Below are 52,811 nucleotides of genomic sequence, written 5' to 3'. Positions count from 1 at the left end.
CCGCCGGCCGGGCGTGAGTCGTGGAGTCGCCGAGCGGGGTGGGTGCTATCCGGGACCTGCTGGGCCCGCTCTCGCGTCGGTACGACGATGACCGCGTCCCGCTCCGACTGGTCGTCAGCCAGGCTCAGTTCCGCGCCGAGGACGCGGTCGGCGACGTGACTGACCGGCCTTGTCCGAGCAGAGCGCTCAGGCGCCGGATGGATCAACGGTCGACCCGTGCCCCACGGCGTACGCGCATCTGCCTCGGTACACCTTGTGGCCGCCCCTGTGCGGCGCCCACAAGCGGCGAGACCTGCGGGCCGGTCGAAGAAACCGACGAAGGGACAGGCGCGAAACTTTCGAGATCAAGTGCGAATTGCTGCGCCTGAATCTATGTCCGCCTGGCGAGTTGGTCAATCAGTGGTGCGGGAAGCCCTCTTCGCAGGTGATCAAAAATTGGCGCTCCACCTGGGTTGACGGTCGAGCGGTCGGCCAATAGCTTGACGCAGCGCCTTTTCGGACTGACCGAAACTTTCGTGATTTCCGATGCTCTTCGAGCTGACGATCGCCTGTCACTCACCCCGCCCGCACCACAACTCGGCTGCACCGCCCCCGTGCCCAGCCGCTCAAGGAGTGCTCGTGAAGAAGCTGCGCTTTGTCATGGCCGCCGCCGTGACCTCGTCTCTCGCACTGCTGCCGCTCGCCACGGCGGGTTCCGCCGTAGGCGCCGAGGACGGGACCGGCACCCACAGCCGTTCCCTGCGGCAGCTCGCCGTCAACGACCGTCTGCGGATCGGCACCGCCGTCGACATGACGGCCCTCGCCGAGGACTCCACCTACCGCCGGCTCACCCGTACCGAGTTCTCGACGGTGACCGCGGAGAACGTGATGAAGTGGGAGTCGATCGAACCGCGGCGGGGTGAGTACGACTACGCCGCCGCCGACCGGCTCGTCCGCTTCGCCGAGCAGAACGGCCAGAAGGTCCGCGGCCACACGCTCGTCTGGCACAACCAGTTGCCGTCCTGGCTCACGTCGGGCGACTTCACGGCCGAAGAGCTGCGCGAGATCCTGCACCGCCACATCACCGACACGGTGCGCCACTTCAAGGGGCGCGTCTGGCAATGGGACGTCGTCAACGAGGCGTTCAACGACGACGGGACGCTGCGCGACAGCATCTGGCTGCGTGAACTGGGCCCCGGATACATCGCCGACGCGTTCCGCTGGGCGCACCAGGCCGACCCCCACGCGAAGCTCTTCTACAACGACTACAACGTCGAGTGGATCGGGCCGAAGAGCGACGCCGTGCTCGATCTGATGAGCCGGCTGCGCGCCGAGGGCGTCCCCGTCGACGGAGTCGGTTTCCAGGGGCACGTCGGAATCCAGTACGGCCTGCCCACCGACATGGGTGCCAACCTCGCCCGCTTCGAGAAGCTCGGCCTGGACACGGCGGTCACGGAGGCGGACGTACGCATGATCCTGCCCGCCGACGAGACCGAACTCCGTACGCAGGCCGAGGGTTACCGGCTACTCCTCGACGCCTGCCTGAACACACCGCACTGCATCTCCTTCACCGTGTGGGGATTCACCGACAGGTACTCCTGGGTGCCGGGCACCTTCGAGGGCCAGGGCGCCGCCAACATCTTCGACGAGGACTACCGCGCGAAGCCGGCCTACCGGGCGATGCAGTCCGAGCTGGCCGACGGCAGGCCCCGGACCGCGGCATCCGAATAGGGCCGCACTGGCCACGTGGTTGCTCAAGCACTGACACGAGGACGCGTCCGGCTGACACGAGGACGCGTCCGGCGCCGAAGCGGCACGACCGCCCGCCACTGCCGTCCCGGCCGGCGGCGCCGACGGGCCGGAATCTTTCATGCGCTCTCGTCTGGACCGCCGTCGAGCCGGCATCGCTCACCGTGCGTACTGCGCACTCCCGTTGCCGTCGCTCGGACATCCGCCGGCCGTCGACGGCGGGACCCCGTCACGGCCTGCACCATCCCGCTTTCCACCTCTCTCGCAGAAGGGTGCCGTCATGGCGCGGAACGTCGGCAGAAGAACCGTCCTCGGTACCGGAGCGGCTGTCGGGCTCGGTGTCTCCCTGCCGACGGCGGAGGCAGCCACTTCCGCCGCGGCGGAGGGACTGCGAGCCACCGACCCCGGCGCCTACATCACCTTCCGCCACGAACCCCTCGCTTTCCCCCTGGTCGCGTCCGGCCACGCCGTCCCCGTCCTGGTCGACGCCGCCGACCGTCCCGGGGTCCGCCGCGCCGCCGCCGACCTCCGCGCCGACATCGAGCGCGTCACAGGCGTGCGGCCGGCCGAGGAACGCGGTACCGCCCGTGCCGTCACCATCGTCGGCACCATCGGCCACAGTCCCCTTCTCGACCGTCTCATCAGGGCCGGCAAGCTCGATGTGTCCGCGATCCGCGGCAAGTGGGAGACGTCCCTGCAGACCACCGTCGAAGACCCGATGCCGGGCGTGGACCGCGCCTTCGTTATCGCCGGAAGCGACCAGCGCGGGTCCGTCTTCGGCGTGTACGACGTCTCCCGCGGCATCGGCGTATCCCCCTGGTACTGGTGGGACGACGTCCAGCCGGTCCGCCGGTCCGCCGTCTTCGTCCGCCCCGGTACCTGGAGCCAGGGCACACCGGCCGTGAAGTACCGCGGCGTGTTCATCAACGACGAGAACCCCAACCTCGGTACCTGGGCGCCCCGTCACTTCGGCCCGGGCAAGGCGGAAAACCACCCGGGAGGATTCAACGCCGACTTCTACGCCAAGGTCTTCGAGGTCATCCTCCGTCTCAAGGGCAACTACCTCTGGCCGGCCGTCTGGGGCCGGGCCTTCGCCGAGGACGACCCGCAGAACCACGCCCGTGCCGCCGAGTACGGCATCGTCATGGGTACCAGCCACGAGGCTCCGATGATGCGCGGCATCGAGGAGTGGAACCGGCACGCCGTGGCGGCGAAGCGCGACGCGGAGGGGAACATCGTCACGCCGGGCAGCGATCCGTACGGCGGCACGGGGGAGTGGTCCTTCCGCCGCAACCGCGCCGCGATCGAGGCGTACTGGCGCGACGGCATCCGCCGCATGGTCGACCAGGGCTTCGAGGGCGTGGTGACCCTCGGTATGCGCGGCAACGGTGACACCGGTCTGCCGGACGGCGACGGCATCGAGCTGATGCAGGAGATCATCGCCACCCAGCGGCGGATCATCGCCGAACTCACCGGGTCCGCGACCTCCGTGCCCCAGGTGTGGACGCTCTACAAGGAGGTCCAGCGGTACTGGACCCGCGGCCTGCGTGCGCCGGAGGACGTCACGGTCGTCCTCTGCGACGACAACTGGGGCAACATCCGCAAGCACCCGGACCCCGCCGAACCGCGGCGCTCGGGCGGCTACGGCCTCTACTACCACTTCGACTACGTCGGCGACGGCCGCAACTACAAGTGGGTCGACACGACTTCCCTGCCGAACCTCTGGGACCAGCTCCACCAAGCGGTCGCGTACGGCAACACCACGCTGTGGATAACCAACGCCGGGGACCTCAAGGGCAATGAGCTGCCCACCCAGTACTTCCTCGACTATGCCTGGAACCCGAAGCGTTGGGAGCTGGAGAGCATCCCGGCCTGGGAACGCCGGTACGCCGCACTGCACTTCGGGGAGGAGTACGCCGAGGCGATCGCCGCGGTCCTCGCCCGCTACGGGAGCCTCCAGCACCGACGCAAGCCCGAACTTCTGAATCGCCGTATCACCCTGGACCCCGCCAAGGACCTCGCCACCGACGACACCGCCGTCGTGTACGACGACCGGCAAACACCTTTTTACGGGCGAGAGTTGGAGCGCGTGACCGAGGAGTGGCGGCAGCTCGCCAGGCAGGCGGCTCGCATCGCCCGCGCCCTGCCCGACTCCGCCAAGGACGCCTGGTTCGAACTGATCGGGTACAACGTGCTGGCCACGGCCAACCTCTACGACCTGCGCGAGGCCGAGTTCACCAACCTCCGCTACGCCCCGCAGGGCCGCGCCGCCACCAACGACCGCGCCGACCGGGCCGAGGCGGGCCTGCGCGAGGACTTCCGCCTTCAGGACGTCTTCAACGAGGAGATCGCGGGCGGCAAATGGAAGGACTTCCAGCTCCAGCCACACATCGACTACGGCGACGTGGAGCGCTACGGCCCCAACGCGCCCTGGCAGCAGCCCGAACTCGACAACGTGGCCCTACCCGACGTCCTGTTCCCGGCGGTACGCCGCATCGAGGTGCCCAGGGCCGCGGAGATGGGCGTGGCGATCGACGACTCCGAAGGGTGGTGGCCACACGCGGCGAACCCCCCGGTGCTGGCGGACTTCAGCCCGTACCAGACCCGGGCTCCGCAGCAGCTGGAGATCTTCAACCGCGGGGCCAGCCCCTTCCCCTACCGGGTCGTGTCCTCCGTTCCCTGGCTGAAGACGGACCGGCCGCGCGGCACGGTGCGGCAGCAGACACGGGTGACCGTCACCGTCGACTGGTCGAAGGCCCCCGCGGGACGCTCCGAGGGCACGCTCACGGTGGAGGGCGCGGGCCGTACCGTCACCGTCCGCGCCGTGGCCGACCACACCTCGCCGCGCGGCCTGAAGGGCTTCGTCGAGGCCGGCGGCTACGTGGCCGTCGACGCCGAGCACTACACCCGTGCCGTCGGCGCCCCCGGCATCGACTGGCTGCGCATCCCCGGCATCGGCCGCACCGGAGCCGGCATGACACCGGTCCCCGTCACGGCCCCCGAGCAGAAGCCCGGCCCCGGCGGACCGCGGCTGGAGTACGACGTGACGCTGCTGACCCCCGGCGAGGTCACGGTCTGGGCCCACCTCTCCCCGCGCAATCCCGCACTCGCCCGCCCCGGCCTGCGCTACGCGGTCTCCTTCGACGACGCCGTCCCGCAGACGGTGGACGTCATCGCCGCGACCGGCCCCGACGACGGCGCACTGAACCGCCGCTGGGAACGCCACACCTCGGACAACGTCAACCGGACCTCGAGGAAACACACCATCACCCGGGCGGGCGCGCACAAGCTGGCCTTCTGGATGGTCGACCCGACGGTCGTCGTGCAACGCCTGATCATCGACACGGGTGGCCTGCCGCAGACGTACCTGGGCCCGCTGGAGAGCCGCCGCGTTCACTGACCACCCGCCCGATGCGGCGGTAGCGGGAGGGACGGTTCACGGCGGGACGAGACGCGGGGCAAAGCCGCAGGCGGGACGCCGCCGCGTCGCGGAGCGTCCGCTGATCCGGCCGACGGAAAAATAGAAAAAGACAAGGAGTCCTCTCCTTGCCTCTCCCAAGTTATAGCGCACCGGGGGGCTTGCGGCAAGGCCCAGGGGGTGGCGCACAATCGTCCGCCGTGGCCACAACCTGCGGAAATGAGGGGCACTGCGTGCGCGTGTTGTTGTCGATGTACGGGGGACGCGGTGGCGTCGAACCCATAGTGGGGTTGGCGGTGCGGTGGCGGGCGCTCGAAGCGGAGGCACGGGCGGCCGCTGCGCCCGCCGCGACCGGGCGGCAGCCCGGCTCGTCGGAGGGACGGGCGGCAGGGCCTGCGACGAGCCCGGCACGAGGTGCGACGGAGAGGGAGACGCCGGTGAGGCGATCGGCCGGTGCGAGGCGGCGGAGCGCGCCCGCGGTGGAGGTGTCGCAGTGAGCGAGCAGTACGTGGTCGATCTTCAGGGGATCGACGAGTCCCAGGTCGCCGTCGTGGGAGGCAAAGCGGCGCACCTGGGTGGACTCGCGCGGATCGACGGTATCCGCGTGCCCACCGGGTTCTGCGTGACGACGGACGCCTTCCGCCGGATCATGGCGGAGACGCCGTCGCTCGACGCCCGGCTCGACCGGCTGGCGCGGGTGGACCCGGACGACCGGGAGACGATCCGCACGCTCAGCGCCGAGATCCGCCGGACCGTCGAGGCGATCGCACTTCCGGACGATCTCGCCGGTGCGATCACCCGCGCGCTCGTCCGGCACGGCGAGGACGGCGCCTACGCCGTGCGGTCCAGTGCGACCGCGGAGGATCTGCCGACGGCCTCCTTCGCGGGCCAGCAGGACACGTACCTCAACGTGGTGGGGCCGACGGCGATCCTCGCGCACGTCAGCCGGTGCTGGGCCTCGTTGTTCACCGAGCGGGCCGTGACCTACCGGCGGCGGAACGGTGTCGACGACCGTACGGTCCGCATGGCCGTGGTCGTGCAGCGGATGGTCTTCCCGCACGCGTCCGGCATCCTGTTCACGGCCGACCCGGTCACGGGCAACCGGAAGACCGCCACCGTGGACGCCGGTTTCGGCCTCGGCGAGACACTGGTCTCCGGACTGGTCAACCCGGACGTCTACAAGGTGCGGCACGGCGAGGTCGTCGCCAGGACGATCGCCGCCAAGGAGCGTGCCCTGCACGCCGTGCCGTCCGGCGGCACGCAGCAGGTCGCGATCGACTCCCGTCGCCAGGAGCAACCGGCGCTGACGGATGCGCAGGTGCTCGAACTCGTGCGGCTGGGACGGCGGATCGAGGCGCGGTTCGGCTGCCCGCAGGACATCGAATGGTGCCTGGACGACGAAGGGTTCCACATCGTCCAGAGCCGGCCGATCACGACGCTGTTCCCCATCCCCGACAGTGGGGATCAGGAGAATCACGTCTACGTCTCCGTCGGTCACCAGCAGATGATGACCGATCCCATGAAGCCGCTCGGGCTCTCCATGTGGCAGCTGACGGCCATGGTGCCGATGCACACGGCTGGCGGCAGGCTCTTCGTCGACGTGGCCCGGCGACTGGCCTCGCCTGCGAGCCGCGACGGCCTGCTGGACATGGCGGGGAGGTCCGATCCGCTGATGAGGGACGCGCTGGAAACCGTGTTGCAGCGTGACGACTTCATCCCGTCCCTCCCTGACGCGGACGTTGTTGGGCCGCCGGTCGGCAGCGCGTCCGCCCCGATCGAGATCGAGACCGATCCGGCCGTCGTCACGAGGCTGATCGAGCGGAGCGAGGCGTCCATCGCCGACCTGCGACGCGACATCCGGACGAAGACCGGACTGGCGCTCTTCGAGTTCCTGCTGGAGGCATTCGAGGAGCACAAGCGCGTGCTCAGTGACCCGCAGAGCTTCCAGGTGATCATGGCGGGGATGCAGGCCACATGGTGGCTCAACGACAAGCTGGGGGAGTGGCTGGGCGAGAAGAACGCCGCCGACACACTCACCCTGTCCGCCCCCGGCAACATCACCTCGGAGATGGGACTGGCGCTGCTCGACGTGGCGGACGTGATCCGCCCGTACCCGGAGGTCGTGTCGTTCCTGGGGGAGGTCGACGGCGAGGGCTTCCTGGACAAGCTGGTCGAACTCCCGGGCGGGACCGAGGCACGCGACGCCATCGAGGCGTACCTCGACCGGTACGGCGTGCGCTGCGTGGGTGAGATCGACATCACGAGGCCGCGCTGGCGGGAACGTCCCTCCACGCTCGTGCCGGTCATCCTCGACAACGTCAGGAACTTCGAACCGGGCGCCGCCGCACGGCGTTTCGAGCACGGGCGGCAGGAGGCGCGGAAGAAGGAAGAGGACGTGCTGTCCCGCCTGCGGGCCCTGCCGGACGGGGACCGGAAGGCCGGCGAGGCGAAGGAGATGATCGACCGGGTCCGCACCTTCATCGGCTACCGGGAGTACCCGAAGTACGGGATCATCAGCCGGACCTTCGTCTACAAGCAGGCCCTGCTGGAGGAGGCCGAACGCCTGGTGCGGGCCGGTGTCCTGGCCGACAGGGAGGACATCTTCCACCTCACGTTCCAGGAACTGCACGACGTCGTGCGCTCGCGGAAGGCGGACGGCCGGCTCATCGAGCAGCGCAAGGAGGCGTTCCGCGCGTACCACGCGCTGACCCCGCCCCGGGTGCTCACCTCCGACGGCGAGGCCGTCAACGGTGCCTACCGACGCGACGACGCGCCCGTCGGCGCCCTCGTCGGTCTTCCGGTCTCCGCCGGGACCATCGAGGGACGGGCTCGCGTCGTCCTCGACATGGCCGAGGCCGATCTCGAGGTCGGGGACATCCTGGTCACGGCCTTCACGGACCCCAGTTGGTCTCCGCTGTTCGTCGGGATCGCGGGCCTGGTGACGGAGGTGGGTGGCCTGATGACCCATGGTGCGGTGATCGCCCGTGAGTACGGCTTGCCCGCCGTCGTGGGCGTGGAGCAGGCCACCCGGCTGATCCGGGACGGGCAACGGATCCGCGTCCACGGAACCGACGGGTACATCGAAATACTGTCCTGACCGAGGTCACCTCTCCCTCCCGGTCCCTCGCCGTCGTTGTCCGCGGGAGCAACGGCTTTCAGGTCAAGTCGCCTGAGTCGTGCGACACGTCAGCGGGGACCGGTGGGGACGAGGGAGCCCGATGGTGAGGAGGACCGTCCTGGTGCCGCTCCGGCGGGGCATTTCGGCACCCTCAGCGCGGAGTTGGTGGGCGTCTTCGCTCGCCCGGGGGCGCGTCCCGCCGCGAGGTCACTGGTGGAGGTGGTCCCGGGAGGGATGGCGCTCGGGGGCGGGCACGAACAGGCTGAGCCGGTAAGTGGTGGGCTGCACCAGTCGTCCGCAGAGCGTGTCGATCCGGGTCAGCGACCAGTCGAACGAGCTGTCCGCGGAGCGCAGACGGCGAAGGTGAGCGCGCCACTCGGACTCGTCCTGGGTCTCGAACAGTACTTCCCAGTGGCCTGAGCCGGGAGCCGTACGAGCGGTGGCCCGCCGAGTCTCGTCCTGCCGGCGGCGCTTCCTCTTCCGCTGTCCTGGCACCCGCCCAGCATCGCTGCCCGGGTGCCGACGCAGCAAAGGAATTACGCAGCGGCAGCCCAGGTGGGCTGGTCGCGTGGCCGGACAGGGATGAGGCGGAGGGGCCGGCGCTCGGTCGCTCGCTCCGGACGCGACCACGACCAGCAGTGCCGCGGCCACGACCAGCAGTGCCGCGGCCACGACCAGCAGTGCCGCGACCCCGACCAGCAGTGCTGCGGCCCGCCCGCCGAGCCGTCGTCGCGTCAGTGTCTCTCCCGGTCCGGCGTCGAGCGGCAGGCCGCACTTTCCGTGACGCCTGACAGGCGCGCCGTGAGCCGTCCGGCTCCGCCCCGCCAGCACCTTCACGCCAATATTTGGCTAGCCACATAAACGGTGCTACCTTTTATGTGGTCGGCCACATAACCGGCTGAGGTTCCCGCCCATCGAAGGAGAGAGACGTCATGAAGGCCATCGTTTTCGACACGTTCGGCGGCACCGAGGTCCTGCACGAGGTGGAGACCGAGCTCCCCGAGCCCGGCCCCGGCCAGGTCCGCGTCCGCATCCGGGCGGTCGGCGTCAACCCGGTGGACGGAAAGATCCGCTCCGGGATCATGGAGGCGATCTTCCCCACCACCCTGCCCGCCATCCCCGGCGGGGAGATCGCCGGCGTCGTGGACGCCCTCGGCGAAGGAGTCGACCGGCTGAAGGTGGGCGACGAGGTGCTCGGCTGGTCCGACACCGGCGCCTACGCCCAGTACGCACTTGCCGACGCGACCGTCCTGGCCCCCAAGCCGGCCGGCCTGGACTGGACGGACGCCGCCGCGCTGCCGGTGGCGAGCGACGCTGCCGACCGGGTCCTGGACCTCCTCGACATCAAGACCGGCGAGACCCTGCTGATCCACGGCGCCTCCGGCGCGCTCGGCACCATCGCCGTCCAGCTCGCCGTCGCACGCGGCGCCCACGTCATCGGCACCGCGAGCCCGGCCAACCAGAAGTACGTGACCTCACTCGGCGCCACCGCGCTGGTCTACGGAGAGGGGCTGGTGGAGCGGGTGCGCGAGCTGGCGCCGAACGGCGTGGACGCGGTGCTCGACGCCGCGGGCAAGGGCGCGCTGGAGGACTCCATCACCCTGCGCGGTGGCACCGACCGGATCGTCACCACCGCCGACTTCCGGGCTCGCGAACTCGGCGTCGTCTTCGCCGAGGGCCCGCAGCGCCGCTCGGCCGACCGGCTCGCCGAGATCGCCCGGCAGGCCGCCGACGGCGCACTGGTGACCACCGTCGGCGCGACCTATCGCCTCGCCGACGCGGCCGAGGCCCAGCGGACCAGCGACGCCGGCCACGGCCGCGGAAAGCTCGTCCTCACCGTCGACTGACGTCCGCGCACGCGTTCCGATCCTCGACTTACGAAGCTGGGCCCGCGCACAGGCGCCGACGGCACCGCACCACCGTGTCCCCGGCGCCTCACCGTCGACTGGCGGCTCCACGCGCGCCGCCCCCGACTTACGAGGCCGGCCTGCGTACGGGCACCCGCCTGTACCGCCCCGTGCCCCGCAGCCCGCAGCCCGCAGCCCGCAGCCCGTAGCCCGTGAGTCCGCGGCACGCGCGTACGCCTGTGCGCCGCCCCCTGCATCAGCCGTACCAACCCCTGCAATAGGAGATCGCCATGCCCACTACCGGAGCCACCGACCTGAACGTCCTGTGGGAACCGACCGTCGCCGGAGACATCCGGCTGCCGCACCGGCTGGTGATGGCGCCTATGACGCGCGGCCGGTCCACCCCTGAGGGCGTGCCGACCGAGCTGAACGCCCAGTACTACGCCCAGCGCGCCTCCAACGCGCTGATCATCACGGAGGGCACCCAGCCCTCGCCCGACGGTCAGGGCTACCTGCTCACCCCCGGCGTCCACTCCGCGGAGCAGGTGGCCGGGTGGCGCAAGGTCACCGACGCCGTGCATGCCGCCGGCGGGCGCATCGTCGTGCAGCTGATGCACGTCGGGCGGATCGCGCACCCCGACAACACCCCGCACGGCCGACAGCCGGTGGCGCCGTCCGCGATCCGGCCCCAGGGTCAGATGTTCACCGCCTCGGGGCCGCTGGAGATGCCGCAGCCCCGAGCGCTGTCCATCCGTGAGGCCGAAGCGACGGTCGATGACTTCCGCCGTGCCGCCGCGGGCGCCGTCGAGGCCGGCGCGGACGGCGTGGAGATCCACGGCGCCAACGGCTACCTCGTCCACCAGTTCCTTTCCGCGCACGCCAATGAGCGCACCGACCGCTATGGCGGCCCGGTCGAGAACCGCATCCGCTTCGCCGTCGAGGTCGCCGAGGCCGTCGCCGACGAGATCGGCGCCGCCCGCACCGGCATCCGCCTCTCTCCGGGCAACCCGTACAACGACATCCGCGAGGACGACGCGCACGAGCTGTACCCGGCGCTGCTGAACGCCCTCGCGCCGCTGAACCTGGCCTACCTGCACCTGCTCCACAGCGGAGACGACCAACTCCTGGACACCCTCCGCTCACTGTGGCCGGGAGCGCTCATGCTGAACCGTGCGGGCGCCGACCTGGCCGCACGCGCCAGGGACGTCGCAGAGGGCCGGGCCGACATCGTCTCGGTCGGAGCGCTGACGCTGGCGAACCCCGACCTGGTGGAACGGGTACGCTCCGGAGCGCCGCTGAACACCCCGGATCCCACCACCTTCTACAGCGGCGGCGAGACCGGCTACACCGACTACCCCACCCGCGGGGGCGCTTGAGGAGAAGCGATGACCGAACCCGTTTCCCAGCCTCCCAGCACGGCACGCGACGGGCGGCTCAGCTACGCCGTTTTCCTGCTGGCCCGCGCTCACCGCGGCCACGCCGCCGCCATGCTCCGCACGATGAACCTTCATCCGGGGCAGGAGTTGCTCCTGATGCAGCTCTTCGATCGCGACGGCCAGACCCAGTCCGAACTGCTCGACAGCGTAGGACTCGACCACTCCACCGTCTCCAAGTCGCTGCGCCGCATGCAGGACGCCGGACTGCTCACGCGGGAACCCGCCGCACATGACCGACGCGTCATGGTGGTGCGGCTCACCGACGCCGGCCGCGCCCTGCGTGAGCCCATCGCCGACATGTGGCGCTCTTTGGAGGAGCTGTCCGTGGGAGACCTGACCCCGGACCAGGTCGAGACCTTCACCAGAACCGCCTACGCAGTCGAGCAGTCGATCAGGAAGCGCGGGCGGGACGCTCCGTCAGACGCGTAACGAGTCGCGAGTCCCTCCGGGAAGCCGTACGCCTTCCCGGAGGCGAGGTCGACCGGAGGCGCCCCCCGCGGTGGCGAGATCCGAACGCGAAGCGGTCGCGGTTGACCTTGACACCGTGGCAACGTCTTCACTGATCGCCGAGGAGGTGGTCTCGATGACGACCACGAGGCAGGACACCCATACGACGGAGCTGCTCCAGGCGTTGGAGGACAGCCGTTCGTCCGTGCGGCTGCGGGCCGCGCTGGCGGCCGGTACGACGCCCGACCCCCGCTTCGTCGGCAAGCTGATCGAGCGGTCCGCGACCGAGTCCGAGTTCTTCGTCCGCGACATGCTGACCTGGGCGCTCACCCGCCATCCGGCGTCCATGACGCTCCCGGTGCTGCTCCGGGAAATCCACTCGGAGCGCCCGCAGGCACGGAGCCAGGCACTGCACACCCTGTCCAAGATCGGTGACCGGCGGGTGTGGCCGGCGATCACGAGCGCGCTGCTGACCGACGCCGACGACGAGGTGGCGCGGACCGCCTGGCGGACGGCGGTCGTGCTGGTGCCGGAAGGCGAGGAGTCCTCGCTGGCCACGGTACTGGCGACGCAGCTCGGGCGCGGCGAACGGGAGACCCAGCTGAGCCTGAGCCGGGCTCTGGTCGCGCTCGGGGACCTCGTCGTGCCGGTGCTGCTCACCGCCGCGGCGGACCCCGATCCGCTGGTACGAGCGCACGCGCTCGCCACACGGCGGCTGCTGCGTGACCCGGACGCCGGCTTCGAGTTCGCCATCGAGGAGGCGAAGCGCGTCGTCGCCCTGGGCGTGTCCGGTGAGGAGGGAAACTAGAGCGTGTTGATCGGTGAGGTGGCGCGACGGTCCGGGGTCAGTGCCCGCATGCTCAGGCATTACGAGGCGCTCGGCCTGGTGAGTCCTTCGGGCCGGACGGGCTCCGGCTACCGGGAGTACGCCCCGGAGGACGTCCAGCGGATCTTCCAGGTGGAGAGCCTGCGGTCGCTGGGGATGTCCCTGCGTGAGATCGGACGTGCGCTGGACGATCCGACCTTCACACCGTCGGGGCTCGTCGACGACCTGATCCGTCAGACGCGTGAACGCATCGCCGTCGAAACCGAGTTGCTCACGCGGCTGCGGCGCATCGATGCCGCGGAGACCGGCGGCTGGGAGGACGTCCTGCAAGTCGTCGCGCTGCTCCGCGCCTTGGGGTCGACCAGTGCCGACGCACGCCAGCGCGCCGCCCTCTCCTCCGTCGAGGAGGTGGCGGTGCCGGTGGACGCCCTGGTCGAGGCGGTACTGAGCGAGACGGAGCCGAATGTCGCCGGAGCTCTTCGGTGGGCGTTGGCGCGAGCGGGCGACGGTGGTTCGGCCTTGCTGGCGGAAGGGCTCCGCTCGCCCGTCGCCGCGGTGCGGGAACGGGCGGTGCGGTCCCTGGCCGAGATGCCTGACGCCGAGGCGGCCGCCCAACTCCGTTACGCCTTGGGCGATTCGGACGTGGCGGTCCGCAGCCACGCGGCTCTGGCGCTCGGGACACGAGGTGTGGCCGACGCGGTCCCGACCCTCATCGACATGATCGTGGAGGGACGGAACGACGTCGACGCGGCCGACGCACTGGGGGCGCTGGCCGGTGACACCGCGACGGCCGACCGCATCACGACCCGGCTCGTCGACCGCCTCGCCGGCCAAGACACGGAGGCTTCAGCGCGCGGCCGGCTGACGCAGGCGCTGGCCGACATTCCCGGTACGAGGGCCTCACGTGCACTCCAGGAGCTGTCCCTAGACGCGGACCGCGCCGTGGCATTGACCGCGACGTACCTGCTCCAGACGCGAGACGTGCAGTGATCGGGGAGACGGCGCAGGCGGGGCGTCCCGGCCGATGGACGCTTATATGGACCGGGCCCTGAAGCGACCTCGCGGGCGGTCATGGCGCCGACCGTGAGCCAGTACGACTGCGGTAGCTGTAGCGGATGGGTGGCCTGAGCCGGACAGCACCACGCGGGCGTGGGCGGGCGGGACCCGCTGGACGTTCACGCACGCACGAGTGCCAGCGTCTCCTTGAGATTGTGCTCGGCGATACCCGCCATGACCGCCCGGTCGGGAAAGTCCCCGTCGAGCAGGCGAAGTGGTCCCGCTGTCAGTGAGAGTCGCTGCGCGAGCATGTAGAACGCGAGCCGGTCCTCGTCCAGGCCGTCCACCCACAACTGGTCGTAGCCGTCGTGCAGGCGAATTCGCAGGAAGACGTGCTCCCACTCGATGTCGAAGTACATCGAGCCTTCGATGTCGATCACGACGGGCGTCCCGCCGTTGTCCACGAGTACGTGGTCGGGCCCCAGTTCGCCGTGTACGACCCCGTACTCGGCGCGCGGCCGAACCGCCGCGGCCAGCTCCAGCAGCCGCTGTTCCAGCAGGTCGCGGGAACCAGCGACACGCGGGTCACGCCCAGCCGCCTCGGCAAGGTCCCGCAGTGCCCGGGCGAGGACGACCTCCTCGCACGACCGTCCGCGCGAGGTGCCTCCGCAGTCGACGACGGCAACCTTGCCGTACGTCGGCGCCCGATGGCGTCGCATCGCGTCCAGCGCTTCCGCCAGCTGTGCCATGACCGGTGCAGCGGCGGCCGGATTACGCGTCAGGATGTCCTCCAGGTTCTCGCCCGCCACGTCCTCGACGATTGCGAGGTCCGCCGGGCCGTGAGCGCCGTCACGGTCGACAAGACGGATCGCCGGCAAGCGGACGCCGAGCTGCGTCAGCCGCGCTTGCGCCGCCTCGAACAGATGCAGCCCGAGACCTGGGGAGAAGGGGTCGGTCAGGTCGTCGTCACCCGCGCTCGTGGGCCAGTAGTTCTCGGCGTCGCTCCAGAGATAGGCGATCGCCGTCGTCGCGTCGTCCATCACCAGGCGGTAGACACCCTTCTTACTGCCGCCCGTGAGCCGCTCGACCGCTTCGAGTCGCCGTCCGCCACCCAACGCGGCCCGCGCGGCGCCTGCCAACTGCTCCCTGGTCACTGCCCTGAGTACCACACCCGCACCACCTCTCGCCCACACCCTGCGTACTCACGCGCGAGCGCACGAGGTCAGGCGAACCAGTCGGGGGAGCCGGAACCCGAACCGAGTTGGCGAGGGGGCGGGTTCGTGGGCGAGGCTGCGGGCAGCCTGGGCAGGAGTCCATCGGATCCGTGGTCCCAGTTGAGGACCCAGTCGAGCTCGCGCTGGATGCGACGGGCCTCGTTGCGGACCTGCAGCGGTATGTCGCCGCGTTCGGAAATGAGCTGGGCGTAGATCGGTGCTTCGTGCACGAGCGGCGCTTCTCCTCGGATGGGTGAACGGCTTCAACTGTAAGGCTGCTGTGCCGGGGCGCCAGCCCTCCTCCCTGTTCGAGCAGAACCAGAACGTGCGTGCCCAAGGATCAGCAGGGCGGTCAACCGGGCGGTCAGAGTGTGGCACTTGCGGGACTTCGCGGCCTTGGGGCGCGGTCGGGGTCGGTGCAGTCCGTGCGTACCGTGAGGGCGCCGATCCATGCTCACCAACTGATTTCCGCCGCCACCGGCAAGTGGTCGCTGCCCGTTGCCGGCAGGGTCCACGAGCTGTCCGGTTCGACGCCTCGGACCATGATCTGGTCGATCCGCACCACGGGGAACGCCGCCGGCCAGCTGAAGCCGAAGCCCGCCCCCGCCGTGTCCTGCGCCGAGCGCAGTTGCGACCTCAGGGCGTCGAAGGCGCGGTCGTCCAGGGTGCCGTTCAGGTCCCCGAGCAGCACCACTCGCTCGATCGGGTCGGCCGCGACGGCTTCGGCCAGCGCCTGAATGCCTCTGTCCCGCTGCTCGGTGCCGAAGCCCGCCCTGGGATTGACCCGGGTGGACGCCAGGTGCGCGACGTACACCGCCAGAGGGCCCCGGTCCGTGGCCACCGTGGTGCGCAGCGCGCGGTTCGACTCCATCGTGAGGTCGGCCGGCTTGGTGGCCGCCAGTGGCCCGTAGTCCATCCTGATGTCCACCGGGCGGGTGTCGGACAGCGGCGCCTTGCTCCACAGTCCGACCGTGCCCTGCACCGTGTGGTAGGGGTAGGCGTCGGCCAGCTCCCTCGCGTAGACGACCTTGGCCTGCTCGGTCAGCTCCTCAAGGGCCAGCACCTCGGCACCGGAGGCAGCGAGGTCTCGGGCGGTACCGACCGGGTCGGTGTTCCCGGCGCCCACGTTGTGGCCGGCCACGATGAAACCATTGCCCTCGCGTGACTTGTCGCTGAGCTGTCCGCCGAAGAGGTGCAGCCAGACCATGGCCGGCAGCAGCAGCGCGGCCAGCGCAGGGGGCGAGCGGCGCCACACCGCCACGGCCAGCAGCACGGGGATGAACAGGCCGGACCATGGCAAGAAGGTCTCCACCAGGCTGCCGAGGTTCCCGACCCGGTTGGGGATCCTCGCGTGCAGCAACATGACGAGGCCCAGCAGCAGTGCCGGCGTCGCCGGAACCAGGCCGCGCGTCCAGAGGTCCCGTCGGAGGCTGAGGCGGGGGAGACGCCGGATCCCCGTCAGCCGGCCGGCGCCTGCGATACTCCGGCGGATTCGCGCCCGCCACGTACACGTATCGCTTTCGTCGGCCTGGGATCGGGCCCCGCCTTTTTCGTCCTCCGACGTGTCGACCTGCGTCGTCGTCGGTCCTCGTCCACTGCCGGTCACTGCTGCATCCTCGGATCCTGGGTGGGTTCGTCATCCTGACGTGGCCGAGCACGAGCAGGCACCGCTGCGCCCTTCGAAGGCGGCCGCTGTCGATGAGGCGGTCAGGTCCGCGACATCGCGGAGCATGCGGCCCCGCCGAGAGCCTGAGCAGGTCACGTCCACGTCATGGCGGCAGTCAAGACGGTGCGGTGTTGCCTGCGCGTACGTGCTTTTCGATATGCCGACGATATGTACCGGCTCGTAGCATCGAGGACATGCGTGTGCTGATCGTCGAGGACGAACCCTTTCTGGCGGAAGCCGTCCGCGACGGTCTACGCCTGGAGGCGATCGCGGCCGACATCGCCGGTGACGGTGACACCGCGCTGCAACTGCTGAGCATCAACAGCTACGACATCGCCGTCCTGGACCGTGACATCCCGGGGCCGTCCGGCGACGAGGTCGCCGAGCGCATCGTCGCGTCCGGCGGCGGCACGCCGATCCTCATGCTCACCGCCGCCGACCGGCTCGACGACAAGGTCTCCGGGTTCGAACTCGGCGCCGATGACTACCTCACCAAACCGTTCGAGCTGCGAGAGCTCGTCCTCAGGCTTCGCGCACTCGACCGCAGGCGCGCCTACGCCAGGCCCCCTGTACGCGAGATCGCGGGCTTGCGGCTGGATCCGTTCCGCCGCGAGGTCTACCGGGACGGCCGCTACGTCGCCCTGACCAGGAAACAGTTCGCCGTGCTGGAGGTCCTCATGGGTGCCGAGGGCGGTGTCGTCAGCGCCGAAGCACTGCTGGAGCGGGCGTGGGACGAGAACGCGGATCCGTTCACCAACGCCGTGCGCATCACCGTGTCGGCGCTGCGCAAGCGACTCGGGGAACCCTGGATCATCGCCACCGTGCCCGGCTTCGGCTACCGCATCGACGCGACGCCCGGCACCGTTCTCGAGGGAGACGTGCGTGGATAGGCGGCCCGGGCTGAGTGTGCGCGTCAAACTCACCCTCAGCTACGCCGCGTTCTCCATGCTGGCCGGCGGCCTGCTTCTCGTGGCGGCGTGGGGGTCTCTGCTGCGTTACGTGCCCGACCGCCCGGCCAGAACGCCCTACGGGCTGAGTCCGGACCGCTCCTTCGTCCTGCACACGTTCGTACAGGCGGCGGGACCGGTGCTGCTCTTCCTGCTGCTGTTCGGTCTCCTGGGGGGATGGGTCCTGGCCGGCCGCATGCTCGCGCCCCTGACACGCATCGGGGACGCCACGCGCCTGGCCACGGACGGCACCCTGTCCCACCGCATCCAACTGCCCGGCCGCCAGGACGAGTTCCGTGAGCTGGCCGACGCCTTCGACACCATGCTCGCGCGACTCGAAGCGCACGTCGCCGAACAGCGGAGGTTCGCGGCCAACGCCTCGCACGAGTTGCGTACTCCGCTGGCGATCTCGAAGACGCTGCTCGACGTGGCCCGCAGCGATCCCGGCCACGACACCCGTGAGGTCATCGACCGCCTGCACGCCGTCAACGCACGGGCCATCGACCTCGTCGAGGCGCTCCTCCTGCTCAGCCGCGCCGAGCAGCGGTCCTTCCGCCGGGAGCCTGTCGACCTGTCGCTCCTGGCGGAGGAAGCCACCGAGACGCTGCTCCCCCTGGCGGAACGGGACGGCATCACCATCGAGACCTCCGGTGACATCACCCCCACCATCGGATCGCCCGCGCTTCTCCTGCAGTTGGTCACGAACCTCGTGCACAACGCGATCGTCCACAACGTGCCCGAACACGGCACCGTGAGCGTCAACACCGCCAACCGGCCCCAGACCGTCGTGCTCACCGTCGAGAACTCCGGCGAGAAGATCACCGCGGAACTGGCCACGATCCTCACCGAGCCCTTCCAGCGCGGCACGGAACGCGTGCACACCGACCACGCGGGCGCCGGCCTCGGTCTGGCGATCGTCAAGACCATCACCCAGGCACACGACGGCACACTCACTCTCGCCCCGCGCCCTGACGGCGGACTTCGCGTGACCGTCGAACTGCCGAAAGCGGCCCCCTACGCCGGCACGTAGCAGCCCCTCGGATGGTGTTTTCCCGACCGGCGGACAAGACCGGGGCTACGCCTCCGAGACCGCCGCCGGCTCCGCTGTGAGGGCCGCCACCGACCGGCTGTGCAACACCACCAGGCCGGTGACGACGGCGCTCAGCAGCCCCAGCGCCACAAGCGCGGGAACGAGAGCGACCACCGCACCGCCCAGCAGACAGATCACGCCTCCGCTCAGCAGCGGCGCGGACCAACGGCCCTCCGCACGAGCCAGGATCGCCGCCGTCGTCACCAGGAACAGACCCGCGCCACCCGTGAGCGCCCAGGCGACCAGACCGTGCAGCGGCTCCGCCAGATCGTAGTGCCCGCTGTCGGCCACCTGGTGCAGGACCTTCTTCATCCCCAGAGCCATCAGGACGACTCCGGCGACCAGCGGCAGGTGCAGGAAGGTGTAGGCGTCCCGGGCGAATCGCGTCCGGTCGTCACCGGCCAGCGCGCGGAGCCGGTGCTCCGCCACCTCCCCGACCTGGCGGAAGTACAGGCGCCACAATCCCGCCGAGATCAGCAACCCCGCGGCCGTGGCGGCCAGCACCGGTACCGTGATGGGGAATCCGGCCAGGCCCCCGCCCATCGCCACGATCGATTCGCCCAGGGCGATGATCACGATCAGCCCGTACCGCTCGGCGAAGTGCCCCGGCGAGTTCACGCGCCAGCCCGAAGCGCCCGTGACGTACACGCCGAGGTAGTCGACCACGACTGCGCCGAGCCACAGCATGATCTGCCAGAAGCCCGAGAACGCGGTGCCCGCGAGCAGGAGTACCAGTGGCGGTGCCACCGACAGCAGCGCCGTGCGGCGAAGCGTCCGCCGCAGCGCCGCGTCGCCGGACCCCGAGACCCAGTACGACACGAGGTGCAACAGCCGTACCGCTCCGTAGCAGAGCACGAACAGCAGCGCTGTGGGCAGCCCTTCGGACCTGGCCGCGAAGATGTCCGGCCGTACGGTGAGGGAGACGATCAGGACGACCGCCATCACCGCGACCAGCACGGTGAACATCGCCCCCGAATCGGCCCTGACGACATTGCCCAGCCAGGTGAAGCAGCACCAGCACCACCACAGCAGTGCGAGCACGACCATCGCGCCCACCATGCGCAGCGGCGAAGGACCGGCCGCCATCAGGGCGGTGACCTGGGTGAGCGCGTACACGAAGACCAGGTCGAAGAAGAGCTCGGCCGGTGTGACCCGGTGGTCGTTCCCCGTGGCCGTCATCCGCGGCCGGTCGTGGCCCCTTGCCATGTCGATCCCCCCGTTGTCGCGGCCGGGCCCTCTCCGCCGGCCGCCCCCCGGGCGAAGGATATACACATGGGCAAGTTCTCAACGCGACTGTCGCATAGGGCAGTTACTGACTTTCTGTCCTGACGGCATCGGGTCTTTCCCTGAAGTCGTGTACGGCGGGGGGCTCAGCGCCAGTCGTCGATCACGTAGGCGTCCGGGTGGCTGTAGCCAGGTTCGTTGGGCTTGTGCATGGTCACGCCTTGCAGCCAGGTGCGGAAACCGCGGTCGACCATGCGCCGGTAGGCATCCTCTCGGGCCAGGTTCATGCCGGCGTCCAGTTGCCGCAGTCCCTTCTCGCCGGCCAGCTGCTCGCACGCCTCCAGCAGTCGTTCGAACCGGTCCGCGGCGCCCGGGCCAGGGCGTACGGCGCCGAATTTGACGAAGCACACGTCCTCACCGGCCTCCGACCCCGCTCCGCAGTGGCAGACAGCCACACCGTCGAGATCGGAGTCGGGGCCTTCGAGGAGGATGGTGTCACCGAGCCCCTGCGCCTGTGTGGCCATGATCTCGCGCTCCAGGCTCAGGCCCTCGTGCACGGCCCCCGTCACCACGCGACTGAGGCTCAGGGCTTCGGGCCTCTCAGCGGCGGTCAGCTCGCCGTACAGCACTCGCCCGGGGGCTGCGGCATTCATCACGGCAACCTGTTTCTTCATGACGGCGGTGAGGAAGCGGGGCCAGAAACCGTACCGGCGGTAGAGCTCCAGGTGCTTGGGACTGTGCGAGAAGGTGAACAGGCCGAGGTGGCGGTTCTCCCAGGTGTCGAAGCAGGCCATGACCGGTTCCATGAGGCGCCTGCCGATGCCCTGGTCCCACAGATCCGGACGTATGGTCAGCGGGCCGAAGAACCCGACGCTGCCCCAGTCGGTGGCGAAGTTCGATCCGACGACCTCGCCCTCGACGGTCGCTGCGAAGGCCGCGTGTGGATCCGCCGCCCAGCGGGTGCGGACGTAGTCGGCGGTCCCGAAGAACGTCTCCGGCTCAGGGGCCCCGAGGAAGGTCCCGAAGGCGGTCCTGAAGACCTCGTCGGCCCGGTCCAGGTCCGGCTCGGCCAGCGCGCGGACGGACACCGAGGCGGCGACACTCGTTCGCTTCTCTGCGGGCATGATCGCTCTCCTCTCCGCCCCCATTTCCATCGCACCACGGGCGTGCGCCACGGGCGAGGCGACAGGTCCGGCGTGCTGCGAGGACCGAGCGGCCGCCCGGTACCGGCTATGGCAGCCGTCCAGGGGGTCGCGGCGGTATTGAAGCTGACGGAGGCCGCGCCGGACGGCAGTGATCACGTCGTCGGGGGGCGGCGAACGCGCGATTGGCCACGATGGTGCGCCGCAGGACGACCAGATGCCCTCGACTGGTTTGGGGCCGGTGCACAGGACGGCAGTTGGAAGGCGGTGAGCCCGTCGCGGTCGGCGCCGGAGCGGCGCAGGCCAGCGGTGAGGAAGGGGGCAGCCACACCCCCGCCACTCTCAACGTATAGCGCGGTGGGGGCCTTGCGGCAAGGCCCCGTTCATGGCGGAGAATCTCCGATCGGGTCGAGAACCTGACGGAATCAGGTGTTCGCGGAGTGTGTGCCTGTACGCCGGATATGTGTGTCTCGCGGCACACTTGCTTGGCCAGGTGGCAGCCGCGACGCGCATGCGGACACGCGTGAGGCGGAGGTGCGTAGCCGTCGCCGGAGGGGGCGTAGTGGCCGACACAGGTGCCGTTTCATCGAACAGGGGGCTTCATGATTGACGTCGTCGTCGTAGGTGGCGGACCTATCGGATTGATGCTCGCGGGCGAGCTGCGATTGCACGGTGTGCGGACGGTCGTGCTGGAGAAGGAGGCCGAGCCGACCCGAGTCGTCCGCGCTCTCGGCCTGCACGCGCGCAGCATCGAGGTCATGGACCAGCGCGGTCTGCTGGAGCGGTTCATCGCGAACGGCAGGCAGTCCCCGGTCAGCGGCTTCTTCGCCGGCATCGGCAAGCCGGTGCCCGCTGGGCTCGACACCGCGCATCCGTACGTCCTCGGCATTCCGCAGCCGGTCACTGAGCGGCTCCTGTACGAATACGCCGCCGGGCTGGGGGCTGACATCCGCCGCGGCTGCGAACTGGTCGGACTCGATCAGGACGACCAGGGGGTGAGCGTCGAGCTGACGGACGGCACGCGGTTGCGCTCGTCCTACCTCGTCGGCTGCGACGGCGGCCGCAGCACGGTACGCAGGCTGCTCGGCGTCGGCTTCCCGGGTGAGCCGAGCAGCGTCGACACGTTGCTCGGCGAGATGGAGCTGACGGAGTCACCCGAGACGGTGACCGCGGTGATGACCGAAGTCCGCAGAACGCAGATGCGGTTCGGTGCGATGCCTCTCGGGGGCGGCCTGTACCGCGTCGTGGTGCCGGCCGCGGAAGTGGCGGAGGACCGCACGGTACCGCCGACCCTGGAGGAGTTCAGGCGGCAACTGCGGGTGACCGCCGGCACCGACTTCGGTGTGCACTCCCCGCGCTGGCTGTCCCGTTTCGGCAACGCCACCCGGCTGGCCGAGCACTACCGGATCGGACGGGTGCTGCTGGCCGGGGACGCGGCGCACGTCCACCCGCCGACAGGCGGGCAGGGCCTCAACCTGGGAATCCAGGACGCGTTCAACCTCGGCTGGAAGGTGGCCGCGGAGGTCAACGGCTGGGCCCCGCAGGGGTTGTTGGACAGCTACTCGGCCGAACGGCGTCCGGTGGCGGCCGACGTCCTGGTCACCACACGCGCCCAGATGGAACTGATGTCCACCGAGCCGGGTCCGCAGGCGGTGCGCCGGCTGGTGTCGGAGCTGATGGATTTCGAGAACGTGAACCGGCACCTGATCGAGAAGATCACCGCGATCGGCATCCGCTACGACCTCGGGGATGGCCATCCACTGCTCGGCCGTCGGATGAGGGACGTGGGGCTCAAGCGCGGGCGCCTTTACGAACTCATGCACGGGGGGCGCGGGTTGCTGCTGGACCGGACCGGTCGGTTGTCGGTGTCGGGCTGGGCGGACCGCGTCGATGACGTCGCGGATGTCAGCGCCGAACTGGACGTGCCCGCCGTGCTGTTGCGGCCCGATGGACACGTGGCGTGGGTCGGTGAAGACCAACGGGGCCTGGAAGAACGGTTGTCCAAGTGGTTCGGCGCTGCCGCCGGGTGACCGCACGACAGCCGCTCGCCAACGGGCAAGTGGAGCACGGGCACAGCTCACATCGGCGACTCTCACGGGAGAGTGAGGGACACCGCGGGACACTGCGGTGCTCTCGCCAGTCCCTCGGCAGGGGCCCGTGGCGCCGCCGGTTTCGGCGTTGCCGGCGCCCGACTGACGGTGTCGTCCGCTCGGCACGGGCGCTCGCGTCCTGCCTCGAGAAGCAGGTACGCGAGCGGACCGTAGGCGCCTGTTCGCCGTGCTGTACCCCGTTCAGCACGGTGACACAGTGCGTCGTGCCCCGTGCCGTTCCGCGGCCGTCGCTGCGATGCCGAGGTTCAGCGGGGCAGTCCGTGCCCCGGCGAGTACCGCACCGCCCGCGAGGGCTGTGCGACGACGACGCGATGCCGTCGGCGCAGCCCTTTTCGGGGAGTGTCGTCCCGCACGTACGCGGGGTTCCCCTGCACGGCGGACCTCAGCCGCCGGTCCGCCGGTGACCGATCTTGGCGCGAAACGGGCAGTTGGGCCATGGGGAGAACTACGTATGGACAGCGCCGGAGTTACCGTGGATCCGCACAGTCGACTGCGCTTTCCGGGGGAAACTGTCATGCGGGATCGGCACGCGCGGATGCTGGATCTGGCAATCGAGGTGATGGACACCGAGGACCCGGACCACATCTGGCCGTTGCTCACCGAGGAACTGCTCACCGCGTTCGACGCGGAGCTGGTCGTGGTCAAGGAGGAACCCTGGACGCGTGAGCGGGGCAAGGTCGGGATCTGGCCGCCCCGGGCGCGCCTTGAGGACATCCGTCATGACGATTCGGTCCAACGTCACATCCGCGCGGGCTACCCCTTCGCCGACCGTTACACGGGCGGCCAGGACCGGACGCCGCTGAGCGCCGCACGCATCACGGGCGCACGGGCCTGGCAGCACAGCGCCACGGCCGACGCACTCCGACAGGCGCTCGGGACGCGGCACATGCTCGGCATCCCTTTCCCCGGGACGGGACCGCACGTCAGCGGGTTCGTGGTGCACCGCACGGGGAAGGACTTCTCCTCGCACGACCTGCGGTACGCCGCCCGCGTCCAGCCGTTGCTCAAGGCGGCGACGAACCATCGCTCCCTCCTGATGGCATGGCGAAAGGATGTCTCCGGTGGCCGGGGGCACCACGCCAACCATCTCCTCGCGGAGCCGTTGACCCCTCGTGAACTCAACGTCCTGCACCTCCTCGCCACCGGAATGCCCGCCGACGCCATGGCGCGTCGCCTCGGCATCTCGCCGCGCACCGTGCACAAGCACCTGCAAGTGCTCTACCGGAAACTGGGCACAGCGGACCGGCTCAGCGCGGTGCTGCGCGCACAGAACGCCGGACTCCTCCCCGACAATGCTGGGCCGCTCCCCGGCAGCGCCGGGCCTGCTTGACCCCGACGACAGGCCCCCGTCGTCTCCGTCGTCGGCATGACGCCGTACGGCGCTGCGGCGTTCCAGCGCGGCCGCGGTCCGGTGTGGTCACGGAGACGCGCACTCGCGGGGTCTCTGCAGGTCGCGGGAGGTCAACCCTGGCGCATGGCATCGGTGAATGTGGAACGGTGCCTCTCGGCCGGGAACGGGTCACCGCCCCGCTTCCCTGAGTGAGCGTCCCTGCGACACCCGTACCGGCGCAGGGCGTAGTGGCTCGGAGGGACGCGTCCTGACGCCGGCATCGCCCACATGCGGCCGAACGGGGGTGTCCTTAGGGTGGAGGGAGTCCATTTTGGGAGGCGATCCTCATGGCGAAGGTGCTCTTCGTGGTGAGCGGAGCCACGTACTGGGTGCTCAAGGACGGCACCAGGTATGCGACCGGCTACTGGGCGGAAGAATTCGCCGCACCGTACAAGGCGATCACGGAGGCCGGACATGAAGTCGTGGTCGCGACACCGAACGGCGTGACTCCGAATGTCGACATGATGAGCCTCCGGCCATCGATGGCGGGAGGCGAACAGGGCGCCCTCGACCTGGAGGAGATCATTCGGTCGGCGGAGGTGATGCGCCGGCCCCTCAAGCTTTCGGACGTCCGGGTCGAGGACTACGACGCCGTGTATTTCCCCGGCGGGCACGGGCCGATGGCCGACCTCGCCCTGGACGCCGACGCGGGGAGGATCCTGACGGCGCAGCTCGCGTCGGGCAGACCGCTCGCGATCGTCTGCCACGCGCCCGCCGCCCTTCTCTCCACCCGTATCCACGGTGTCTCCCCCTTCAAGGGCTTCCGGGTGACGGGGTTCACCAACGAGGAGGAGGAAGGGGTCGGACTCGCTTCCCGGGCGCCGTGGCTGCTGGAGGACGAGCTCAAGGACAAAGTGGGCGTCGATTACAGCCGAGGGCCGATATGGGAGCCCTACATGGTGGAGGACCGCAACCTCATCACCGGGCAGAACCCGCATTCGGCGGCCGTCCTCGCGGACCGGCTCCTGGAGACGCTTTCCTAGACGGTGCCCCCGGTCGCGGATCTCGCTGAGCCGGGAGACAGCGATGCATTCGCCGAGCGCACATGTACGAAGCCGGGCGAGGCCGTCCCCCTTGCGTCCTCGCCAAAGGGCAGTGCATCGGTGGTTCTCGTTCAGGCAGTTGTACGGCCTGTTCACCCGTATCGGCGCGGAGTGCCAACAGCCGACCGGCACGCGCGCTGTCCCCATCGCTGAACGAGGCGGACGACCCCGTATGGACAGTGAGCAGAAAGTCGCCATCATCACCGGAGCGTCGCGAGGCATCGGTGCGGCGTTGGTCGAGGCTTACCGCGGGCTTGGTCATGCCGTCGTGGCGGCGGCGCGCTCGCTTGAGCCGTCCAGTGACCAGGCGGTGCTGTCCGTACCCGGTGACCTGGCGCAGCCGGGTGTGGGCGCTCGGGTGGTCGACGCGGCCATGGATCGCTTCGGCCGGGTCGACACGCTGGTCAACAACGCCGGCCTCTTCGTCGCCAAACCGTTCACCGAGTACACCGACGAGGACTACGAGTCGGTGATGGGGATCAACGTGCGTGGCGCGTTCGAGGCGTCGCGCAGTGCGATCGCGGCGATGCTGGCGGGAGGCCGCGGCGGGCACGTCGTGAACGTGTCCACCAGCCTTGTCGACAGCGCCGACGCCCGGGTCACCGGTGGCCTGGCCTCGATGAGCAAGGGAGCACTGAACGGCGTCACCAAGTCGCTGGCGATCGAATACGCCGCGCGCGGTGTTCGCGTGAACGCCGTCGCCCTCGGAGTCATCCGCTCGTCGATGCACCCCACCGATCCGGGCGGCGCCATGGCGGCGCTGCACCCGGTCAACCGCATGGGCGAGGTCGAGGACGTCGTGCGGGCGATCCTCTATCTGGAACAGGCCCCGTTCGTCACGGGCGAGATCTCCCATGTCGACGGCGGCCAGAGCGCAGGTCACTGACAGGGCGAAGTGGTCCCGCTGGTGAGCGCCGCAGGTGACGCCAGGGCACAGGTCTCCCTTGCTACGAGTTCGGCTGCCGGAGCGCCACCAGGGCACAGGTCCACGCCGACACCGGTGACGCCGCACCGTCCGCCGTCGATGCGGTCGCGTCGTAGGGGCCGAGACACACCGGCCCGACGGGACATCACATCGGAGAGTCGGCAAGTGCGGCTTATAGGTTCGTTAGGTGACAAATGTACCGAGATGGCTCGTCTTGTCGTCGGGTTCCGGGCCCCTCCTGTTCACCACGGGCTGGGTGGTCGCGGCTCACATGGAAGGGTCGGCCTACGACCCGGTCAGGCAGACGATCAGCGTCCTGGCGGCCTACGGGGCGGCAGGCTCCTGGGTGATGACCTGCGGGCTGCTGGCGCTGGGGGTGTGCCACCTGCTCACCGCGTGGGGGCTGCGCCCTGCCGCCGTCGCGGGCCGGATCGCCCTCGCCGGTGGGGGAGTCGCGGCCTTGCTCGTGGCGGTGATCCCGGCGCCGGACAGCGGTGGTTCGCTGCGCCACGGAACCGTCGCGGGAGTGGGCTTCGCGCTTCTCGCGGTGTGGCCAGTGCTGGCCGCACAAGGTCACGGCGGTGCGCCCTGGGCGCTGAGGCGGGTGCCGTCCATCACGGTGACCGCGATCATGCTGGTGGGCGCGGCATGGTTCGTGGTCGAGACGCAACGCCACGGCGCGGCGGGCGTGGCCGAGCGCTTCGTGACGGCCCTTCAGTCCTGCTGGCCCTTCGTCGTGGTTGCCTCATGCCTGCTGGAATCGAAGAACGCGAGGACACCACCGGTCTGACGTATGCGGCTCGCTTCTGCCCCCTGACGGAGCCGGCCTCATCGGCCATTTGCCCCACGGTCCCGGCCCCTGCCTCCGGTCACCTCCGGGGCCCCTGGGCAACACGGACGGGGGTCGGCTGCCGGACGGTTCACCTACCGACGCCGTCGGTGGCAGAGTGGCCTCATGTGCGGTCGATACGTCTCCACCCGTAGCCCGAAGGACCTTGTCCAGCTCTTCCAGGTCACCGACTGGCCGGCCGAGGAGACCCTGGCCCCCAGCTGGAATGTCGCCCCGACCGACGAGGTGTGGGCGATCCTGGAGCGCACCCCGCGCGGACACGACGACGCCGCACCCGAGAGCAGGCAACTACGGCCGCTGCGCTGGGGCTTGGTGCCGTCCTGGGCCAAGGACATCAAGGTCGGCGCCCGCATGATCAATGCCCGCGTGGAGACCGTGCACGAGAAGCCCGCCTACCGCCGCGCGTTCCTCAAACGGCGCTGCCTGCTGCCGGCCGACGGATTCTACGAGTGGCAGCAGATCAAGGACCAGGACACGGGCAAGGCCCGCAAGCAGCCATACTTCATTCACCCCGAGGACGACCAGCTGATGGCGCTCGCCGGACTATACGAGTACTGGCGCGACCCGGAGGTCGACCAGGACGACGACCCGGCGGCCTGGCTGGTCACCTGCACGATCATCACCACGGAAGCCACCGACGCGGCCGGGCGCGTACACCCGCGTATGCCGCTCGCGCTCACCCCGGACCACTACGACCAGTGGCTCGACCCACGTCAACAGAACCCTGACCAGCTGCGCGCGCTGCTGACCCAGCCGGCGGAAGGCCACCTCGACGCCCGGCCGGTCACCACGGGCGTGAACAACGTCCGCAACAACGGCCCGCAACTCCTTGAAGAGATCGCACCGTAGATCCGGCTCGGGAGGCACTGCTCGCGTTGCCCACGGCAGCACACCGGCACCCTGGTCCCGGCTGTGGGCGCCGCGAGTTCCCCTCGCCCGTGAAGCGTCGGGGGAGGGCCTTCCGCCCCGTGTCGCCACCGGCCGCTTGGAGGGCCGCGGGTGGCCTCCGGTCCCGGTCAAGGACCGTATGGGCGGCGGGACTTCTCGGTTAACATCGCGTTGGCCGTGGTCGTCGCGGTCGCCGTCCCGACCGGAGGGGGACCCATGGGCCGGAGACTGGTCGGTACGGTGACCGGTCTGCTCGTGCTCTTCCTCGGCAGCCTCGCCTTCAACGCCGCCTCGGGGCAGAGCCATTGGCCCGGACCGCTCGATCTCGTACGCGTCCACCCCTGGGTGGTGCTCCTGCTGCTGGTGCCCCTCGCCGTCGCCGAGTTGTGGCTCCAGCCACGTGATGGCCGTACACCGCGACCGACCCCGCCGGGAACCTACCGGCTGCCGCCCCGCAACACCCACTTCACCGGCCGCGACGCCACGCTGAGGGAGTTGCGCCGACGCCTCACCGCGTCGGACGGCGTCGCGATCCAGGCCGTACACGGGCTGGGCGGTGTCGGAAAGACGCAGCTCGCGGTCGAGTACGCGTACCGCCACCTGTCGGAGTACCGGTTCGTGGCCTTCATCGACGCGGAGGACCCCGACCTGGTGGCGTCCCAATTCACCTTCCTGGCGCGGGAGCTGGGGCTCGTGGAGGTGAGCGCGGACCAGGTCGTCCCCGGTGTGTACGGCAAGCTGGGGGACCGCAGACCCTGGCTGGTCATCCTGGACAACGGCGAGAAGCCGGGCACGCTGGTGCACGCACTGCCGTCGGGAGACCTCGCGAGACACGGCCATGTCGTCGTCACGACGAGGATGAGCGGCTGGTCGGGAACGGCCGGTGTGGTGGACCTGGAGGTGTTCAGCCGGGAGGAGTCGGTGGAACTCCTGCTGCGGCGGGTGTCCGGCACCTCGGCGGAGACCGCGGACCGCATCGCGGAGCAACTGGGCGATCTGCCCCTCGCGTTGGAGCAGGCCGCCGGTTACATGGACTACAACCAGACCGCGCCGGAGGATTACCTGGCTCTGCTGACGTCGCGGCTGGACGACATGATCGCGCGAGGCGAACTGGCCGACCGTCCCGCAGTGGTCGTGGCGACGCTGTGGCAGCTCAGCGTGCGCAGGCTGGAGCGCGAGCAGCCACAGGCGGTGCGGCTGCTGGAGCTCTGCGCCCTGTTGGCACCGGAGCCGATCCCGCTGGACCTGTTCACCGGGGGCCCGGAACCACTCACCACCGCGGCTGCCGACCCGGTGACGTGGGACACGACGGTCGGCGCCCTCGCCGGGTTGGGCCTGGCACGGCGCGAGGACTCCGCACTCACTCTGCACCGCCTGGTCCAGGCGGCGATCCGGGCCTCGATGACGGACGACGCGCTCGCCGGCGCCCGAGTCCGCCTGTGCCGCGCCCTACTGGCCGCTGTGCCGCACGACATCCATGGCGACCCGGACGCACGTCCGCGCTGGCACCGGCTCCTCGCGCACGTGCTGGCCGTGACCAAGGGCGAACCACCTGCCGAATGCGCCGCAGAGACGGCCGTGCTGCTGCGCCTCGCCTCGGAGTTCCTCCTCGGGATCGGTGACCGCCACCTGGCGCGACCCCTGTGCGAACGCGCTCTCACGCTCGACGAGGCCCTGGGCGGACGCGACGCCGAGGTCGCCTTCGACCTCATCGCCCTGGCACAGATCCACCGGGATCTCGGAACGCCCGAGACGGCACGCCCGCTGGCGGAGCGCGCGTTGCGCCTGCACGAGGCGTCCCTGCCGGCGCAGAGTCCCGCCATCGCGACGGACCTCGCGACGCTCGCGCGGACGCTGTGCATGCTCGGCGAGCACGCGACGGCGCTGCCCCTGGCCGAGCGGGCGCTGCGCATCGACGAGGCGGCGTACGGTCCGGAGTCCCCCTACGTGAGCTTCGACCTGGTCGCCCTGGCCACCGTGCACTTCGACCTCGGCGATCCCGCCACGGCGGTGCCGCTGATCTCGCGGGCGCTGCGGATCCGCGAGGCCGTCTACGATCCCGGGCACCTGTACATCGGGTACGCGCTGCTGTTCAAGGCGCGGGCGCTGCACGCGCTGGGCGACTCCTCCGCGGTCGAGTCCGCGCGCCGTGGCGCACAGAACGTGCGCAACCAACTGGGCAGGACCCACCCCAAGACCGTGGAAGCCTTCGCCCTGGTGGACCAACTCGAAGGGTGACCTGTCGGGTCGCGACGGTGTCAGCGACCGGAGCGACGGAGTGACGGCCTGCTCGACCGCGGCCATGGACCGCCTGGGTGCGTGCAGCGCCGAACGGGCGCTGGTGAACAGCGGCGAGGGCGGGCGGCAGGCACTACGGTCGGCATACGCGCACGCAGAGACCACGACCGGAGGGACCCCCGTGCTGAAGCAGGTCGCGGAAGGTGTGCTGATCCACGAGAGCGCGTTCGTGCGGAGCAACGCCGTTGTCGTGCAGGGCCGCGACGGCGTCCTGCTCATCGACGCCGGGGTGACGGGCCACGAGATGACCTGCCTCGCGAACGACCTGTCCGAGGCGGGCCGGACCGTCGTGGCGGCATTTTCCACGCACCCGCACTGGGACCACCTGCTGTGGCACCCGAGCCTCGGCTCGGCACCCCGCTACGGCACGGCTCGCTGCGCGGCCACCGTCCGACAGCGGCTGGCGGGGGAGGACGCGAGGGCTCGCGTGAGGGCGTTGATGCCGCCGGACATCGTGGACCAGGTACCGCTGGACCTCCTCGGCCTCATCAAGGGCCTGCCTTCCGAAAGCGCGCGGATTCCCTGGGACGGCCCTCTCGTCAGCGTCATCCCACACGACGCGCACGCCCCGGGGCATGCGGCCCTGTTGATCGGGGAACGGGGTGTTCTCGTCGCCGGTGACATGCTCTCCGACGTCCTCATTCCGATGCTCGACCTGACCGACGCGGCGGGCCCCGTCGAGACCTACCTCGCCGCACTGAGCGCGCTCGAGAACGTGGCGGAGGACGTCGACACCGTCATCCCCGGCCACGGTTCCGTCGGCCGAGGCCACGAGGTGCGTGCACGCATCGACCAGGATCGTGCGTACGTACACGCCCTGCGGGACGCCCGCGTCCCCAGCGATCCGAGGCTCGGCCCCGCAGCGACGTACGGCAAGGACTGGCTGCCCGGCGTCCACGAGCGGCAACTCCAGCACCTCGCCGGGCAGAAGTGACGCCGACGGGACGCCGGGCTAGGCACCGTCCGGGGGATGGACCTGACCGAGAGCCCGAAGTCCCGCCCAAATGCCACCCGTTGACGACCTACAGCCCTGTCAGCTACTACGGAGCCTCAGTGCCGTGGCTACGAGCCTCCGAGGCAACTTCGGCCCTGCACATGCGTAGTTGATCAGCAGGTTTCGGTAGGCGGTGTTCGCGAGTTCCGGTGCCAGGGCGATCAGGGCCTTCAGGTCGTCGGACGAGCCGGAAAGGCGTGTGCGGTAGGCGGCGCCCGCCGCGCGCAGGGAGACCTCGTGCGGTTCGTGTTCCAGGCCCTGTTCGACGAGGCTCGCGGCTGCGGCGAAGTCGCCCTGCTCGGCCCGCACGTCCGCCAGGTCAAGGTAGAGGGACCAGTTGGCGGGGTCCAGGAGCAAGGCGCTTTCGAAGGCCGCAGCAGCCTTGTCCAGGTCGCCCATCACGCGCCAGGTGGTCGCTCGTGCGACCGCGGTCCACATGACCCGGTCGACTGCGTCGGCGCGGTCGCACAGAGCGAAGGACAGCTTGTACAGGCCGCAGGCCCGGGGCAGCCGGGCCATGGCGGCCAGCGACTCCGGTACGGGATTCTGTTCGGACACCACGTCCAGGGCATGGAACCAGGGCGCGAACCGTTCCCGCATCTCGTCGGTGTTGAGGTCGTGGCCGTAGTCCAATGTCCGCAGACACGCCTCGGCCAGCGCCTCGGCACTCACCGCGCCGAGAAAGCGCGCGTCGCCGAACCAGGGCGCGGCGCCCCATGCCACGGTGGGCCGCACACCCGTGACCGAACCGAGGGCCATCACCGCGTTGTCCATGTCCTCATCGAGGAAGAAGAAGTACGCCTGCGCCAGCACCGCGCTCAAGGAGCCGTCCTCTTCGAGGCTCTCCTTCAGTTCCGGGCGTCGGTCCTTCCACAACTCGGCGAGGGCCGCATAGGGTTCCGGAGCCGCTGGTGCGGAGGCTATCGCTCCCACCAGAAGCTCCACGGCGCGCACCGGGCTTCCGCCGCAGTGCGCCATGACACCGGCGAGACCGACTCCCGCCGCCACTGACTGATTCGACATCGCCAGAGGATACCCGTGGCCAAAGGTGTTGTGGCCACTCCGCTTGGAAGGCTGCCCTGCTGTCGGCTGTCTGTCGGTGACGGCGCTCCAAGGCGACGATCACCGCAGTCGGCGATCAGACCGGGGCAGGGAGAGCGCCCTCTCAAGGCACTGCCAGGAACCCGGCGACGCGCGGCAATGCGGTGTGCTCAGGCGTGCGGGACGACGGCCACGGGGCACGGCGCGTGGTGCAGGGCGGCGTGTGCGACGGAGCCGATCCGCGTGCCTACGGGGGAGTGCCGCATGCGGCGTCCGACGACGACCAGCCGTGCCTCCGCGGCCGCGGCGAGCAGGACCTGGCCGCCGCTGCCCATCTCGACATGCTCGACGACCGGGACGTCGGGGAACCGCTCGCGCCACGGAGCGAGGGCCGTCCGCAGCGCCTTCTCCTCGAACTGCACCAGCCCGCCCGCCTCGTCGGCCAGCCGCAACGACCCGGGACTGTACGCGTAGACGGGAGGCAGGCTCCACGCCCGCACCGCACGTACGGCCGCGCCTCGGGCCGCCGCTTCCCGAAAGGCGAAGCCGAGAACCTCCGCGCAGTCCTCCGCGGAACCCTGCTGGCCCACCACCACGTCACCCGCGTCGCGCACTTCCGCGTCCTGGGCCGCACGGACGGAGACGACGGGCCGGGGAGTCGCGGCGATCACCTGCTGTCCGTAGGAGCCCAGCAGGAATCCGACCAGCGCGCCGTGTCCCCGGGAGCCCAGCACCAGCATTTCGGCGCTCGCCGCCTCGGCCAGCAGCGCCGGCACTGCGGTGTCCGACACGACCTCGGAGGTCACCGACAGGTGCGGATGCCGGGCGGCGACCCGGGTCTCGGCCTCGCGCAGCATGCCGCGGACGGACTTCTCCTGGGTCTCCGGGTCCTGCACCACGGGCACATCGAGAGGCTGCCAGAGCCAGGCGTGTACCAGGCGCAGCGGCGTTCCGTGGAGGGCGGCCTCCTCGGCGGCCCAGTCCACCGCCGCCAGACTTTCGGCGGAACCGTCCACTCCTACGGTGATCGCGGGGGTCATCGCGTGCCTTCCTGATAGGTCCGAAGGGGGCATGGCGATCCGGGCCGCTGCCCCCGTCACCCAGCTTCGTCCCTTGGACGGCGACAAGGGAGGGCCGACCGGCCCTTGAGGCGCGGCCGTTCGGCCGCTCGCGAGGGGCCGGTGTGCGGGCCGTCCGGCTACGGGGTTGAGAGGGGCTTCCCGCTCGTCGGCGCGCCTGCCTCCTGGGTGGTCGTGATCGCGCTCGCCACCACGTCGATGAGGCGGTCGACGCGTGGCGCGAGCGAGGGCTGATCACCGAGCCAGGCGAGCATGGCCACCAACGCGAACAGGTCGGCGCCGTCGATGTCGCGCCGCGCCGCGCCGGCGTCCTGGGCTCGACGAAGGAGCCGTGCACCGGCGGCGCGCAGGGTGACGCACGACGCGTGGAGCGCCGACTCGGTGTCCTCGATGGCGGCTGCCATCAGCTCGGTCACGCCCCGGTACTCGGTCGTCCAGGCGATGCAGTCGCGCAGCCAGGAGAGGAGAGCGTCCTGGGGGGAACCGGACGTCTCGAACTCGGCTGCTCTGGCGGTCAGTTCCTCGAAACTCGTGCGGAGCAGGGCGTCGAGCAGCGCCTCGCGCGTGGGGAAGTGCCGCAGGAGCGTCGCGAGCCCGACGTCGGCCCTGCGGGCGATGTCGCGCAGCGAGACGTCGACACCCTGCTCGGTGAGAGCGGTGCCCGCTACGGCGAGCAGGTGGTCCCGGTTCTTTCTGGCGTCGGCCCGCATGTGTCCCTCTTGACTATCCGGATCAGTGGTCCATATATTCGGATCAGTGGTCCATTTATGTGGATCGCTGATCCGGATAAGCGTAACCCGCGAAGCGAACAGGGGAAGACGATGCCGACACACACGATGCGAGCGGTCCGGCTCCATGAGCACGGCGGCCCTGAGGTTCTGCGGTACGAGGAGGCACCGGTCCCCGAACCGGGGCCGGGCGAGGTGCTTGTCCGCGTTCACGCGGCCGGCGTCAATCCGCCGGACTGGTACCTGCGCGGCGGGATGACCCGGATGCCTGGACAAGCGGAATCGACGGTCAGCCTGCCGGTGCTCCCGGGGACGGACGTCTCGGGTGTCGTGGAGGCCGTCGGGGCCGACGTGGAGACGTTCTCCGTGGGGGACGAGGTCTTCGGCCTGCTGCGCTTTCCCGGCTTCGACGGCAGTGGCTATGCGCAGTACGTCGCCGCTCCGGCGTCAGACCTCGCGCACAAGCCGGCAGGTGTCGACCATGTGCGTGCCGCCGGGGCGCCGATGTCCGGGCTGACCGCGTGGCAGTTCCTCATCGAACTCGGACATGATCACCCTTCCCCCTTCCAGAGCACCCGGCATCGCCCGACGGTGCTCGACGCGGACACGACGGTGCTGGTCAACGGGGCGGCGGGCGGCGTGGGGCACCTCGCGGTACAGCTGGCGAAGTGGAAGGGGGCCCGTGTCATCGCTGTGGCGTCGGGCGCGCACGAGGAGTTCCTGCGCGGACTCGGCGTCGACCAGTTCATCGACTACACCAAGAGCCGCCCTGAGGAGGTCGTGCGCGACGTCGACCTCGTGCTCGACACGGTCGGTGGCCGGGAGAGCGCGCGCTTCCTGCGTACGCTCAAGCGCGGTGGATGCCAATTCCCCGTCCTGCCCGGAGAGTTCGACCAGGAGGAGACCGAGAGGCTGGGCGTCACGGTGTCGAGCACCCAGGTCCGCTCGAACGGGGCGCAGCTCGCCGGACTGGGCCGTCTGCTGGCGGCGGGCACGGTCCGTGTCGCCATCGACAGCACGTTTCCCCTCACGGAGGCTCGCGCGGCCCATGAACGCGCCGCCCGCGGGCACGTCCAGGGAAAGATCGTGCTCACGGTCGCCTAGGGAGTCGTAGCTGCGCCGGCCCGATCCATGCCGGCCGTCGGCGCATCGAGGAGCTGGACGACGCTCGAATAAGTCAACCGTGAACGGCCGCGATGACGATGCTTGGCTCGTGACATCCGCCGGTGCCCTCGCCGTCCAGGCCGCAGACGACAACTTCCGCCGCTGGACGCCTTCCACACCGAGAGTCAGCCCCCGCAGATCGGCCCGGACGTCACCAACTACATTGACGACGACATCGCGCAGGCGCTGGACCGGACTCGCGCCCTCTACCGAATACGCCAGCAGACGATCAGTACAGGAAGTGCGAGCAGACATGTCTGACCATGCCACCACGGGCCGCCCCACGGCCATAGTCATCGGCGCCGGCGCGACGGGGCTCCTCGCGGCTGCCGCACTCGCCGAATTCGCTCAAGTCACCTTGCTGGAACGGGACGTTCTCCCCGACGAGCCCGTGCCGCGTCGCGGCGTTCCCCAGGCTCACCATGCACATCTGGTGTGGAGCGGGGGAGTCAAAGCCTTCGAGGAACTGTTGCCGGACCTGGTCGAGTCGCTCGTCGCCCGTGGCGCACGACTGGTCCGCATCATGGGTGACATGGTGTCCAGAGCTCCCAACGAGGTCTGGTTCCGGCGCTTCGAGAACGTACCCCATCGCAACCTGGTCTGCTCCAGGCCCCTCCTGGACCATGTCCTCACCGACCGCGTCTTGCGCGACACCCGTATACGCCTGCGCGAGGACACCACCGTGCTGGCCCTGCACGGCACGGCGAAGGCCGTCACCGGCGTCCGCGTGAGGAGCGGTGATACCGAAGAGACCCTGCACGCCGACCTCGTCGTCGATGCCTCCGGCCGCGGCACCAGCGCCCCTCGCTGGCTGCGCGACCTCGGTCTGCCCCCGGTCGAGCAGCGCGAGGTCAACGCCGGTGTCGCCTACGCCACCCGCCTCTACAGGGCACCCGGCAGCACCGCCGCCCGGAACTTCCCGCTGGTCAACGTCCAGGCCAACCCGGGCAAGGCGCCCGGGCGGGGCGGCATCATCCTCCCGATCGAAGACGACCGCTGGATCGTCACCCTGGCCGGCACCCGCGGTGGCGAACCGACGGTGGAGAACGACGGCTTCATCGACTTCGCCCTGAGCCTCGGCGACCCCGTCATCGGGGAGCTCCTCAAGAACGCGGAGCCGATCGGCGACGTGAAGACCTCCCGCAGCACGGCCAACACCCGCCGCTACTTCGAGAGAATGAAGGCGTGGCCCGACGGATTCATCGCCCTCGGCGACGCGATCGCCGGGTACAACCCCGTGTACGGACACGGTCTGTCCGTCGCAGCCCAGTGCGCCCTCGCCGTCCGGGACGTCCTGCGCGCACACTCGCTCACGGCACCGGGCACCGCCCGACGGGCGCAGCGTGCGGCCGCCCGTCCCGTCGGCGCGGCCTGGGACCTCGCCGTGGGACAGGACACCTTGTATCCCGGAGCCACCGCGACACCTCCGAACCGCGCGGAAAGACTCCTCGCCCGCTACGTCGACCGCTGCGTGGAGACCGGAGCGTCCAACCCCCGTGCGCTCGGCGCCCTCTTGGACGTCATGAGCCTCCTGAAGCCCCCGACCCGGCTTTTCTCACCGGACATGCTGGTGCCGATGCTGACCGGGCCCAAGAAGGAGCTTCTGACGGAACCCCCACTCACCGAGGCGGAGCGCAGAGCTGCTCTTGGCTGAGTGAGTGCTGTGCCGCCGTTTCATCGCCGCGGACCGGAAGGGCGCCACGGCCCTTCCGGGGGCGTTCGCTGCGCCGGGGGCACGACCCGCGGAGGGACGTCAACCGCCGGGCGGAGTTCTGGATCAATCACCTCAGGCGGCTCCGGGCCCGGTAAGAGACACCCGTCGGCCTCTGCCTCGCGATCCGAGATCGGCCGCCGACGCGGGCGCGCTCGGGACCCCGTCTTGTCCGAAGTCGCGCCCGCAGTCGGCACCGCGTTGTCCGGAGTTGGGCCAGGCGTCCTTGGCCCTGAGAAGGGGGCCAAGGACACGTCAGTGGTTCCTCAGTCGAGACAGAACTCGTTGCCCTCCACGTCCTGCATCACGATGCACGACTCGTTCTCCTCGTCGGCGGCCAGCAAGCGCACGCGCCCCGCGCCTAGCGCGACGAGGCGTGCGCACTCGGCTTCGAGCGTGGCGAGGCGCTCTTCACCAACGAGCCCGGTCGCCACCCGCACGTCGAGATGAATCCGGTTCTTGACGACCTTGCCCTCGGGAACCCGCTGGAAGTACAGCCGTGGGCCGACCCCGGTCGGATCGCTGCATGCGAACCATGCGCCCCGGCCCTCGGCCGGCAGTGAGCTGTTGAAATCGTCCCAGGTGGCGAATCCGTCCGGCGGCGGAGGTGCGACGTATCCCAACACCTCGCACCAGAAACGAGCGACGCGCTCAGGATCCGCGCAGTCGAAGGTGACCTGGAACTGCTTGATCGATGACATCGGTCCACCATAGTGGCGTGTGCACGTGACCGGGCCCCCAGTTCGATCACTGGCTCGGACAAGCAGAGTCGGGCACGCTGCCCACAGTTCGACTCGGTTGGCCTCTCGGATCAGTGACCCAGCCGAAGCCTGCGATCCCCTTCATGTCTGTGTCCCGTTCGCGACGTCGGCTCCCATGGAGCGCAGTTGCTCGCGCATCGCGTCCAGGTCACGGTCCCGAAACACCTCGCTCTTGTGTCCCAACAAGGCTGTCGCGGCGGCGACATGTCCCGGACTTCAGCCTGTCGTGGGCTGTTGTGCGGGTGTTCCGCCCTTCTGGGTGGCGGCCCAGGAGGCGAGCAGGCGCAGGCCCTGTTCCGAGGGTGAGCCGGGTTCGGCGGTGTAGATGGTCAGGGTCAGACCGGGCTCGGCGGCCATCTCCAACCCCTCGTAGGCGAGGGTGAGTTCACCGACCGCCTGGTGGTGGAAGCGCTTCGTGCCGGTGCCGTGGTGGCGGACGTCGTGGGCTCCCCAGCGGGTGCGGAACTCGTCGCTGCGGGTGGACAGCTCCCCGATGAGGTCGTGCAGGTCCTTGTCGTGGGGGTCGCGGCCGGCTTCCGTGCGCAGGATGGCGACGACGACGTCGGCCGCCTGCTCCCAGTCGGGATAGAAGCGGTGCGAGGCGGGATCGAGGAAGTTGAAGCGGGCGAGGTTCGCCTGGTTCGAGGGGACCGCGTAGAGGTCGTCGTAGAAGCCGCGGGCGAGCTGGTTGGCGGCGAGTACGTCCATGCGGCCGTTGCGGACGAAGGCCGGCCCGGCGGTGATGGCGTCGAGGGTCCACTGCAGACTGCGGCGCGGCTGCCACTGCCGGGCGCTGCGGCGGCGGGGCCGGGTGAGGGCGTCGGAGCCGTCGGCGGCCTGGGCCAGATGGAGGAGGTGGGCGCGTTCGGCGTCGTCGAGCATCAGGGCCCGGGCGACGGCTTCGAGGACGGCGGGGGAGACGCCCGCGAGACTGCCGCGCTCCAGCTTGGCGTAGTACTCCACGCTCATGTCGGCGAGGGCGGCGACCTCGCTCCTGCGCAGGCCAGGGACGCGCCGGCGGCTGCCGGACGGCAGTCCCGCCTGCTCGGGAGTGATCTTGGCCCGCCGCGAGGTGAGGAACTCGCGGACCTCTGCTCGGTTGTCCACGATGTCGACGGTACGTCCTGCGCGCGGCCGGAGGGATGTACTGCCGGTACACCCCTTGCCGGTGACTGGCTACCGGCAGCGGGAGCGGGTTACCTGGGTGACGTGGTGCTTTCCGCCAGGTCGTGCAGGTGGGCCGGGCGTGCGGCCCACGCCCGGCCTCCGGTGGGACCCGCCACCGGCCCAGGTCCGCACCCGTCCGCGGCGCCCGCCGGTTCATCCCGGTGCGCGCCCTCGACACGCAGAAGGAATCCCTCTCATGCGCGGAGCAGTGATCCACGCCCCCGGCGACGTTCGTTTCGAGACCCTGGACGACCCGAAGATCCTCCAGCCGACCGACGCCGTCATCCGCACGGCCGTCACCTGTGTCTGCGGCTCCGACCTGTGGCCCTACCGCGGACTGGAGCCGATCGGTGACGCGCATCCGATGGGGCACGAGTACGTCGGCTTCGTCGAGGAGGTCGGATCCGAGGTCACCGCCGTCAAGCCGGGCCAGTTCGTCGTCGGTTCGTTCGCCACCTCCGACAACACCTGCGCGAACTGCCGCAACGGCTTCCAGTCGAACTGCCTGCACCGCGAGTTCATGAGCACGTGCCAGGCGGACTACGTGCGCATCCCGAACGCCCAGGGCACCCTGGTCGCCACCGACGAGGTGCCGTCGGAGCCGTTCTGGCCCGGCCTGCTGGCCGTGTCCGACGTCCTCGGCACCGGCTGGTGGGCCGCCGATGCCGCCGAGGTGAAGCCCGGCTCCACCGCGGTGGTGGTCGGTGACGGCGCGGTCGGCCTGTGCGCCGTGATCGCGGCCAAGGAGATGGGCGCGGAACGCATCATCGCCATGAGCCGCCACGAGTCGCGGCAGAAGCTCGCCCTGGAGTTCGGTGCCACCGACATCGTCAGCGAGCGCGGCGACGACGGCATCGCCCGCGTCAAGGAGCTGACCGGCGGCATCGGAGCCGACAGTGTGCTGGAATGCGTCGGCACCGCGCAGGCCATGCAGCAGGCCCTGCGCACGGCCCGCCCCGGCGGCACCGTCGGCTTCGTGGGCGTCCCCCACGAGGTGGCCGTGGACGGGCAGGAGCTGTTCTTCTCGCACGTCGGCCTGCGCGGCGGCCCCGCCCCCGTACGCCGCTACCTGCCCGACCTGATCGAGCGCGTCCTGAGCGGCCGGATCGCACCGGGCAAGGTCTTCGACCTCACCCTGCCCCTGGACCAGGTCGCCGAGGGTTACCGGGCCATGGACGAGCGCCGCGCCATCAAGACCCTCCTCAAGCCCTGACCCGCCTTCCGTCTCTCAAGCCTGACCTGAGTCCCGCCCCTCACCCGCGCCCCTCAAGTCCTGGCATGCTCCCCACCTCTCACCGGGGCCAGTCCTCAACCGGGGCGGGTCGTCGACCGGCCCGCACCCACCTCCAGGAGTACTCGTCGTGACCACCTACGCCCTCGTCGGCGCCGGTCCCGGACTGGGGCTGTCCTGCGCCCGCCGCTTCGGTGCCGCCGGACACAGTGTCGCGCTGCTGTCCCGCAGCGCCGAACGCCTCGACGACCTCGTCGCCACACTCGCCGAGGACGGGATCAAGGCCCGCGGCTACCGCGCCGACGTCCTCGATCCCGCCTCACTCACCACGGCCCTCGAAACAGCGGCCGAGGACCTCGGGCCCGTGGAGATCCTCCAGTACAGCCCCGTGCCGCGCGCCGATTTCATGAAGCCCGTCCTCGACACCCGGCCAGTCGACCTCGACGACCCGCTGGCCTTCTCGGTCAAGGGGCCGGTGACCTGCGTGAACGCGGTTCTCCCCGGCATGAGGGCACTCGGAAGGGGCACGCTGCTCTTCGTGAACGGCGGCAGCGCGGTACGCCCGCACCCCGACCGTGCCGGCACCTCCATAGCGTTCGCCGGCGAGAGCGCCTACGCGGCGATGCTCCACGAGGCCCTGGCCGGAGAGCACATCCACACCGCACAGTTGATCATCCCCGGCGCCATCCGCCCCGAAGCCGAGCACTCCAGTCCGGACGCCCTGGCCGAGCGGCTGTACGCCCTGCACGCCGAGCGCGACGGTTTCCGGCACTACGCCGAACCGCTGCCCGCCTGACCCCGCGACGGCCCATGCCCTCCGCGTCCCGCCGCCGCGCCCCGCTCAGCGCCGTCCTGGCAGCGGCACCGCTGCCGGTCCTGGCGGCCTGCTCCACCGCCGCCCCCGACGCCCACTCCCCGTCGTCGGCATCCTCCCCGACGGCGGGCCGCCGGGAGGCGTCGGCGCCCACTCCGTCCGGCACTCACAGGAACACCCCAATGCCTACGGACATCCGTGTCACCCTCGACGGCCGACCCGCCGAGGCCACCTTGAACGACAGTCCCGCCGCCCGTGACCTGGTCAACATGCTCCCGCTCACCCTGGAGCTGAAGGACTTCCACGGGACGGAACGGATCGGCCACCCGCCGCGTGAGCTGAACACCGCCGACGCTCCCGAACCGGCCGCGGCCAAGAGCGGAGACCTGGCCTACTACGCCCCCTGGGGCAACCTCGCCCTCTTCTACCGCGACGGCCCCGCCGCCTCCGCCGATCTGCTCGTCCTCGGTCACATCGACACGGACGCCGACCACCTGGCCCGTGCGGAGCGACTCACCATCGAGCCCGCCTCCTGACCGCAGGCCAAACCGAGGTAAATCAACCCGCCAACCGCCTCGGCACCGCGGACGAGATCGCCCAGGCCGTCCTGTGGCTGTGCGGCCCCGGCGGTCGCCTGAGTCGCCCTGCCCGTGGACGGCGATTACGTCGCTCAGTAACACCTCTCAGCACACGAACAGCACAGCGAAAGGACCATCGTGGAGTTCATCAAGCCACAGTCCACCAGCAAGGCACCTGCCGACTGGTTCACCGGAGACGTCTGGTGGGACGTCATCGTCGCCGGCCAGGAACCGTCGAGGATGCGCGCGAATCTCGTCCGCTTCTCACCGGGCGCCCGCACCAACTGGCACGCCCACGCCGTGGGTCAGACCCTGCACGTGGTCTCGGGCATCGCCCTGATCGGCGTCCGCGACGGCACCGTCCTCGAAGCGCACCCCGGCGAGACCGTCAGCTGCCCTCCCGCCGAGGAACACTGGCACGGCGCCGCCCCCGACCGTTTCATGGAGCACATCGCGATGTGGGAGGGCACCGGCGACGGCACGCCGGAGACGGGGTGGGCGGAGCCCGTGACGGACGAGCAGTACAACAGCTCCCGCACACGGAGCGAGTGAACGTCCGCCCGCGCGAGTGGACTTCAGGGTCGGCCCGGCCTCCGGCCTGATCGGTCATGGAGGCCGGGCCGCATTCGGGGCGGAGGCGGGCGCCATGGTGGCTCGGCCTCGACGTGGGGCCGAGCAGGGCGTTCCCCTACGGGCGTCGGCGACCAAGTGACCCGGTGACCTGCGCCCGCCGTGCCGGCTGGAGACGGCCGACAGTCCAACGGGCGCCTGCGCTTCGCCGGTTGGCGGGCAACCGCGCCGGACGTCAGCGGCACGACGTATCAGCGGGCGCTCCTGCGAACGCCGGCTGATACACCGGCGGGTCGTGCTGTGCCTGGCGTGCCCGGCCTGTCAGCCCAGGAGCTTCACGGCCTGGTAGTACGTCCACGCGGTGCTGTCGCAGGTGGTCTTCGTGGCGCCGGTGTAGCGGGCGCACACCCGCTTGAGGTCCTCGTAGAGGGCACTGTCGAGGCGGGGCTTGTTCGCGGTGAACGTCCCGGCCGCCTTGTAGTTGCGGTAGCCGAAGTCGTGCCGTGCGCACGAGGTGCTGAAGGGGAAGCCGAGGGGGTTGTCCGGCGAGCTGGAACAGTAGTCGGTGGACCAGTCGAACCCGTAGGCGGTCCACGTCGACTGATTGGCTCGGGCCGCGGTCCAGGCGCTGTAGCTCGACGCACTGGTCTGCGTCCAGCTCGCGAGTACCTGCGTCTTGTCGGCGGGCGCGGCTTCCGCGGTTGCGGCGCCGGCGATGACGGTGGTGACGGCCAGCGCCGAGGCGGCGAGTCCGGTGGCGAGTCTGCGGTGCATTCCCACACCTCCACGAGGCTGCGGTCCGCCTCTCGGACCGCAGGTTCATGTCAAGATGATGTGCGTCCCGGGCACCCCTTCACACCTCTGGCGCCCCAAAGGTTCGTGAACTCCACTCGGAATCAAGGAGTCGACGAGCATGTGTGCACGGACGACCTCACCGGAAAGGGGCAACTCACCCCAACTGGCCGTAGGAGCAGCGGTGTTGACGCCCATCCCGTATGCCTGGATGTCGCCGCGACTGACCGCACGGAGCACCTGGCCCATCCTGGCGAGCGGAGGGCGGAGCCGGCCCCTGTCGCGAAGAGGGCAGCGAGGCAAGAAGAACCGGCGTCTGGGCCCGGGCTGTCGGACCGCTGTCACGGCGGTATCGCGTCGATCACCTCTCGCACGCTCCGCAACGCGGACCCGAGTGCCTGCCGAGGCGGTGTGGCGAGCGCCAGCCGGATGGCCCGGGGGCGCAAGGGCCCGGTCGCGAAGGCATCCGCGGTGGACACGAGGACACCCGCGTCGGCGAGCAGTGCCGCGACCTGGTCCGGGCGTTGATGCGGTTCCAGGCCGAGCCAGACCATGTACGAGACCGGATGGGCCGTCAGACGCAGCCCCGCGAACGCCATACGGGCGATGCCCTGACGGACGGCCGCGTCGCGTCGCCGCTCCTCCTCCCAGCGCGCGACCGTGCCGTCCGCCAGCCACCCGGTGGCGAGCGCGGTGATGAGACCCGGAGCGCCCCAAGCCGCCAGACGGAGGCTCCTGGTGACGGGCTCCAGGCAGCGGTCGGGCAGCACCGCGAAGCCGAAACGCAGACCCGCGGCGGCGTTCTTGGACAGTCCCGCCACGTAGCAGGTGCGTTCGGGCGCGAGGGCCTGCAAGGGAGGAGGCGGTGCCGACTCGAGGAAGGCGTACGTCCCGTCCTCCACGATCAGGCAGTCGTGGACGCGGGCGATGGCGACCAGGCGGTCGCGGCGTTCGGGGTCGAGGACCCAGCCGAGGGGATTGTGCAGCGTGGGGATCGCGTAGACCGCGCGGACGGGGCGCGTACGGCACAGTCGGTCGAGCGCGGCGAGGTCGGGGCCCTCCTCCGTGACGGGCACCGGAGCCAAGTCCAGCCGGTGGTCGGCGGCCAGCAGCTTGATGCCGGGATAGCTGAGGGCGTCGACGGCCAGCACGTCACCGGGTCTGGTCAGGGAGCGGAGCACGCAGTCGAGCGCCTGCTGGGTGCCGCTCGTGAGCAGAACATTGGCGGGCGGCACATCGATGCCGCGTCCGAGCAGATAGGTGGCCACCACCGCCCGTTCGTCCTGGCGCCCACCGGGCGGGTCCTGCCGGAGCAGCGCCTCCAGCTCACCCGAGACGGACAGTGCTCGCAGTGCCTTCCGCAGGGCGCCGGCCTGGTCCTCACCCAGTGGCTGGTTGAAGGACAGGTCCGCGACACGCGGCACCGGCAGCGCACGCGACGGTTCCAGACCGTCGTAGTGCGACTGTGTCCGCACGAACGTCCCCCGTCCCGGTTCGCCCACCACCAGGCCCAGGGCGGCCAGTTCGGCGTAGACCCGGGTGGCGGTGGCCAGTGCGATCCGCCGCTCGCGGGCGAGAGCGCGGTGAGTCGGAAGCCGGGTGCCCGGTGGATACCCACCGGACCTGATCGAGGCGGCGAACTCGTCGACGATCGCCTTGTAGGACGGTGGCCGCATCTGGCTCCCGCATCCGTCTGTATCCAGGACGATAAGTGGAGCGTCCCAGGTTACGGCTCCTAGCCTCGACGCGTCCCGGCCCAGGCGGAACGGAGCAGCGGCATGACCGTGCACATCGACCGGAACGGCCCCGTCGTCACCCTCACCATCGACAGGGAACGCAAGCTCAACGCCCTCGACTACCCGACGATCGATGCGCTCCTCGCGACGCTCGACCGCCTCGACTCCGACAGCACCGTGCGGGCGATCGTCCTGACCGGCGCGGGACGCCGGGCGTTCAGCGCGGGCGCGGACATCCCGTCCCTGGCGGCGAGCATCGCCGGCGGCCCTGAGCGCGCACTCCGCGAGGTCGTCCGACGAGGGCACGCACTGACCCGCCGGATCGAGGAGTTCCCCAAACCCGTGATCGTCGCCGTCAACGGCCTCGCCTACGGCGCGGGGTGCGAGATCACCGAGGCTGCTCCGCTGGCCATCGCGGCCGAGCACGCCATGTTCGGCAAGCCCGAGATCTCCCTGGGATTTCCGCCGCCCTTCGGGGGTTCCCAGAGGTTGCCGCGGCACGTCGGCCGCAAGCGCGGCCTCGAGATGATCGTGACCGGTGACCCGATCCCGGCCGCGCGTGCCGAGGAGATCGGGCTCGTCAACGCCGTCGTACCGGCCGACGAACTCCTGGCGCGGGCACACCACTTGGCCGACCGGATCGTCCGGCACGCGCCTACGGCCGTGGCGGCCTGTCTGCGAGCGGTCACCCGCGGCATCAACCTCCCCATCGACGAAGGACTCGCGATCGAGGCCGCCTCCTTCGCCGCGACCGTGCCGTCCGAGGGCGTACGGACCGGGCTGCGGCGCTTCCTCGACCGCACGGCTGCGCGGTGATCCCCTGACGGGCCGTGACACCATGGCCTCAACGCGGCCTTCCCGGCTTCGGCGCCGAACTTTCGAAGCCGACGGGGGACGTCCGAGCGGGGGACGGGCTTTCATACGTTCGGGTCACGGAAGGATCAACCGGCTGTGTGGCGGATGGCCGAGTCCTACTCTGGCGTGTCGGCGTTGGCCTTCTGTGTGTCCGTCTGTCCGTGTGTTCGTTTTTTCGGGAGCGGCCTGTGGCCGAGTCGGCTGCGGCCGCTGAGCGGTCCGTGTTCGGGGATTTCGTCGAGCATGCCCTGAGCCACGCCGAGACGGCGCGTGGCTTCCACAACCGCAATGTCCGGGTGCCACTGACGGAAGCGATGGCGCGCTGCGTCGGCAGCGAGGCCGGAGTGCCGGTGACGGTACGGCGCCGGCTGCCTGATCCTTCCCCGGTGGTTGTCAGGACGTGGCACGACGAGTCCGCGATCCTGGATGCGTTGCAGGGAGCGTTGCCGGGCGTACCGCGGTGTCTGGGCAAAGCCGGTGACGTGTCCGTGCACAGTTTCGTGGAGGGCGTACCGCTCTCCAGTGTCTGCGTGAACGGCAGGCCGGTCGATGCGCGGCTCGTCGACGCGTTGGCGGAGCTGCTGGTGCAGATGGTGCGGGTTCGCCGGGAGGCCTTGCCGGCGCTGCCTCCGGACTGGCCCGACAACAAGGACAGTCGCGGTTTTCTGCGCACTCTGGCTCTGCGGACCGAACAGCAGGTGCGGAGCCCCAACTGGGCTCGATTCGGCGGTCTGTTCGCGGCCCTGGGCGTCCCGGAGGACGCGATGACCGCGTTCGCGCGCCGCGTTCCGCCGATGGCCCGTCGGCCGTTCAGTCTGCTCCACACCGACGTGCACCGTGACAACGTGATCTGCTCCCCACAGGGTGAACCGCCCCTGGTCTGCGTCGACTGGGAGTTGGCCACCTACGGGGATCCGCTGCACGACCTGGCCACGCACCTGGTGCGGATGCGCTACCCGGACCACCAGTGGGAAGCGATCAAGGACGCCTGGTACAGGGCGATGCGGCGGGTCAGGCCGGCGGCGACCACCGGAGTGGAGAGCGACCTGCGCCATTACGTCGCCTTCGAGCGCGCGCAGTCCGTCTACCCCGACGTGATCCGGGCGGCGATCTCGCTGGGCACGGAACGAAGTCCCAGGGACCTGGACGGTGCGGCGGTCGCGGTGCGGCAGGCGCTGGAAGCGGCGTGCGGGCCCCTCAAGCTGGGCCGTATTCCGGGCCTTGGCGAGATCCGGAGCGTCCTGCGCCGCTGGCACGCGGGTCAGCCCGGCCGTCGGGACCGGTCCGGTTCGGCCGTGTCCGTGCAGTACGTTCGGCCCGGCGAACTCAGTGAAGAGAGCGTGGCCGAGGCGCTGGCCGCCGAAGGCGCGGCGCGCGCTCACCAGGTGTTCCGGGGCACCGGGCACCTGAACACGGTGGTGACGGTGAGCGGCATCCCGAAGCCGCTCGTCGTGCGCCGCAGACTGCCCTCGGCCGACAGTCGCAGAGAGCCGTGCTACTTCCACGAGCACCAAATCCTTGAGTCGATCGAGGTGCTGGGCGGCGCGGTGCGGGCGCCGCGGGTCCTCGCCCGCGGAGTCAGCGAGGGCTGTGAGCCGTTCGAAGTGCACTCCTACGCGGCGCCCTGCCCGGACCCCGGGAAGGCGCCCGAGCCGCCGAGCCACCCGGTGAACGGCCTGCGCCTGAGCGAGGCGGACGACCTGGTCGACCAGCTCTGCGCCCTGACCGCGATCGACGCCGCGACACTGGATGCCACCGTCGGCGACGGCACCTTCTACGCCTGGCTGAGTGACCGGCTGGTGGAACTCGTCGGCGGGCTCCCCGCGCGGACCAGACAACTGGCCGAAGTACTGGGGCTACCCGACGCGGGCCGCCTGAAGTCCATTCTCTCCGGCCGGACGGTCAGCCCTCGCAAGAGTGCCTTGCTGCACGGTGACCTCAACCCGTGGAACCTCGTGCGGGACGGGAGCGGCCGCGGCCTGGTCATCATCGACTGGGAGATGGCCATGGTCGGCGACCCCCTGTACGACCTGGTGCGGCACCTGCATCTGACCCCGCACAGCGCGGAGGTCAAGGAGCGGATGTTCCGGCGGTGGGCGGGCAAACTGGCACCGCGGTACACCCACCACTGGGAGCAGGACGTGCACACCTACCGGTGGATCGAGATCGTCCGGTCCGCATACGTCGACCTCGACCGTCTGGTCACCGGCGAGGGCACGGACATGCCCAACGTACGCCGTGCCGTGGACTCCTACGCGATGACGCTGGCCGCGGCGCAGGCGTCCCTCGGCCTGAGCGGCACCCGCACGGTCGACCCGCATCTCCACCTGGCGCTTCCGCGAGGCGAGCACACGACGCGGCCACCCGGGAGGTAGGCGCCGGGGCCGCCCGCTGACCATCGTGCTCTCGAGCAGTGCTACGACCCCGCACGCGGCACGCTGGTGACGCGCGCTACGAGAAGCCCCAGGGTCGGACGACAGCGGGCGCCCGGATGGCAATGGTCGCGCAGGCTTCGACGAACGACAGTAGGCACGAGTACCTGGACAGTCAGCGTCGGCCATGCGCCAGCCGTACCGATGGCTCGTTGCCGCCTGGGCGAGGGAGTCGAGACGCCGGCCCCGATCGCCCACCCACCTGGTTGCGGCCCTCGCCGCCGCCCGCTCCCACGCGCCCTCACTGGAGGGCGCCGCTACGCCTGCCCTCGTCGAGCAGTGCCTCCACGAGGGCGGACTTCGCTCCTGGCGCCACCAGCCAGAGGGGTGCCGAGGAGCGGTGTCTGAAGATCTCGATACGGTGGGCGGCTATGAGGAGACCTACTATCGCCGTCTGCTGCACCCCGGTGACCTCAGCCCATGTCACGGAGTCACGGACCCGCCCGAGACGGCCGGTGACCGCAACGCCGTCCGCACACAGGTAGCACCTGTTCACACCGAGCCGGGCGGTCAGCAGCCGCCACGCGAACTTCAGGGCGTACACCACGGCGACCACCACTGTCGCGACAGCGGCATTGCCGTCCACCGCAGCCGGGTTGACCACGGTGATGACGATCAGAGCGATCCACATGAGAAGCAGGCATCCCCGCAGCACCTGCATCATGGCGCCCATCGCCGGGTTGATGACGGCGTAGTCGCCGCGGAGGTCACCGAGTCCTAATCCAGCCGTTCTGTCCCGCACTGACGCCCCCGTTGGTCAAGTCCGAATCCGCGAGCATGGCATGCCCGTGCCAGCCCAGGCATACCCGCGCCGCCGGTGCGCCGAACGGGAATGCCACGTACCGTTGTTGGCATCCCGGAACACCCGAGCGACCAGGTCGCTCGCCCACCTCCCCGCCTGCCGTCGAGAGAGTGACCCGGCAGTGCACGAGCGGGAAGCGCGGGCAGTCGACAGGCATCGCTCGTCACGAGCACGGCCTCCGTCAGCCAGGCGCCAAGACGGCTGACCGATCCGCCGCGCGCCAGGTGCCACGGCAGCCCCCCGGCGAACTGACATCGCGGCCTCGACACGACAGCGCAGGCGCACAGTCATGCCTCAGCTGAGCGGCCCGCCTAAGATTCATTGCGACAATGCCCCTCGCGCACCGGCAGGAGTGTGCACCGCTGGAGAAGCGAAGGCCCCCACGTGACCGGTCCCGCGAAAGCGCCCTGTCCGAGACGCTGACAGGACACGGCACTGCCCGCCTTCCTGGCGGGGGAGCCGCTGCCACCGACCTGACCAGGACGCCACCGCCGGGCCCCTCGCTGCGGGTCTGACCCGGCCACCCACCGCTGGGCCGCTCCCCGCAGTCCAGGAAGAGAGGAAGCCCCCATGAGTCGGATCTTCGTGACCGGTTCCGCCGACGGTCTCGGCCTCGCGGCGGCCACCACACTTCTGGAGCAAGGGCATGACGTCGTCGTGCACGCCCGGAACGAGCAGCGCGCCGCGGACCTCGGCGGACTGGTCGCCGGCGCCCGGATCGTCGTCGGTGACCTGAGCGATCGTGACGCCGTACGACGCATCGCCGCGGAGCTGAACGACGCCGACCCGCTGGACGCCGTCATCCACAACGCCGGGGTCTGGAGCGGACGTCCGGTCATGCCCGTGAACGTCATCGCCCCCTACCTCCTCACGGCCCTGCTGGAGGCGCCACGTCGGCTGGTGTACTTGAGCAGCGGCTCGCACCTCAGCGGGACTCCCGTGCTCGACGGGGTGGACTGGCTCGGGGTGAGCCCGGGCTCGTACGCCGACAGCAAGCTGTACGTCACCACGCTGGCCGCCGCGGTGGCCCGCCTGCGCCCAGGCGTGCTGAGCAACGCGGTCGACCCGGGCTGGGTGCCGACGAAGATGGGCGGCCCGGGAGCCCCGGACGACCTGGAGCTGGGCCATCGGACGCAGGAGTGGCTCGCCGTCAGTGACGACCCGCAGGCCCTGACGACCGGCGGGTACTGGTACCACCAGGAGCTGACGCAGCCTCACCAGGCCGTGCACGACGAGGCGTTCCAGGACCGCCTCCTGCGGACGCTGGCCGAGGAGACGGGCGTGACCCTCTGAGCGGTGCGGAACCTGCGTACCGGGCGATCCAATAGCGAGGCAGGTGGCAGGCACGGTGGTGTCCGAGGTCTCCCGGCGCCAACCCGCTTCACCTCAACGTGGGTTGACCGACATGTCCGCGCGCGCAAGCACCACCGCTCGTCCAGCGGCCTACGCGGTGCAGCCGTAGCCGTAGCCGTAGCCGTCCCGCGTACGCGGTGAGACAGCCTCCGTGTTCGATCACTCGGCCCGCCGCACGGTGCCCAGTTCCGCGGCGATGCCGTCCAGCAATGTCTCCAGAACCACCGGGTAGGCGCTGTGCGGCATGCGGGCCGCGAGGAGGTTCGCGGTCGCGGCGATGTTGGGGTGCGACGCGGCCGGCAGCCGGGCGTAGATCGACCCCCACATGTGCTCGTCGGTGATGCGGGCCTCGGCCGGAAGCGCGAGCGACCCCGCGTCCAGCGCGGCGAAGGCCAGGGCCAGGTCGATGAACGCGTGGTAGAAGCGGACCGCGGAGGCATCCGGCAGGCCCGCGCCCCGCAGCAGACCGAGAATCGCCTCGTCCACCGCGATCTCGCGCGGGCGCCCGCTCACCCGGCTGGCGGTGAGGACGGCCGCCTGCGGATGGGCGAGGTAGGACGAGTGCAGGGCCCGGCCGAGGGAGCGCAGGTCCGCCCGCCAGTCACCGACCGCCGACCATCCGTCCAGAGCCCGGCCCATCAGCTCGTTTCCGATGGCCCGCGCCAGATCGTCCATCCCGGCGAAGTAGCGGTACAGGGTGCTCGGGTCCGCGCCCAGCGCCGTGCCCAGCCGCCGGGCGGTCAGCCCCCCGTGGCCGTGTTCGTGCAGCAGACGCAGCGCCGTCTGCACGATCAGGGCCTCGGAGAGCACCGCCCCCTGCCGGGTCGGCCTGCGCCTGCGCCGTGCCTCCTCGGGCACCACCTTCTTCGGCATACGCCGCCCTCTCCGTCGCCAGGCTGTCACCGCCGTGGTCCTTATGCCAACACGGTTGACCTTACAACTCGGGGTGCTGTTGCATCGGGGCACCTCGGAGGCAGCAGCCTCCCGCACGAAAGGTCTCTGTCATGAGAGTGCTTCTGGTCGGCGCGGGCGGTGTCGGCGGCGCCGTCACCCGGATCGTGGCGCGCAGGGAGTTCCTGACCCACATGGTCGTGGCCGACTACGATCCCTCCCGCGCGCAGGCGGCCGTCGACGCGCTGCCGGAGCGGGAGGACCGGTTCAGCGTCCTGCGCCTGGACGCCTCCGACGAGACGGCGGTGCGGCACGCACTGCGCGAGCACCGATGCGACGTCCTGCTCAACGCCACCGACCCGCGCTTCGTGATGCCGCTGTTCCGGGCGGCTCTCGCGGAGGGCGCGCACTACGTGGACATGGCGATGTCGCTGTCCGCTCCGCACGCCTCGCGACCGTACGAGGAGTGCGGTGTGAAACTCGGCGACGCGCAGTTCGACCTGGCCGGGCCCTGGGAGGCGTCGGGGCGTCTCGCTCTGGTGGGCATGGGCGTCGAGCCCGGCCTGTCCGACGTCTTCGCCCGGCACGCGGCGGACGAACTGTTCGACGAGATCGAGGAGATCGGCGTCCGTGACGGTGCCAACCTGACCGTCGAGGGGTATGAGTTCGCGCCGTCCTTCAGCATCTGGACCACCATCGAGGAGTGTCTGAACCCGCCGGTCGTCTTTGAGAAGGAGCGCGGCTGGTTCACCACCGCGCCCTTCAGCGAGCCGGAGGTCTTCGAGTTCCCCGAGGGGATCGGGCCCGTCGAGTGCGTGAACGTGGAGCACGAGGAGGTGCTGCTGATCCCGCGCTGGGTGGACGCGCGCCGCGTCACCTTCAAGTACGGCCTCGGGGACGACTTCATCGCCCGGCTCAAGACGCTGCACGAGCTGGGCCTGGACTCGACCGCCAAGGTCACCGTGCCCGGCGAGGACGGGCCGGTGCGCGTCTCGCCGCGTGACGTGGTCGCCGCGTGCCTCCCCGACCCCGCCACCCTCGGGGACCGGATGACCGGCAAGACCTGCGCGGGCACCTGGGTCACCGGTACGAAGGACGGCGAACGGCGGGAGGTGTACCTCTACCACGTCGTCGACAACCAGTGGTCCATGCGGGAGTACGGCTCCCAGGCCGTCGTCTGGCAGACGGCCGTCAATCCGGTCGTCGCCCTCGAACTGATCGCCACCGGCGCCTGGTCCGGTGCGGGCATCCTCGGCCCCGAGGCCTTCCCCGCGCGCCCGTTCCTCGACCTCCTCACCGACTACGGCTCACCCTGGGGCATGCGCGAGGAGGCATGACCCCTACGGTCCGACCCACCGGCGAGCGGCGAGGGCAGTCGTACGGCGGTGGGGCACGTAGCCCGTGCGACCGGCGCTCGGGCGGGCGTCCTCGGGGCCTGGCGGAATCCGCTCCGTATGCGGAGATCCGCGATCACGGTGAACGGCGGTGTGCCGGGCGGCCTTAACAGC

At 70.3% G+C, this 52,811-nt stretch carries 43 protein-coding genes; 28 read left to right on the top strand and 15 right to left on the bottom strand.

Features of this window, described 5'->3' with window-relative positions; translation table 11 throughout:
* Positions 1 to 639 precede the first annotated feature (639 nt).
* The 3 genes from ACWGIS_RS31080 (at position 640) to rph (ending at position 8,243) form a co-directional block, all read left to right on the top strand.
* Positions 640 to 1,710, top strand: a complete 1,071-nt coding sequence (locus ACWGIS_RS31080) for an endo-1,4-beta-xylanase (RefSeq protein ID WP_453365816.1) — start codon at positions 640 to 642, stop codon at positions 1,708 to 1,710.
* Positions 1,711 to 2,008: 298 nt separating this feature from the next.
* The gene (locus ACWGIS_RS31075; RefSeq protein WP_453365812.1) at positions 2,009 to 5,128 is read left to right on the top strand and encodes a glycosyl hydrolase 115 family protein; all 3,120 of its coding nucleotides are present in this window, start codon (positions 2,009 to 2,011) and stop codon (positions 5,126 to 5,128) included.
* 511 nt (positions 5,129 to 5,639) lie between these two features.
* A complete protein-coding gene (gene rph / locus ACWGIS_RS31070) occupies positions 5,640 to 8,243 on the top strand; it encodes a rifamycin-inactivating phosphotransferase (RefSeq protein ID WP_453365811.1) in 2,604 nt (867 codons plus the stop codon).
* A 228-nt stretch (positions 8,244 to 8,471) separates the two neighbouring features.
* Here rph and ACWGIS_RS31065 read toward each other — a convergent pair whose 3' ends face one another.
* The gene (locus ACWGIS_RS31065; RefSeq protein ID WP_453365810.1) at positions 8,472 to 8,759 is read right to left on the bottom strand and encodes a hypothetical protein; all 288 of its coding nucleotides are present in this window, start codon (positions 8,757 to 8,759) and stop codon (positions 8,472 to 8,474) included.
* A gap of 437 nt (positions 8,760 to 9,196) precedes the next feature.
* Here ACWGIS_RS31065 and ACWGIS_RS31060 point away from each other — a divergent pair, with 437 nt between their 5' ends.
* The 5 genes from ACWGIS_RS31060 to ACWGIS_RS31040 all read left to right on the top strand — a co-directional run bounded on the left by ACWGIS_RS31060 (position 9,197) and on the right by ACWGIS_RS31040 (position 13,810).
* Positions 9,197 to 10,111 carry an NADP-dependent oxidoreductase gene (locus ACWGIS_RS31060; RefSeq protein ID WP_453365809.1) on the top strand — a complete coding sequence of 305 codons (915 nt, stop codon included), beginning with the start codon at positions 9,197 to 9,199 and terminating at the stop codon, positions 10,109 to 10,111.
* A gap of 290 nt (positions 10,112 to 10,401) precedes the next feature.
* Positions 10,402 to 11,487, top strand: coding sequence for an alkene reductase (locus ACWGIS_RS31055; protein WP_453365808.1), 1,086 nt, complete (start codon positions 10,402 to 10,404; stop codon positions 11,485 to 11,487).
* A 9-nt stretch (positions 11,488 to 11,496) separates the two neighbouring features.
* On the top strand, positions 11,497 to 11,976 hold the full coding sequence (locus ACWGIS_RS31050; RefSeq protein ID WP_453365807.1) for a MarR family winged helix-turn-helix transcriptional regulator: 480 nt from the start codon (positions 11,497 to 11,499) through the stop codon (positions 11,974 to 11,976).
* 154 nt (positions 11,977 to 12,130) lie between these two features.
* Complete coding sequence (locus ACWGIS_RS31045) at positions 12,131 to 12,802, top strand: HEAT repeat domain-containing protein (protein ID WP_453365815.1); 672 nt, start codon at positions 12,131 to 12,133, stop codon at positions 12,800 to 12,802.
* Positions 12,803 to 12,805: 3 nt separating this feature from the next.
* Positions 12,806 to 13,810, top strand: coding sequence for a MerR family transcriptional regulator (locus ACWGIS_RS31040; RefSeq protein WP_453365806.1), 1,005 nt, complete (start codon positions 12,806 to 12,808; stop codon positions 13,808 to 13,810).
* A 185-nt stretch (positions 13,811 to 13,995) separates the two neighbouring features.
* Here the strand turns inward: ACWGIS_RS31040 and ACWGIS_RS31035 are convergent, their stop codons facing one another.
* From ACWGIS_RS31035 to ACWGIS_RS31025, 3 genes are all read right to left on the bottom strand, one after another.
* Positions 13,996 to 14,970 carry a phosphotransferase family protein gene (locus ACWGIS_RS31035; protein WP_453365805.1) on the bottom strand — a complete coding sequence of 325 codons (975 nt, stop codon included), beginning with the start codon at positions 14,968 to 14,970 and terminating at the stop codon, positions 13,996 to 13,998.
* 68 nt (positions 14,971 to 15,038) lie between these two features.
* Positions 15,039 to 15,260 (bottom strand): hypothetical protein, encoded by a 222-nt coding sequence (locus tag ACWGIS_RS31030; RefSeq protein WP_453365804.1) that lies wholly within the window; start codon positions 15,258 to 15,260, stop codon positions 15,039 to 15,041.
* A gap of 224 nt (positions 15,261 to 15,484) precedes the next feature.
* Entirely contained in the window at positions 15,485 to 16,483 is a 999-nt protein-coding gene (locus tag ACWGIS_RS31025) for an endonuclease/exonuclease/phosphatase family protein (protein WP_453365814.1), read from the bottom strand.
* Between the two features lie 407 nt (positions 16,484 to 16,890).
* On the opposite strand from ACWGIS_RS31025, the gene ACWGIS_RS31020 reads away from it, so the two are divergent.
* Together ACWGIS_RS31020 and ACWGIS_RS31015 are read left to right on the top strand one after the other, a co-directional pair.
* A complete protein-coding gene (locus ACWGIS_RS31020; RefSeq protein WP_453365803.1) occupies positions 16,891 to 17,586 on the top strand; it encodes a response regulator transcription factor in 696 nt (231 codons plus the stop codon).
* The gene (locus ACWGIS_RS31015; RefSeq protein WP_453365802.1) at positions 17,579 to 18,673 is read left to right on the top strand and encodes a sensor histidine kinase; all 1,095 of its coding nucleotides are present in this window, start codon (positions 17,579 to 17,581) and stop codon (positions 18,671 to 18,673) included. The genes ACWGIS_RS31020 and ACWGIS_RS31015 overlap by 8 nt, the downstream gene beginning before the upstream one ends.
* A gap of 45 nt (positions 18,674 to 18,718) precedes the next feature.
* Here ACWGIS_RS31015 and ACWGIS_RS31010 read toward each other — a convergent pair whose 3' ends face one another.
* Positions 18,719 to 19,912 (bottom strand): low temperature requirement protein A, encoded by a 1,194-nt coding sequence (locus ACWGIS_RS31010; RefSeq protein ID WP_453365801.1) that lies wholly within the window; start codon positions 19,910 to 19,912, stop codon positions 18,719 to 18,721.
* A 191-nt stretch (positions 19,913 to 20,103) separates the two neighbouring features.
* Positions 20,104 to 21,081 carry a GNAT family N-acetyltransferase gene (locus ACWGIS_RS31005; RefSeq protein ID WP_453365800.1) on the bottom strand — a complete coding sequence of 326 codons (978 nt, stop codon included), beginning with the start codon at positions 21,079 to 21,081 and terminating at the stop codon, positions 20,104 to 20,106.
* Between the two features lie 620 nt (positions 21,082 to 21,701).
* On the opposite strand from ACWGIS_RS31005, the gene rox reads away from it, so the two are divergent.
* From rox to ACWGIS_RS30965, 8 genes are all read left to right on the top strand, one after another.
* Complete coding sequence (rox, locus tag ACWGIS_RS31000) at positions 21,702 to 23,129, top strand: rifampin monooxygenase (protein ID WP_453365799.1); 1,428 nt, start codon at positions 21,702 to 21,704, stop codon at positions 23,127 to 23,129.
* Positions 23,130 to 23,724: 595 nt separating this feature from the next.
* Entirely contained in the window at positions 23,725 to 24,540 is an 816-nt protein-coding gene (locus tag ACWGIS_RS30995) for a response regulator transcription factor (protein WP_453365798.1), read from the top strand.
* Positions 24,541 to 24,887: 347 nt separating this feature from the next.
* Positions 24,888 to 25,583, top strand: a complete 696-nt coding sequence (locus ACWGIS_RS30990) for a type 1 glutamine amidotransferase domain-containing protein (RefSeq protein ID WP_453365797.1) — start codon at positions 24,888 to 24,890, stop codon at positions 25,581 to 25,583.
* A 232-nt stretch (positions 25,584 to 25,815) separates the two neighbouring features.
* Positions 25,816 to 26,529, top strand: coding sequence for an SDR family NAD(P)-dependent oxidoreductase (locus tag ACWGIS_RS30985; RefSeq protein WP_453365796.1), 714 nt, complete (start codon positions 25,816 to 25,818; stop codon positions 26,527 to 26,529).
* A gap of 226 nt (positions 26,530 to 26,755) precedes the next feature.
* The gene (locus tag ACWGIS_RS30980; RefSeq protein WP_453365795.1) at positions 26,756 to 27,358 is read left to right on the top strand and encodes a DUF998 domain-containing protein; all 603 of its coding nucleotides are present in this window, start codon (positions 26,756 to 26,758) and stop codon (positions 27,356 to 27,358) included.
* A 165-nt stretch (positions 27,359 to 27,523) separates the two neighbouring features.
* Positions 27,524 to 28,267 carry an SOS response-associated peptidase gene (locus tag ACWGIS_RS30975; protein ID WP_453365794.1) on the top strand — a complete coding sequence of 248 codons (744 nt, stop codon included), beginning with the start codon at positions 27,524 to 27,526 and terminating at the stop codon, positions 28,265 to 28,267.
* Positions 28,268 to 28,522: 255 nt separating this feature from the next.
* On the top strand, positions 28,523 to 30,544 hold the full coding sequence (gene fxsT / locus ACWGIS_RS30970; protein ID WP_453365793.1) for an FxSxx-COOH system tetratricopeptide repeat protein: 2,022 nt from the start codon (positions 28,523 to 28,525) through the stop codon (positions 30,542 to 30,544).
* A 181-nt stretch (positions 30,545 to 30,725) separates the two neighbouring features.
* Positions 30,726 to 31,538, top strand: a complete 813-nt coding sequence (locus tag ACWGIS_RS30965) for an MBL fold metallo-hydrolase (protein WP_453365792.1) — start codon at positions 30,726 to 30,728, stop codon at positions 31,536 to 31,538.
* 99 nt (positions 31,539 to 31,637) lie between these two features.
* On the opposite strand, the gene ACWGIS_RS30960 is transcribed toward ACWGIS_RS30965, so the two are convergent.
* The 3 genes from ACWGIS_RS30960 to ACWGIS_RS30950 form a co-directional block, all read right to left on the bottom strand.
* Positions 31,638 to 32,621, bottom strand: coding sequence for a tetratricopeptide repeat protein (locus ACWGIS_RS30960; protein WP_453365791.1), 984 nt, complete (start codon positions 32,619 to 32,621; stop codon positions 31,638 to 31,640).
* A 188-nt stretch (positions 32,622 to 32,809) separates the two neighbouring features.
* Positions 32,810 to 33,679: a universal stress protein gene (locus tag ACWGIS_RS30955; protein WP_453365790.1), complete on the bottom strand. Its 870-nt coding sequence runs from the start codon at positions 33,677 to 33,679 to the stop codon at positions 32,810 to 32,812.
* Between the two features lie 158 nt (positions 33,680 to 33,837).
* Positions 33,838 to 34,428, bottom strand: coding sequence for a TetR/AcrR family transcriptional regulator (locus ACWGIS_RS30950; RefSeq protein ID WP_453365789.1), 591 nt, complete (start codon positions 34,426 to 34,428; stop codon positions 33,838 to 33,840).
* A gap of 111 nt (positions 34,429 to 34,539) precedes the next feature.
* On the opposite strand from ACWGIS_RS30950, the gene ACWGIS_RS30945 reads away from it, so the two are divergent.
* Positions 34,540 to 35,550, top strand: a complete 1,011-nt coding sequence (locus tag ACWGIS_RS30945) for an NADP-dependent oxidoreductase (RefSeq protein WP_453365788.1) — start codon at positions 34,540 to 34,542, stop codon at positions 35,548 to 35,550.
* Between the two features lie 313 nt (positions 35,551 to 35,863).
* A complete protein-coding gene (locus ACWGIS_RS30940; RefSeq protein ID WP_453365787.1) occupies positions 35,864 to 37,264 on the top strand; it encodes an NAD(P)/FAD-dependent oxidoreductase in 1,401 nt (466 codons plus the stop codon).
* Between the two features lie 323 nt (positions 37,265 to 37,587).
* On the opposite strand, the gene ACWGIS_RS30935 is transcribed toward ACWGIS_RS30940, so the two are convergent.
* Positions 37,588 to 38,022, bottom strand: coding sequence for a VOC family protein (locus ACWGIS_RS30935; protein WP_453365786.1), 435 nt, complete (start codon positions 38,020 to 38,022; stop codon positions 37,588 to 37,590).
* Between the two features lie 276 nt (positions 38,023 to 38,298).
* Positions 38,299 to 39,189, bottom strand: coding sequence for a helix-turn-helix transcriptional regulator (locus tag ACWGIS_RS30930; protein WP_453365785.1), 891 nt, complete (start codon positions 39,187 to 39,189; stop codon positions 38,299 to 38,301).
* Between the two features lie 256 nt (positions 39,190 to 39,445).
* Here ACWGIS_RS30930 and ACWGIS_RS30925 point away from each other — a divergent pair, with 256 nt between their 5' ends.
* From ACWGIS_RS30925 to ACWGIS_RS30910, 4 genes are all read left to right on the top strand, one after another.
* On the top strand, positions 39,446 to 40,462 hold the full coding sequence (locus ACWGIS_RS30925) for a zinc-dependent alcohol dehydrogenase family protein (protein WP_453365784.1): 1,017 nt from the start codon (positions 39,446 to 39,448) through the stop codon (positions 40,460 to 40,462).
* 148 nt (positions 40,463 to 40,610) lie between these two features.
* Entirely contained in the window at positions 40,611 to 41,276 is a 666-nt protein-coding gene (locus ACWGIS_RS30920) for an SDR family NAD(P)-dependent oxidoreductase (RefSeq protein WP_453365783.1), read from the top strand.
* A 200-nt stretch (positions 41,277 to 41,476) separates the two neighbouring features.
* Positions 41,477 to 41,830 (top strand): cyclophilin-like fold protein, encoded by a 354-nt coding sequence (locus ACWGIS_RS30915; RefSeq protein ID WP_453365782.1) that lies wholly within the window; start codon positions 41,477 to 41,479, stop codon positions 41,828 to 41,830.
* 180 nt (positions 41,831 to 42,010) lie between these two features.
* A complete protein-coding gene (locus ACWGIS_RS30910) occupies positions 42,011 to 42,424 on the top strand; it encodes a (R)-mandelonitrile lyase (RefSeq protein ID WP_453365781.1) in 414 nt (137 codons plus the stop codon).
* Between the two features lie 339 nt (positions 42,425 to 42,763).
* On the opposite strand, the gene ACWGIS_RS30905 is transcribed toward ACWGIS_RS30910, so the two are convergent.
* Together ACWGIS_RS30905 and ACWGIS_RS30900 are read right to left on the bottom strand one after the other, a co-directional pair.
* Entirely contained in the window at positions 42,764 to 43,216 is a 453-nt protein-coding gene (locus ACWGIS_RS30905; protein ID WP_453365780.1) for a phospholipase, read from the bottom strand.
* A gap of 359 nt (positions 43,217 to 43,575) precedes the next feature.
* Complete coding sequence (locus ACWGIS_RS30900; RefSeq protein WP_453365779.1) at positions 43,576 to 44,910, bottom strand: aminotransferase-like domain-containing protein; 1,335 nt, start codon at positions 44,908 to 44,910, stop codon at positions 43,576 to 43,578.
* A gap of 102 nt (positions 44,911 to 45,012) precedes the next feature.
* Here ACWGIS_RS30900 and ACWGIS_RS30895 point away from each other — a divergent pair, with 102 nt between their 5' ends.
* On the top strand, positions 45,013 to 45,786 hold the full coding sequence (locus ACWGIS_RS30895; RefSeq protein ID WP_453365778.1) for an enoyl-CoA hydratase-related protein: 774 nt from the start codon (positions 45,013 to 45,015) through the stop codon (positions 45,784 to 45,786).
* Between the two features lie 353 nt (positions 45,787 to 46,139).
* Complete coding sequence (locus tag ACWGIS_RS30890) at positions 46,140 to 48,200, top strand: phosphotransferase (RefSeq protein ID WP_453365813.1); 2,061 nt, start codon at positions 46,140 to 46,142, stop codon at positions 48,198 to 48,200.
* Positions 48,201 to 48,498: 298 nt separating this feature from the next.
* On the opposite strand, the gene ACWGIS_RS30885 is transcribed toward ACWGIS_RS30890, so the two are convergent.
* Positions 48,499 to 48,999, bottom strand: coding sequence for a hypothetical protein (locus tag ACWGIS_RS30885; protein ID WP_453365777.1), 501 nt, complete (start codon positions 48,997 to 48,999; stop codon positions 48,499 to 48,501).
* Between the two features lie 630 nt (positions 49,000 to 49,629).
* Between ACWGIS_RS30885 and ACWGIS_RS30880 the strand changes: the two genes are divergently transcribed.
* The gene (locus ACWGIS_RS30880) at positions 49,630 to 50,352 is read left to right on the top strand and encodes an SDR family NAD(P)-dependent oxidoreductase (RefSeq protein ID WP_453365776.1); all 723 of its coding nucleotides are present in this window, start codon (positions 49,630 to 49,632) and stop codon (positions 50,350 to 50,352) included.
* Positions 50,353 to 50,571: 219 nt separating this feature from the next.
* On the opposite strand, the gene ACWGIS_RS30875 is transcribed toward ACWGIS_RS30880, so the two are convergent.
* Positions 50,572 to 51,285, bottom strand: a complete 714-nt coding sequence (locus tag ACWGIS_RS30875) for a TetR/AcrR family transcriptional regulator (RefSeq protein ID WP_453365775.1) — start codon at positions 51,283 to 51,285, stop codon at positions 50,572 to 50,574.
* A 131-nt stretch (positions 51,286 to 51,416) separates the two neighbouring features.
* Here ACWGIS_RS30875 and ACWGIS_RS30870 point away from each other — a divergent pair, with 131 nt between their 5' ends.
* Positions 51,417 to 52,640 carry a saccharopine dehydrogenase family protein gene (locus tag ACWGIS_RS30870; RefSeq protein ID WP_453365774.1) on the top strand — a complete coding sequence of 408 codons (1,224 nt, stop codon included), beginning with the start codon at positions 51,417 to 51,419 and terminating at the stop codon, positions 52,638 to 52,640.
* Positions 52,641 to 52,811 lie beyond the last annotated feature (171 nt).

The organism is Streptomyces sp. NPDC054842, assembly GCF_053611025.1.
The sequence above is the reverse complement of the archived record's forward strand: the minus strand, read 5'-3'. Positions and strand labels throughout refer to the sequence as shown.

Coding starts and splice junctions, on each gene's coding strand:
- ACWGIS_RS30990 (WP_453365797.1), top strand. CDS start 24,888: ATGGCGAAGGTGCTCTTCGTGGTGAGCGGAGCCACGTACTGGGTGCTC.
- rox (WP_453365799.1), top strand. CDS start 21,702: ATGATTGACGTCGTCGTCGTAGGTGGCGGACCTATCGGATTGATGCTC.
- ACWGIS_RS31050 (WP_453365807.1), top strand. CDS start 11,497: ATGACCGAACCCGTTTCCCAGCCTCCCAGCACGGCACGCGACGGGCGG.
- ACWGIS_RS30890 (WP_453365813.1), top strand. CDS start 46,140: ATGGCGCGCTGCGTCGGCAGCGAGGCCGGAGTGCCGGTGACGGTACGG.
- ACWGIS_RS30895 (WP_453365778.1), top strand. CDS start 45,013: ATGACCGTGCACATCGACCGGAACGGCCCCGTCGTCACCCTCACCATC.
- fxsT (WP_453365793.1), top strand. CDS start 28,523: ATGGGCCGGAGACTGGTCGGTACGGTGACCGGTCTGCTCGTGCTCTTC.
- ACWGIS_RS30900 (WP_453365779.1), bottom strand. CDS start 44,910: ATGCGGCCACCGTCCTACAAGGCGATCGTCGACGAGTTCGCCGCCTCG.
- ACWGIS_RS30915 (WP_453365782.1), top strand. CDS start 41,477: ATGCCTACGGACATCCGTGTCACCCTCGACGGCCGACCCGCCGAGGCC.
- ACWGIS_RS30880 (WP_453365776.1), top strand. CDS start 49,630: ATGAGTCGGATCTTCGTGACCGGTTCCGCCGACGGTCTCGGCCTCGCG.
- ACWGIS_RS30975 (WP_453365794.1), top strand. CDS start 27,524: ATGTGCGGTCGATACGTCTCCACCCGTAGCCCGAAGGACCTTGTCCAG.
- ACWGIS_RS31010 (WP_453365801.1), bottom strand. CDS start 19,912: ATGACGGCCACGGGGAACGACCACCGGGTCACACCGGCCGAGCTCTTC.
- ACWGIS_RS31020 (WP_453365803.1), top strand. CDS start 16,891: ATGCGTGTGCTGATCGTCGAGGACGAACCCTTTCTGGCGGAAGCCGTC.
- ACWGIS_RS30995 (WP_453365798.1), top strand. CDS start 23,725: ATGCGGGATCGGCACGCGCGGATGCTGGATCTGGCAATCGAGGTGATG.
- ACWGIS_RS31060 (WP_453365809.1), top strand. CDS start 9,197: ATGAAGGCCATCGTTTTCGACACGTTCGGCGGCACCGAGGTCCTGCAC.
- ACWGIS_RS30985 (WP_453365796.1), top strand. CDS start 25,816: ATGGACAGTGAGCAGAAAGTCGCCATCATCACCGGAGCGTCGCGAGGC.
- ACWGIS_RS30905 (WP_453365780.1), bottom strand. CDS start 43,216: ATGCACCGCAGACTCGCCACCGGACTCGCCGCCTCGGCGCTGGCCGTC.
- ACWGIS_RS31080 (WP_453365816.1), top strand. CDS start 640: ATGGCCGCCGCCGTGACCTCGTCTCTCGCACTGCTGCCGCTCGCCACG.
- ACWGIS_RS30870 (WP_453365774.1), top strand. CDS start 51,417: ATGAGAGTGCTTCTGGTCGGCGCGGGCGGTGTCGGCGGCGCCGTCACC.
- ACWGIS_RS30960 (WP_453365791.1), bottom strand. CDS start 32,621: ATGTCGAATCAGTCAGTGGCGGCGGGAGTCGGTCTCGCCGGTGTCATG.
- ACWGIS_RS30925 (WP_453365784.1), top strand. CDS start 39,446: ATGCGCGGAGCAGTGATCCACGCCCCCGGCGACGTTCGTTTCGAGACC.
- ACWGIS_RS30935 (WP_453365786.1), bottom strand. CDS start 38,022: ATGTCATCGATCAAGCAGTTCCAGGTCACCTTCGACTGCGCGGATCCT.
- ACWGIS_RS30945 (WP_453365788.1), top strand. CDS start 34,540: ATGCCGACACACACGATGCGAGCGGTCCGGCTCCATGAGCACGGCGGC.
- ACWGIS_RS31055 (WP_453365808.1), top strand. CDS start 10,402: ATGCCCACTACCGGAGCCACCGACCTGAACGTCCTGTGGGAACCGACC.
- ACWGIS_RS30940 (WP_453365787.1), top strand. CDS start 35,864: ATGTCTGACCATGCCACCACGGGCCGCCCCACGGCCATAGTCATCGGC.
- ACWGIS_RS30875 (WP_453365775.1), bottom strand. CDS start 51,285: ATGCCGAAGAAGGTGGTGCCCGAGGAGGCACGGCGCAGGCGCAGGCCG.
- ACWGIS_RS31045 (WP_453365815.1), top strand. CDS start 12,131: ATGACGACCACGAGGCAGGACACCCATACGACGGAGCTGCTCCAGGCG.
- ACWGIS_RS30955 (WP_453365790.1), bottom strand. CDS start 33,679: ATGACCCCCGCGATCACCGTAGGAGTGGACGGTTCCGCCGAAAGTCTG.
- ACWGIS_RS30950 (WP_453365789.1), bottom strand. CDS start 34,428: ATGCGGGCCGACGCCAGAAAGAACCGGGACCACCTGCTCGCCGTAGCG.
- ACWGIS_RS31005 (WP_453365800.1), bottom strand. CDS start 21,081: ATGCCCGCAGAGAAGCGAACGAGTGTCGCCGCCTCGGTGTCCGTCCGC.
- ACWGIS_RS31075 (WP_453365812.1), top strand. CDS start 2,009: ATGGCGCGGAACGTCGGCAGAAGAACCGTCCTCGGTACCGGAGCGGCT.